This is a genomic window from Enterobacter sp. BNK-34 (assembly GCF_048684445.1).
In the GTDB taxonomy this organism is placed as follows: domain Bacteria; phylum Pseudomonadota; class Gammaproteobacteria; order Enterobacterales; family Enterobacteriaceae; genus Enterobacter; species Enterobacter pseudoroggenkampii.
The window spans coordinates 4,101,464-4,155,336 of the sequence record NZ_JBLQUA010000001.1; the positions used below are offsets into that span (position 1 = coordinate 4,101,464).

At 50.8% G+C, this 53,873-nt stretch carries 64 protein-coding genes, 3 pseudogenes and 1 riboswitch (2 of these 68 running past the window's edge); of the genes and pseudogenes, 18 read left to right on the top strand and 49 right to left on the bottom strand.

Annotation, left to right across the window (positions count from 1 at the left end; all coding sequences use genetic code 11):
• The 4 genes and pseudogenes from manY to mntP all read left to right on the top strand — a co-directional run.
• A protein-coding gene (manY, locus tag ACMGG5_RS20145) for a PTS mannose transporter subunit IIC (protein WP_024909729.1) crosses the window boundary here: on the top strand, positions 1 to 115 show its final stretch. Its footprint begins 686 nt before the window's first position; the window shows 115 of its 801 coding nt (coding positions 687–801); its start codon lies off the left edge, out of view; it ends in the stop codon at positions 113 to 115.
• A gap of 12 nt (positions 116 to 127) precedes the next feature.
• The gene (locus ACMGG5_RS20150) at positions 128 to 979 is read left to right on the top strand and encodes a PTS mannose transporter subunit IID (protein WP_006810994.1); all 852 of its coding nucleotides are present in this window, start codon (positions 128 to 130) and stop codon (positions 977 to 979) included.
• A 55-nt stretch (positions 980 to 1,034) separates the two neighbouring features.
• A complete protein-coding gene (locus tag ACMGG5_RS20155; protein ID WP_048992197.1) occupies positions 1,035 to 1,493 on the top strand; it encodes a DUF986 family protein in 459 nt (152 codons plus the stop codon).
• A gap of 198 nt (positions 1,494 to 1,691) precedes the next feature.
• Positions 1,692 to 1,880, top strand: a riboswitch (yybP-ykoY riboswitch).
• Positions 1,881 to 1,890: 10 nt separating this feature from the next.
• Positions 1,891 to 2,456 (top strand): annotated as a pseudogene (gene mntP, locus ACMGG5_RS20160) (manganese efflux pump MntP).
• Here mntP and rlmA read toward each other — a convergent pair.
• The 7 genes and pseudogenes from rlmA to mgrB all read right to left on the bottom strand — a co-directional run bounded on the left by rlmA (position 2,453) and on the right by mgrB (position 7,686).
• Positions 2,453 to 3,268 carry a 23S rRNA (guanine(745)-N(1))-methyltransferase gene (rlmA, locus tag ACMGG5_RS20165; RefSeq protein WP_420278415.1) on the bottom strand — a complete coding sequence of 272 codons (816 nt, stop codon included), beginning with the start codon at positions 3,266 to 3,268 and terminating at the stop codon, positions 2,453 to 2,455. The pseudogene mntP and the gene rlmA overlap by 4 nt on opposite strands.
• Before the next feature lie 65 nt (positions 3,269 to 3,333).
• Positions 3,334 to 5,034, bottom strand: coding sequence for a peptidoglycan glycosyltransferase FtsI (ftsI, locus tag ACMGG5_RS20170; protein WP_090419808.1), 1,701 nt, complete (start codon positions 5,032 to 5,034; stop codon positions 3,334 to 3,336).
• 237 nt (positions 5,035 to 5,271) lie between these two features.
• Positions 5,272 to 5,481 (bottom strand): transcription antiterminator/RNA stability regulator CspE, encoded by a 210-nt coding sequence (cspE, locus tag ACMGG5_RS20175; RefSeq protein ID WP_001062678.1) that lies wholly within the window; start codon positions 5,479 to 5,481, stop codon positions 5,272 to 5,274.
• A 13-nt stretch (positions 5,482 to 5,494) separates the two neighbouring features.
• Positions 5,495 to 5,639, bottom strand: a pseudogene (locus tag ACMGG5_RS20180) (DUF2627 domain-containing protein).
• Positions 5,640 to 6,164: 525 nt separating this feature from the next.
• Complete coding sequence (locus ACMGG5_RS20185) at positions 6,165 to 7,154, bottom strand: MBL fold metallo-hydrolase (protein WP_420278416.1); 990 nt, start codon at positions 7,152 to 7,154, stop codon at positions 6,165 to 6,167.
• Positions 7,155 to 7,177: 23 nt separating this feature from the next.
• Positions 7,178 to 7,468 (bottom strand): YebO family protein, encoded by a 291-nt coding sequence (locus ACMGG5_RS20190; RefSeq protein ID WP_024909723.1) that lies wholly within the window; start codon positions 7,466 to 7,468, stop codon positions 7,178 to 7,180.
• Between the two features lie 74 nt (positions 7,469 to 7,542).
• Positions 7,543 to 7,686 (bottom strand): PhoP/PhoQ regulator MgrB, encoded by a 144-nt coding sequence (gene mgrB, locus ACMGG5_RS20195; protein ID WP_006175995.1) that lies wholly within the window; start codon positions 7,684 to 7,686, stop codon positions 7,543 to 7,545.
• 160 nt (positions 7,687 to 7,846) lie between these two features.
• Between mgrB and ACMGG5_RS20200 the strand changes: the two genes are divergently transcribed.
• Positions 7,847 to 8,086, top strand: coding sequence for a YobH family protein (locus ACMGG5_RS20200; protein WP_090419798.1), 240 nt, complete (start codon positions 7,847 to 7,849; stop codon positions 8,084 to 8,086).
• Positions 8,087 to 8,152: 66 nt separating this feature from the next.
• Here the strand turns inward: ACMGG5_RS20200 and kdgR are convergent, their stop codons facing one another.
• Complete coding sequence (gene kdgR, locus ACMGG5_RS20205) at positions 8,153 to 8,944, bottom strand: DNA-binding transcriptional regulator KdgR (protein WP_023312208.1); 792 nt, start codon at positions 8,942 to 8,944, stop codon at positions 8,153 to 8,155.
• Between the two features lie 179 nt (positions 8,945 to 9,123).
• Between kdgR and ACMGG5_RS20210 the strand changes: the two genes are divergently transcribed.
• Entirely contained in the window at positions 9,124 to 10,497 is a 1,374-nt protein-coding gene (locus ACMGG5_RS20210; RefSeq protein ID WP_024909721.1) for an MFS transporter, read from the top strand.
• 50 nt (positions 10,498 to 10,547) lie between these two features.
• On the opposite strand, the gene htpX is transcribed toward ACMGG5_RS20210, so the two are convergent.
• The 4 genes from htpX to ACMGG5_RS20230 form a co-directional block, all read right to left on the bottom strand.
• Positions 10,548 to 11,429 (bottom strand): protease HtpX, encoded by an 882-nt coding sequence (htpX, locus tag ACMGG5_RS20215; RefSeq protein WP_014884290.1) that lies wholly within the window; start codon positions 11,427 to 11,429, stop codon positions 10,548 to 10,550.
• Positions 11,430 to 11,622: 193 nt separating this feature from the next.
• Complete coding sequence (prc, locus tag ACMGG5_RS20220; RefSeq protein ID WP_024909720.1) at positions 11,623 to 13,671, bottom strand: carboxy terminal-processing peptidase; 2,049 nt, start codon at positions 13,669 to 13,671, stop codon at positions 11,623 to 11,625.
• 19 nt (positions 13,672 to 13,690) lie between these two features.
• On the bottom strand, positions 13,691 to 14,377 hold the full coding sequence (gene proQ, locus ACMGG5_RS20225; protein WP_024909719.1) for an RNA chaperone ProQ: 687 nt from the start codon (positions 14,375 to 14,377) through the stop codon (positions 13,691 to 13,693).
• Between the two features lie 96 nt (positions 14,378 to 14,473).
• On the bottom strand, positions 14,474 to 14,971 hold the full coding sequence (locus ACMGG5_RS20230; RefSeq protein ID WP_032647756.1) for a GAF domain-containing protein: 498 nt from the start codon (positions 14,969 to 14,971) through the stop codon (positions 14,474 to 14,476).
• Between the two features lie 132 nt (positions 14,972 to 15,103).
• Here ACMGG5_RS20230 and yebS point away from each other — a divergent pair, with 132 nt between their 5' ends.
• The 4 genes from yebS (at position 15,104) to ACMGG5_RS20250 (ending at position 20,855) form a co-directional block, all read left to right on the top strand.
• The gene (gene yebS, locus ACMGG5_RS20235; protein WP_148770115.1) at positions 15,104 to 16,387 is read left to right on the top strand and encodes a membrane integrity lipid transport subunit YebS; all 1,284 of its coding nucleotides are present in this window, start codon (positions 15,104 to 15,106) and stop codon (positions 16,385 to 16,387) included.
• A complete protein-coding gene (locus ACMGG5_RS20240) occupies positions 16,356 to 18,989 on the top strand; it encodes a PqiB family protein (RefSeq protein ID WP_153257554.1) in 2,634 nt (877 codons plus the stop codon). Before yebS ends, ACMGG5_RS20240 begins: the two co-directional genes overlap by 32 nt.
• Before the next feature lie 77 nt (positions 18,990 to 19,066).
• Positions 19,067 to 20,509, top strand: a complete 1,443-nt coding sequence (gene rsmF, locus ACMGG5_RS20245; RefSeq protein ID WP_407820723.1) for a 16S rRNA (cytosine(1407)-C(5))-methyltransferase RsmF — start codon at positions 19,067 to 19,069, stop codon at positions 20,507 to 20,509.
• A 106-nt stretch (positions 20,510 to 20,615) separates the two neighbouring features.
• Positions 20,616 to 20,855 (top strand): YebV family protein, encoded by a 240-nt coding sequence (locus ACMGG5_RS20250; RefSeq protein WP_008500472.1) that lies wholly within the window; start codon positions 20,616 to 20,618, stop codon positions 20,853 to 20,855.
• Between the two features lie 34 nt (positions 20,856 to 20,889).
• Here the strand turns inward: ACMGG5_RS20250 and pphA are convergent, their stop codons facing one another.
• The gene (pphA, locus tag ACMGG5_RS20255) at positions 20,890 to 21,534 is read right to left on the bottom strand and encodes a protein-serine/threonine phosphatase (protein WP_420278417.1); all 645 of its coding nucleotides are present in this window, start codon (positions 21,532 to 21,534) and stop codon (positions 20,890 to 20,892) included.
• A 176-nt stretch (positions 21,535 to 21,710) separates the two neighbouring features.
• Between pphA and ACMGG5_RS20260 the strand changes: the two genes are divergently transcribed.
• Entirely contained in the window at positions 21,711 to 22,652 is a 942-nt protein-coding gene (locus tag ACMGG5_RS20260; RefSeq protein WP_061714879.1) for a VirK/YbjX family protein, read from the top strand.
• Between the two features lie 542 nt (positions 22,653 to 23,194).
• On the opposite strand, the gene ACMGG5_RS20265 is transcribed toward ACMGG5_RS20260, so the two are convergent.
• From ACMGG5_RS20265 to ACMGG5_RS20275, 3 genes are all read right to left on the bottom strand, one after another.
• Positions 23,195 to 23,506 carry a hypothetical protein gene (locus tag ACMGG5_RS20265; protein ID WP_090419783.1) on the bottom strand — a complete coding sequence of 104 codons (312 nt, stop codon included), beginning with the start codon at positions 23,504 to 23,506 and terminating at the stop codon, positions 23,195 to 23,197.
• Positions 23,507 to 23,944: 438 nt separating this feature from the next.
• On the bottom strand, positions 23,945 to 24,196 hold the full coding sequence (locus ACMGG5_RS20270) for a hypothetical protein (RefSeq protein ID WP_024909711.1): 252 nt from the start codon (positions 24,194 to 24,196) through the stop codon (positions 23,945 to 23,947).
• Positions 24,197 to 24,442: 246 nt separating this feature from the next.
• Positions 24,443 to 24,862 carry an Exc2 family lipoprotein gene (locus tag ACMGG5_RS20275; protein WP_048992217.1) on the bottom strand — a complete coding sequence of 140 codons (420 nt, stop codon included), beginning with the start codon at positions 24,860 to 24,862 and terminating at the stop codon, positions 24,443 to 24,445.
• Positions 24,863 to 25,049: 187 nt separating this feature from the next.
• Here ACMGG5_RS20275 and ACMGG5_RS20280 point away from each other — a divergent pair, with 187 nt between their 5' ends.
• Positions 25,050 to 26,162 (top strand): colicin-like pore-forming protein, encoded by a 1,113-nt coding sequence (locus ACMGG5_RS20280; RefSeq protein ID WP_208763018.1) that lies wholly within the window; start codon positions 25,050 to 25,052, stop codon positions 26,160 to 26,162.
• A 37-nt stretch (positions 26,163 to 26,199) separates the two neighbouring features.
• Here ACMGG5_RS20280 and cui read toward each other — a convergent pair whose 3' ends face one another.
• Complete coding sequence (cui, locus tag ACMGG5_RS20285) at positions 26,200 to 26,748, bottom strand: colicin immunity protein Cui (RefSeq protein WP_148770103.1); 549 nt, start codon at positions 26,746 to 26,748, stop codon at positions 26,200 to 26,202.
• 350 nt (positions 26,749 to 27,098) lie between these two features.
• Positions 27,099 to 27,224, bottom strand: coding sequence for a hypothetical protein (locus tag ACMGG5_RS20290; RefSeq protein ID WP_265589657.1), 126 nt, complete (start codon positions 27,222 to 27,224; stop codon positions 27,099 to 27,101).
• A 920-nt stretch (positions 27,225 to 28,144) separates the two neighbouring features.
• Between ACMGG5_RS20290 and ACMGG5_RS20295 the strand changes: the two genes are divergently transcribed.
• Positions 28,145 to 28,825: an SOS response-associated peptidase gene (locus tag ACMGG5_RS20295; protein WP_420278418.1), complete on the top strand. Its 681-nt coding sequence runs from the start codon at positions 28,145 to 28,147 to the stop codon at positions 28,823 to 28,825.
• On the opposite strand, the gene ACMGG5_RS20300 is transcribed toward ACMGG5_RS20295, so the two are convergent.
• The 4 genes from ACMGG5_RS20300 to ACMGG5_RS20315 form a co-directional block, all read right to left on the bottom strand.
• Positions 28,809 to 29,450: a hypothetical protein gene (locus ACMGG5_RS20300; RefSeq protein ID WP_325759643.1), complete on the bottom strand. Its 642-nt coding sequence runs from the start codon at positions 29,448 to 29,450 to the stop codon at positions 28,809 to 28,811. The genes ACMGG5_RS20295 and ACMGG5_RS20300 overlap by 17 nt on opposite strands.
• A 35-nt stretch (positions 29,451 to 29,485) precedes the next feature.
• On the bottom strand, positions 29,486 to 30,754 hold the full coding sequence (locus ACMGG5_RS20305; RefSeq protein WP_420278419.1) for a Y-family DNA polymerase: 1,269 nt from the start codon (positions 30,752 to 30,754) through the stop codon (positions 29,486 to 29,488).
• A 2-nt stretch (positions 30,755 to 30,756) separates the two neighbouring features.
• On the bottom strand, positions 30,757 to 31,176 hold the full coding sequence (locus ACMGG5_RS20310; RefSeq protein WP_111966514.1) for a translesion error-prone DNA polymerase V autoproteolytic subunit: 420 nt from the start codon (positions 31,174 to 31,176) through the stop codon (positions 30,757 to 30,759).
• Between the two features lie 179 nt (positions 31,177 to 31,355).
• On the bottom strand, positions 31,356 to 31,664 hold the full coding sequence (locus tag ACMGG5_RS20315; protein WP_420278420.1) for a hypothetical protein: 309 nt from the start codon (positions 31,662 to 31,664) through the stop codon (positions 31,356 to 31,358).
• Between the two features lie 112 nt (positions 31,665 to 31,776).
• On the opposite strand from ACMGG5_RS20315, the gene ACMGG5_RS20320 reads away from it, so the two are divergent.
• From ACMGG5_RS20320 to ACMGG5_RS20330, 3 genes are read left to right on the top strand one after another with little or no spacing between them, the layout of a single operon-like run.
• Positions 31,777 to 32,139 carry a GtrA family protein gene (locus ACMGG5_RS20320; RefSeq protein ID WP_219998994.1) on the top strand — a complete coding sequence of 121 codons (363 nt, stop codon included), beginning with the start codon at positions 31,777 to 31,779 and terminating at the stop codon, positions 32,137 to 32,139.
• Positions 32,136 to 33,065: a glycosyltransferase family 2 protein gene (locus ACMGG5_RS20325; RefSeq protein ID WP_219998993.1), complete on the top strand. Its 930-nt coding sequence runs from the start codon at positions 32,136 to 32,138 to the stop codon at positions 33,063 to 33,065. The genes ACMGG5_RS20320 and ACMGG5_RS20325 overlap by 4 nt, the downstream gene beginning before the upstream one ends.
• Positions 33,052 to 34,500, top strand: coding sequence for a glucosyltransferase domain-containing protein (locus tag ACMGG5_RS20330; RefSeq protein ID WP_420278421.1), 1,449 nt, complete (start codon positions 33,052 to 33,054; stop codon positions 34,498 to 34,500). Before ACMGG5_RS20325 ends, ACMGG5_RS20330 begins: the two co-directional genes overlap by 14 nt.
• A 26-nt stretch (positions 34,501 to 34,526) precedes the next feature.
• Here the strand turns inward: ACMGG5_RS20330 and ACMGG5_RS20335 are convergent, their stop codons facing one another.
• The 26 genes and pseudogenes from ACMGG5_RS20335 to ACMGG5_RS20460 all read right to left on the bottom strand — a co-directional run bounded on the left by ACMGG5_RS20335 (position 34,527) and on the right by ACMGG5_RS20460 (position 51,490).
• Positions 34,527 to 36,353, bottom strand: coding sequence for a glycosyl hydrolase family 28-related protein (locus ACMGG5_RS20335; protein WP_420278422.1), 1,827 nt, complete (start codon positions 36,351 to 36,353; stop codon positions 34,527 to 34,529).
• A gap of 64 nt (positions 36,354 to 36,417) precedes the next feature.
• Positions 36,418 to 36,759 (bottom strand): annotated as a pseudogene (locus ACMGG5_RS20340) (phage tail protein); the annotation flags it as partial.
• A 232-nt stretch (positions 36,760 to 36,991) separates the two neighbouring features.
• Positions 36,992 to 37,162: a hypothetical protein gene (locus ACMGG5_RS20345; RefSeq protein ID WP_420278423.1), complete on the bottom strand. Its 171-nt coding sequence runs from the start codon at positions 37,160 to 37,162 to the stop codon at positions 36,992 to 36,994.
• 164 nt (positions 37,163 to 37,326) lie between these two features.
• A complete protein-coding gene (locus ACMGG5_RS20350; protein ID WP_133982896.1) occupies positions 37,327 to 37,677 on the bottom strand; it encodes a hypothetical protein in 351 nt (116 codons plus the stop codon).
• Between the two features lie 330 nt (positions 37,678 to 38,007).
• Positions 38,008 to 38,379: a DUF7370 family protein gene (locus ACMGG5_RS20355; protein WP_420278424.1), complete on the bottom strand. Its 372-nt coding sequence runs from the start codon at positions 38,377 to 38,379 to the stop codon at positions 38,008 to 38,010.
• Between the two features lie 2 nt (positions 38,380 to 38,381).
• Positions 38,382 to 38,633: a hypothetical protein gene (locus tag ACMGG5_RS20360; protein WP_420278425.1), complete on the bottom strand. Its 252-nt coding sequence runs from the start codon at positions 38,631 to 38,633 to the stop codon at positions 38,382 to 38,384.
• A gap of 32 nt (positions 38,634 to 38,665) precedes the next feature.
• Positions 38,666 to 39,721 carry a major capsid protein gene (locus ACMGG5_RS20365; RefSeq protein WP_420278426.1) on the bottom strand — a complete coding sequence of 352 codons (1,056 nt, stop codon included), beginning with the start codon at positions 39,719 to 39,721 and terminating at the stop codon, positions 38,666 to 38,668.
• Positions 39,718 to 40,179, bottom strand: a complete 462-nt coding sequence (locus ACMGG5_RS20370) for a hypothetical protein (RefSeq protein ID WP_420278427.1) — start codon at positions 40,177 to 40,179, stop codon at positions 39,718 to 39,720. The genes ACMGG5_RS20365 and ACMGG5_RS20370 overlap by 4 nt, the downstream gene beginning before the upstream one ends.
• A complete protein-coding gene (locus ACMGG5_RS20375; protein WP_420278429.1) occupies positions 40,179 to 41,549 on the bottom strand; it encodes a DUF2213 domain-containing protein in 1,371 nt (456 codons plus the stop codon). The genes ACMGG5_RS20370 and ACMGG5_RS20375 overlap by 1 nt, the downstream gene beginning before the upstream one ends.
• Positions 41,550 to 41,725: 176 nt before the next feature.
• On the bottom strand, positions 41,726 to 41,986 hold the full coding sequence (locus ACMGG5_RS20380; protein ID WP_420278430.1) for a hypothetical protein: 261 nt from the start codon (positions 41,984 to 41,986) through the stop codon (positions 41,726 to 41,728).
• A 35-nt stretch (positions 41,987 to 42,021) separates the two neighbouring features.
• Positions 42,022 to 43,023 (bottom strand): phage minor head protein, encoded by a 1,002-nt coding sequence (locus ACMGG5_RS20385; RefSeq protein WP_420278431.1) that lies wholly within the window; start codon positions 43,021 to 43,023, stop codon positions 42,022 to 42,024.
• A complete protein-coding gene (locus ACMGG5_RS20390) occupies positions 42,950 to 44,419 on the bottom strand; it encodes a DUF1073 domain-containing protein (protein ID WP_420278432.1) in 1,470 nt (489 codons plus the stop codon). The genes ACMGG5_RS20385 and ACMGG5_RS20390 overlap by 74 nt, the downstream gene beginning before the upstream one ends.
• A gap of 12 nt (positions 44,420 to 44,431) precedes the next feature.
• Complete coding sequence (locus ACMGG5_RS20395) at positions 44,432 to 45,904, bottom strand: terminase (RefSeq protein ID WP_420278433.1); 1,473 nt, start codon at positions 45,902 to 45,904, stop codon at positions 44,432 to 44,434.
• Positions 45,904 to 46,506, bottom strand: coding sequence for a hypothetical protein (locus tag ACMGG5_RS20400; RefSeq protein WP_094948160.1), 603 nt, complete (start codon positions 46,504 to 46,506; stop codon positions 45,904 to 45,906). The genes ACMGG5_RS20395 and ACMGG5_RS20400 overlap by 1 nt, the downstream gene beginning before the upstream one ends.
• A 3-nt stretch (positions 46,507 to 46,509) precedes the next feature.
• A complete protein-coding gene (locus ACMGG5_RS20405; RefSeq protein WP_049047699.1) occupies positions 46,510 to 46,728 on the bottom strand; it encodes a hypothetical protein in 219 nt (72 codons plus the stop codon).
• A gap of 94 nt (positions 46,729 to 46,822) precedes the next feature.
• A complete protein-coding gene (locus tag ACMGG5_RS20410) occupies positions 46,823 to 47,338 on the bottom strand; it encodes a hypothetical protein (RefSeq protein WP_159125312.1) in 516 nt (171 codons plus the stop codon).
• A gap of 42 nt (positions 47,339 to 47,380) precedes the next feature.
• Entirely contained in the window at positions 47,381 to 47,563 is a 183-nt protein-coding gene (gene lysC, locus ACMGG5_RS20415) for an Rz1-like lysis system protein LysC (RefSeq protein ID WP_420278434.1), read from the bottom strand.
• Positions 47,544 to 47,921 (bottom strand): DUF2570 domain-containing protein, encoded by a 378-nt coding sequence (locus ACMGG5_RS20420; RefSeq protein WP_420278435.1) that lies wholly within the window; start codon positions 47,919 to 47,921, stop codon positions 47,544 to 47,546. Before ACMGG5_RS20420 ends, lysC begins: the two co-directional genes overlap by 20 nt.
• Positions 47,918 to 48,370, bottom strand: coding sequence for a lysozyme (locus ACMGG5_RS20425; RefSeq protein ID WP_420278631.1), 453 nt, complete (start codon positions 48,368 to 48,370; stop codon positions 47,918 to 47,920). The genes ACMGG5_RS20420 and ACMGG5_RS20425 overlap by 4 nt, the downstream gene beginning before the upstream one ends.
• Positions 48,371 to 48,425: 55 nt before the next feature.
• Complete coding sequence (locus ACMGG5_RS20430; protein WP_045418811.1) at positions 48,426 to 48,746, bottom strand: hypothetical protein; 321 nt, start codon at positions 48,744 to 48,746, stop codon at positions 48,426 to 48,428.
• A 342-nt stretch (positions 48,747 to 49,088) separates the two neighbouring features.
• A complete protein-coding gene (locus ACMGG5_RS20435) occupies positions 49,089 to 49,277 on the bottom strand; it encodes a hypothetical protein (RefSeq protein ID WP_420278436.1) in 189 nt (62 codons plus the stop codon).
• A 173-nt stretch (positions 49,278 to 49,450) separates the two neighbouring features.
• Positions 49,451 to 50,140, bottom strand: a complete 690-nt coding sequence (locus ACMGG5_RS20440) for a bacteriophage antitermination protein Q (protein WP_420278437.1) — start codon at positions 50,138 to 50,140, stop codon at positions 49,451 to 49,453.
• Positions 50,137 to 50,277 (bottom strand): YlcG family protein, encoded by a 141-nt coding sequence (locus tag ACMGG5_RS20445; protein WP_420278438.1) that lies wholly within the window; start codon positions 50,275 to 50,277, stop codon positions 50,137 to 50,139. The genes ACMGG5_RS20440 and ACMGG5_RS20445 overlap by 4 nt, the downstream gene beginning before the upstream one ends.
• Positions 50,274 to 50,885, bottom strand: a complete 612-nt coding sequence (locus ACMGG5_RS20450; protein ID WP_420278439.1) for a recombination protein NinG — start codon at positions 50,883 to 50,885, stop codon at positions 50,274 to 50,276. Before ACMGG5_RS20450 ends, ACMGG5_RS20445 begins: the two co-directional genes overlap by 4 nt.
• Positions 50,878 to 51,048 carry a NinE family protein gene (locus tag ACMGG5_RS20455; RefSeq protein WP_420278440.1) on the bottom strand — a complete coding sequence of 57 codons (171 nt, stop codon included), beginning with the start codon at positions 51,046 to 51,048 and terminating at the stop codon, positions 50,878 to 50,880. Before ACMGG5_RS20455 ends, ACMGG5_RS20450 begins: the two co-directional genes overlap by 8 nt.
• Positions 51,041 to 51,490 carry a recombination protein NinB gene (locus ACMGG5_RS20460; RefSeq protein ID WP_420278441.1) on the bottom strand — a complete coding sequence of 150 codons (450 nt, stop codon included), beginning with the start codon at positions 51,488 to 51,490 and terminating at the stop codon, positions 51,041 to 51,043. The genes ACMGG5_RS20455 and ACMGG5_RS20460 overlap by 8 nt, the downstream gene beginning before the upstream one ends.
• A 302-nt stretch (positions 51,491 to 51,792) precedes the next feature.
• Here ACMGG5_RS20460 and ACMGG5_RS20465 point away from each other — a divergent pair, with 302 nt between their 5' ends.
• Together ACMGG5_RS20465 and ACMGG5_RS20470 are read left to right on the top strand one after the other, a co-directional pair.
• Positions 51,793 to 52,692 carry a hypothetical protein gene (locus tag ACMGG5_RS20465; RefSeq protein ID WP_313846991.1) on the top strand — a complete coding sequence of 300 codons (900 nt, stop codon included), beginning with the start codon at positions 51,793 to 51,795 and terminating at the stop codon, positions 52,690 to 52,692.
• Position 52,693: 1 nt separating this feature from the next.
• A complete protein-coding gene (locus ACMGG5_RS20470; RefSeq protein WP_219998965.1) occupies positions 52,694 to 53,134 on the top strand; it encodes a hypothetical protein in 441 nt (146 codons plus the stop codon).
• Positions 53,135 to 53,245: 111 nt separating this feature from the next.
• On the opposite strand, the gene ACMGG5_RS20475 is transcribed toward ACMGG5_RS20470, so the two are convergent.
• Positions 53,246 to 53,873, bottom strand: partial view of a replication protein P gene (locus ACMGG5_RS20475; protein WP_420278442.1) — the 3' portion only. Its footprint extends 47 nt past the window's final position; 628 of the gene's 675 nt are visible here — the last part of the coding sequence; its start codon lies off the right edge, out of view; the stop codon is at positions 53,246 to 53,248.

Sequence of the window (53,873 nt, forward strand, 5' to 3'; positions counted from 1 at the left end):
GATTGGTGCGGTGATGGCGATTCTCTACATCCAGCTCAGCCCGAAATATAACCGCGTCGCGGGTGCCCCAGCGCAGGCTGCTGGTAACAACGATCTCGATAACGAACTGGACTAACAGGTGAGCGAAATGGTTGATATGACAAAAACTACCACCGAGAAAAAACTCACTCCGGGTGATATTCGTGGCGTGTTCATCCGTTCTAACCTGTTTCAGGGTTCATGGAACTTCGAACGTATGCAGGCGCTGGGCTTCTGCTTCTCCATGGTACCGGCGATCAAACGCCTGTACCCGGAAAACAACGAAGCGCGCCGTCAGGCCATCAAGCGTCACCTGGAATTCTTTAACACCCATCCTTACGTTGCGGCTCCCGTACTGGGCGTAACGCTGGCAATGGAAGAACAGCGTGCAAACGGCGCAGAGATTGACGATGGTGCTATCAACGGTATCAAAGTCGGTCTGATGGGTCCGCTGGCCGGTGTCGGTGACCCTATCTTCTGGGGTACCGTGCGTCCGGTCTTCGCGGCACTGGGTGCCGGTATCGCGATGAGCGGTAGCCTGCTTGGCCCGCTGCTGTTCTTCATCCTGTTCAACGCCGTGCGTCTGCTGACCCGTTACTACGGTGTGGCCTACGGCTACCGTAAAGGGGTGGACATCGTTAAGGACATGGGCGGCGGCTTCCTGCAGAAACTGACTGAGGGAGCGTCAATCCTTGGCCTGTTTGTCATGGGGGCGCTGGTTAACAAGTGGACGCACGTGAACATCCCGCTGGTGGTATCGACCATCACCGGACAGGATGGTCAGACCCGCGTCACCACCGTGCAGACGATTCTGGACCAGCTGATGCCGGGCCTGGTGCCGCTGCTGTTGACCTTCGCCTGCATGTGGCTGCTGCGTAAGAAAGTGAACCCGCTGTGGATTATCGTTGGCTTCTTCGTCATCGGTATCGCGGGCTACGCTGTCGGCCTGCTGGGTCTGTAAGTTTCAATGCTATAGGCCGGGGGCTTGCCCCCGGTTTTTTTTATCTGGAGGATGAATGACTGTCACGGACATCGTACTGGTTTTATTTGTTGTTGCCCTTCTGGCTTACGCGATCTATGACGAGTTCATCATGCCCCGCCGTCACGGCGAGACGCTGCTCTCCCTTCCCCTTCTGCGACGCGGGCGCGTGGATGCCTTTATCTTCGTGGGTCTCATCGCCATTCTTATTTACAATAACGTTACCAGCCATGGTGCATTATTAACCACATGGTTATTATGTGCGCTGGCATTAATGGCGATTTATCTGTTCTGGATCCGCACGCCGAAAATCCTTTTTAAATCCCACGGATTTTTCTTCGCCAATGTGTGGATAGAATATAACCGTATTAAAGAGATGAATTTATCCGAAGACGGCGTGCTGGTGATGCAATTAGAACAACGCCGCCTGCTTATTCGGGTGAAGAATATTGACGACCTGGAAAAGATATACAAGTTACTCGTTAAAACTCAATGAGTTAGATATATAGCAATGGCTATATATTGCGTTTATCTTGCGCAAGAAATATAGCCAAAGCTATATCTCCTTCGTTAATTTTATCTCTATTTGTTAACGATATTTTCACGCTTAAAGACAAATGAAAATCGTTATCAACAAGTGTTTTAAATAATGCCTCTTCATTGTTGTTTTATATTCTCAAAATATGTTAAGGTTGCGCCCGTCGTTGGGGAGTAGCCGATTTCCTGTTCGCAGGAAATGTACGTGTCAACATACTCGTTGAAAAACGTGGCACGTACGGATCGCTGACAGCACATCTATGTGCAGCGCGATCAGGCGAGACCATAGATACATCAACTGCTGTTTACTGGGGGCAGTGATGTGTCATATGGATATCCCCGGTCTGGACGCTGTTATGAATATCTCCGCTACGATCCTTCTCGCTTTTGGCATGTCCATGGACGCATTCGCTGCTTCCATCGGAAAAGGCGCCACGCTCCACAAACCTAAGTTCTCAGAAGCCCTGCGTACCGGTCTGATTTTTGGCGCTATCGAAACGCTGACGCCGCTTATCGGCTGGGGTCTTGGCATGCTCGCCAGCCAGTTCGTGCTGGAGTGGAACCACTGGATTGCGTTCGTCCTGCTGGTATTTCTCGGTGGCCGAATGGTGATTGAAGGTTTTCGCGGCAGCGATGAAGAAGACGAGGAGCCTCAGCACCGCCACGGGTTCTGGCTGCTGGTCACCACGGCCATTGCCACCAGCCTTGATGCGATGGCCGTCGGTGTCGGTCTGGCATTCCTGCAGGTCAATATCATCGCCACCGCGCTGGCCATCGGCTGCGCAACCCTGATTATGTCCACGCTGGGCATGATGGTCGGACGGTTTATCGGCCCGCTGCTGGGTAAACGCGCCGAGATCCTGGGGGGATTGTGTTGATTGGCATTGGTGCCCAAATCCTCTGGGCACACTTCGCCGGTTAATCTTCGCGCTGCCAGAGGTGGATACTGAAGTCCGTCTGGCAGCCAAATGTTGAGTGTGCCGCTAACGCTTCCCATACTTCCGGTTTTGCCCGCCACGCGAACGGCGTCATCTGCAGCAACGCGGTGGCCTCTTCCCCTTTCAGCGTCATTTCATACGCCACGGTCTGCTCCTGCTTCAGGCTAAAACCGGCCAGCTGTTCAGAATGAGGGGCATGCAGACGCACTTCGTCGTAGATCAGCCCTTTCAGCTCCATCAGATGACGCGGGCCTGGGGTCACGGTGACTACCCATCCGCCCGGTTTTACCACGCGAGCCAGCTCTTCCGCCTTGCAGGGCGCGTAAATGCGAATAACCGCGTCCATACTGGCATCGTCAAACGGCAGTCGGTGGCTGGATGCCACGCAGAACGTCACGTCCGCGTAACGCTTTGCCGCTGCGCGAATCGCCACTTTCGACACGTCCAGACCGAACGTCTGTGCGCCCTTCTCACGGGCGATCTCGGCAAACCGCGCGGTGTAGTACCCCTCCCCGCAGCCGATATCGAGCATGGCGGTGGCTGAATCCGGCAGAATGTCATTCAGCATCTGCGCGACGGCCTCCCGCAGCGGCAGATAGTGTCCGGCATCGAGAAACGCGCGGCGCGCCCGCATCATTTCAGCACTGTCGCCAGGATCGCGGGAACGCTTATGCTGTACCGGCAGAAGATTCACGTAGCCTTCTTTTGCCCGGTCAAACTGATGTCCCTGCGGGCAGGTATACCGTTTATCTGAGTGCGTCAGGGGGGCGTGGCAAAGGGGACAACTGAAGGACATGGCAACTCCGGAGCATAATCAAAGGGCGAAGTGTACCGCTATTCGCCCTGGTTATAAACGCCCGGTTAACGCATAACGATAAGGTGATCGGACCCTGCCGGTAACCCGTCAGGTTTCACATTTTCCAGACGCAGCACGTTACCCATAATCTCACTGAAGACAGGGGCGGAGACGGCCCCGCCGTAGTAGGCACCATTTTGCGGATCGTTAATCACCACCACCAGGGCAAAACGCGGATTGCTGGCAGGTGCAACCCCTGCGGTGTAGGCGACGTATTTATCGACATACTTCCCGCTATCGTCAATTTTCTTCGCCGTACCGGTTTTCACCGCCACCCGGTAATCACGAACGGCGGCCTTAACCCCTCCGCCGCCCGGCAGCGCAACGCTCTCCATCATGTGCTCCACCTCGTGCGCAATCTCTTCTGGCATGACGCGTTGCCCGATAACGGGGGGATCGATACGCGTAATCGAGAGAGGTCGCTCAAGCCCGAAGCCGCCAATCGTGGCGTAGACGTGCGCCAGCTGGAGCGGCGTCACCATCAGCCCGTAGCCGAAGGCAAATGTCGCGCGGTCGAGCTGGCTCCAGTATTTACGCTGGGGCAACAGCCCCGCGCTCTCACCCGTTAAGCCAAGCCCCGTATTCGTGCCGAATCCAAAATTTCGGTAGGTATCAATAAGATGCTGGACAGGCATTGCCAGGGACAGTCGGGACACGCCGGTGTCGCTCGATTTTTGCAGGATCCCGGTCATTGTCAGTTCAGGATAATAGCCCACATCGCGGATACGATGCCCGTCGAGGGTATACGGATGCGTGTCAATCACGCTGTCCGGCTGGACCAGCCCCTGCTGCAGGGCCGTCATCAGCACCAGCGGCTTGACCGTGGAACCCGGTTCGAACGTATCGCTGATCGCACGGTTGCGAAAATCGTTTATCGTTGCGCCTTCCCGGTTATTGGGGTTGAAATCCGGATAGCTCGCCATGGCGAGTATTTCCCCTGTGGGGATATTAATGAGCACCGAGGCCCCAGACTCGGCCTTGTTCCAGGCCACGGCATTATCGAGCGCATCCTCGGTGATGGTTTGCAGACGCTCGTCGATACTTAACTGGATGTTATGCGCCGGCGCGGGCGCAACTTCCGTCAGGTTTTCAACCACGCGTCCATAGCGATCTTCCCTTACCTGGCGCACACCCGCCTTGCCGGTCAGCTGCGCGTTGAAGCTTTTTTCCACGCCCTCAATGCCCTGCCCGTCAATATTGGTGAAGCCAATCAGGTTCGCTGCCACATGGCCGGCAGGATAAAAACGGCGGGATTCATCGCGTAAATTGATGCCGGGCAGATTGAGTTTATCTATCCACTTTGCCTGTGCCGGATCGACCTGACGGGCAAGATAAATAAAACGGCCCTGCGGGTTGGCGTTGATTCGCGCCGAGAGTGCGCCCAGGGAGAGATGTAGCGCGTTTGCCAACGCCTGCCAGCGTTCGTCGACGCCAACGCCTCCTTTTGCCAGCACCGTTTTAGGATCGGCCCAAACGGCCCGTACAGGCACGCTCACCGCCAGGGGACGACCTTCGCGATCCATTATCATGCCGCGCGGCGCATCAATCGCCAGCTGGCGGAGGGAACGCATATCTTCCTGCTTCACCAGATTGTCAGGCTTGATGATTTGCAGCCAGGCTACGCGGCCAAGTAAAAAGGCCAGACTACAGAAAATAGCTAAACAGAGCAGCGCAAAACGCGCTGGCGTGAAATTGCCAGCGGTCATTATCAATTTCTTCTTCACCTGAACCCCAGGACTGTTAAACAACGCCCTGATTTAACGGGAAAAGATGCGCTTAGGGAGGCGAAACAGTGCTACTAACCTCGCAGCTTTGCAACAAGTTACTAACAAGACCGTGAATGGTAATATTTTGAAAGATTAAGGACATAAAAAAGCCCCGCGTTATGCGAGGCTTTATGTCTGAGAGTGAAGTGCTAAGCGCTTCAGTCAGCAGCGGTTCGATCAGATAGCAGTTACGTTAACTGCAGCTGGGCCTTTCTGGCCGTCCTGAATTTCGAACTCAACGTTCTGGCCTTCAGCCAGAGTTTTGAAGCCGTTACCCTGGATTGCAGAGAAGTGTACGAACACGTCTTTGCTGCCGTCAGCAGGAGTAATGAAACCAAAACCTTTAGACTCGTTGAACCACTTAACTTGACCTTTAATCTTTGCCATTTTGCAAAATTCCTTAGAGTGTTTTCTTAGCCCGCAGGCATTAACTGAGATAAAACTGAGACATTACTGCATGAGGCACTAATATAAGGTTCGGCAGAGAAGCGGTATTCAACGACAACGTGTTTACTCAGGACTTCTTTACTGAAAATGCCACACATAAACAGAACTGTACCTCGTTTGACCCAAAACGTGTTATCACACACTATGTTTAATATGGCAAGCCATTTTTAAACATGTCTCGATCCGCCGCACAAATTCGAACAGTGCCTGTCAGGTTTTGCACAATTATGCGCATCACGTCCAGACAGCCCTGCTGCGTAACAAAGACCCAGCGTTGCTTTCACAACCGCTGTAATCTAAGACTTTTTTAACATAGCTCAATCATTACGAACCGTCCAGCAAACAGGAAAAGAAATCTTACGTCTTGATTGAGTTAGAACAATTTGTGAAAACTTATGCTTAAATCATTGTAACGCGACCAAATTGTTTCAGAGAAAAAACAGTGTTAATAACCCGCGCCCAGCTGTATTAAAATGCACCAGCGAATAAACAGCGTTATGCACCAAAATAATGAAATTTTTATGACTCTGCATCAAAAGAAGGCAAGCAAAACGTTTCGATAAAAATAAAACATTCCTGCGCGCCTTTACATCAACAATATATGCAACAATTTATCGCTTCGTTTATAAGGATAAATATTCACCAATCTTCAGTATCCTGAAAGAATGGTTAACTGGTGCTAAATTATCGAGTGCGTGAGTTAACTCCTTCACAGGTTCATCTAAGGATTCATCTGCCAGTTCAAACACGCCCCAGTGAATAGGGAACGCCAGAGGTGAGCCCAGCTGCTGCCACAATGCCACCGCAGATTGCGGATCCATATGATGGACAGCCATGAACCATTGTGGGGCATAGGCACCAATCGGTAACGCGGCGGCATCTATCTGGCCCAGGCGTTCAGGAATTAACAGCAGCTCAGGTGAATAACCGGTATCACCGCTAAACCAGAAACGGTGATGCCGTCCTTCCATCACCCAGCCGCACCATAAGGAACGATTGCGGTTCCATGGCGTGCGCATGCTCCAGTGCTGTGCCGGTACGGCGGTCAGCGTCATCCCCTGCGAGGTGAAACTCTGCCACCAGTCGAGTTCGACCACGCGTTTTGCTCCCCGGCGACGAAACCAGTCGGCGAGGCCCAACGGAACAAAAATACTGACGTCGGGAAAGCGTTTGAGGATTCGGCGAAGGGTTGCGTCATCAAGATGATCGTAATGATTATGGGAGATGACGACCGCATCAAGCTGATGAAGCTGGTCGACTGACAGCGCGGGAGGCGTTTTGCGCTGTGGTCCCAGGAAAGGGAGCGGAGAAGCACGTCGAGAAAACACCGGATCGGTAAGGATGATATTGCCGTCCAGCTGCAGCAACACGCTCGCGTGTCCGAGCCACCATACCCCATCTTCCTGAGGTTGCGTAAGCTCAACCGGTTGCCACCACTGGCGGATAAAGTCTTCATAACCCAGCGCGGGCGGCTTCGGTAATCCGGCCTCTTTACGCGCTTTACGCCAGCGGTCAAGGTCGCCGGGTTGATGTCCAACAGGATCGGTATTACGAAAACCGTTCGGGGTGTGATGTTTCAGGGAGGGGTCATACCAGGGGTTTTTCCAGACCACAGCCACCTCCCAGGACAAAAAAATTAACGCTCAGCCACCAGGCGGATAAAGTCGTCTTCGTCTTTGTTATCTTCAGCGACTGCGTCTTTCGGCGCGTCTTTCTCTTCCGGTTCGTTAGCCTCACACAGACGGCGTAGCAGCGCATTCTGACGTTTTTGCTGATCGAGCAGCGCTTCCAGCAGTTCAATCTGCTCGTTAGTACGGGAACTGGCGCGATTCACGAAAAACCAAATGACCAGCCCGACAAGCAGAACAACCAAAGAAATCATCAGGGATGCTATATTCAGCAGCCCTGAATTCAGTAACTCACCCATTTCACCACCTCAATAAAAACGTCTATTTTACCACTGGCGCGAAGGAAGGACATCACCTTGAGAAAAAATGCGTTTTACCACGGAATAAATTTATTGATTGCGCAAACGCCGCTAAAAAACTGTACATCCTGATCGCACATCACATTGATCGTCTGCGTCCATAACACCACGCACGCAATCAGCACGATAATCAGAATTACCCAGCGTATTTTTTTCACTCCACACTCCGTCTAATGACCTGATGTAACGAGGTTATCACGCTTATCTTAAACAAGGGCTAACTGTGCCGCCATCGCGCTTTTTTCAGAATCCTGCACTTGTTTCGTTTCGTAAACCGTTTACGCTAGCATTATGATAACAACGATAAAAGAGGTAATGATGCGCTTAATCATTCGAACAATTATTGCACTGGCCATTGTCTGGATTGGCCTTCTGCTAACGGGTTATGGCGTACTTGTGGGAAGCACCGAAAATGCTGCCGGGTTAGGCATTCAGTGTAAATACTTAACAGCACAAGGAATGAGCACTGCGCAATATCTGCATACTGACAGCGGGATTGTTGGCTTAACCCACTGTCCGGTCCTGCGTAAGACTTCCGTCGTGATTGATAATGGCTAGTCAGCCGGATAAATGACCGACAAAAAACGCCGCAACAGATGCGGCGTTTTTTTATGTGAACAGAGATTAGAACGGGTAGTCGTGATACCCCATCTGTTCAGAAATCTTACGTGCGGCAGTGTGGAGAATAGCCACATACTCATGCAGTCGCTCTTCGGAGAAACGTAAGGTTGGGAAAGAGATACTTAAGCCCGCGATCACCACGCCAAAACGGTCAAATACCGGAACGCCGATGCAGCGCAGTCCCTCTTCCTGCTCCTCGTTATCTTCGCCATACCCCTGTTCGCGTACGCGATCGAGCACCGTTAGCAGCGCGTCCGTGCTGGTAATGGTTCGTGAGGTACTTTGCTTGTATTCCACGCCTTCGAGGATCTGCTTCACTTCCTCACGATCGCGCCACGCCAGCAGAACTTTACCAATGGCGGTACTGTAGAGCGGGTTGCGACGACCAATGCGCGAATACATGCGCAGATTGTACATGGAGTCGATTTTATGGATGTAAACAATGCTGTCTTCATCCAGCGCGCCGAGATGGATGGTCTCTTTAGTGAGGCGAGAGATTTCACGCATCTGAATATCGGCGCTGCGGATCAGGTCAACATTTTGTAGCGCGCGGGCACCCAGCTCAAACAGCTTCAGCGTCAGGGAGTATTTTTCAGATTCGCCTTCCTGGGCAACGTAACCCAGCGATTTCATGGTCTGCAAAAAGCGATATACGGTGCTTTTTGACATCATCACGCGCTGTGACAACTCTGTAATACCTATTTCACGCTCCTCTCCCAGAGCCTGTAAGATGCCAAACACCTTCAGCACGGAAGAAACAGAATCTGGCTGTTTATCCAAATCCGCAATAGCCATTTACCACCTCATAGCGAGTGTTTTATAAAAATCAGAACCGGTTTTTATTATAAGTTCCCGTCATGTCACCTGCAATCAATCCCCGTTTACTTCGTTACAAATCTGCGACATATCACGGCTGTAACAATGCTAAAATAGTTACCCTGAGAATAATTTCACGCTGAGCTTTTTTAACCCTAATGGAAAAGACCCTTTCCGATGGCCTGCCTTTACCCCAGCGGTATGGCGCGATAGCGACCATCATTATCGGTATATCAATGGCGGTCCTTGACGGCGCAATCGCAAACGTTGCCCTGCCAACCATCGCCAGCGACCTGCACGCCTCTCCCGCCAGTTCGATATGGATTGTTAACGCCTATCAGATTGCGATCGTGGTTTCCCTGCTCTCGTTCTCTTTCCTGGGCGATATGTTCGGTTACCGTCGGGTGTATCAGTGCGGTCTGGTGGTTTTCACCTTTACGTCTTTGTTCTGTGCTCTTTCAGATTCACTGCATACCCTGACGCTTGCCCGCATTGCGCAGGGTTTTGGCGGCGCGGCGCTCATGAGCGTAAACACGGCGTTGATCCGCTTAATTTATCCGCAGCGTCATCTGGGCCGAGGCATGGGGATAAACTCGTTTATTGTCGCCGTCTCTTCTGCCGCCGGGCCAACCATTGCGGCGGCGATCCTTTCCGTTGCGTCATGGCAGTGGCTGTTCGCCATCAACGTGCCGCTGGGTATTGTCGCCATCTTCTTTGCCCTGCGCTTTCTCCCCGCTAACGGTCCCAAAAGCACCATGCCGCGCTTCGACGTGGCGAGTGCGGTGATGAATGCCCTGACCTTTGGCCTGTTGATTACGGCGCTGAGCGGCTTTGCGCAGGGACAGTCTCTGATGCTTACCGGCGCGGAGCTTATCGCCCTGCTGGCGATCGGCTTCTTCTTTGTTCGCCGCCAGCTCACTCTCCCTGTGCCTCTACTGCCTGTTGATCTGCTGCGTATTCCCCTCTTTTCCCTCTCCATTTGCACGTCTGTCTGCTCGTTCTGCGCCCAGATGCTGGCTCTGGTCTCCCTACCCTTCTTTCTGCAAAGCGTGGTTGGACGTTCAGAGGTGGAGACCGGTTTGCTGCTTACCCCCTGGCCGCTGGCGACCATGGTGATGGCACCGCTGGCAGGTTATTTAATTGAACGCGTCCATGCCGGTTTATTGGGTGCTTTGGGGCTGGCGGTGATGGCGACAGGCCTTTTCGCGCTGGCATTGCTACCGTCATCGCCAACCGATCTGGACATCATCTGGCGCATGATCCTGTGCGGCGCGGGGTTTGGTCTGTTCCAGTCCCCTAACAACCACACCATTATCACCTCCGCGCCGCGTCATCGCAGCGGAGGAGCCAGCGGTATGCTGGGGACCGCGCGCCTTCTGGGACAAAGCAGCGGTGCGGCACTGGTCGCCCTGATGTTTAACCTTGCCGGGCAAAACGGTAACCACATTGCGCTTCTCACCGCAGGAGCCCTTGCTTCCCTCGCGGCGGTCGTCAGCGGCCTGCGGGTGACACAGCCCAGGGTTCAGGCATAAAAAAAGCCGGGCAGAGTGTTCTCCTGCCCGGCTTAGTAGGGTTCCTGGCGTTACTTCAGGTATTCCCCACTGCGCAGCGCTTCAATACGTTTATCCAGCGGCGGGTGAGACATAAACAGCTCGCTCAGCGATTTGGATTTACCGTTAATGCAGAAGGCCATCATGCTGTTCGCTTCCTGCGGCTCGTAGCTGGTTTTCAGACGCTGCAGCGCGGCAATCATCTTCTCACGACCAACCAGCTTCGCAGAGCCGGCATCCGCGTGGAATTCACGGTGACGAGAGAACCACATGGTGATGATGCTGGCCAGAATACCGAATACCAGTTCCAGAACCATCGACACGGCGAAGTAGATCAGCGGGTTGCCGTTGCTCTCTTCACCTTCGTCGCGGTTGCCGCCCATAAAGCCAGCCGCAATCTGCGCCAGGATACGGGAGATGAAGATCACGAAGGTGTTCACCACACCCTGAATCAGGGTCATGGTCACCATGTCACCGTTTGCGATATGGCTGATTTCGTGGGCGATAACCGCTTCAGCTTCGTCACGGCTCATGTTCTGCAGCAGACCGGTGCTGACGGCAACCAGTGACGCATCGCGACGGGCGCCCGTGGCAAACGCGTTGATGTCCGGGGCATGGTAAATCGCCACCTGCGGCATGGCGATGCCGGCCTGACGGGATTGCTGAGCCACCGTATTCATCAGCCACTGTTCCATATCGTTACGCGGCTGTTCAATAACCTCACCACCCACCGATTTCAGTGCCATCCACTTCGACATCAGCAGGGAGATGAACGAGCCACCAAAACCAAACAGCAGCGCCATAATCAACAGACCCTGAACGCTGCTCGACTGAATTCCTGTCAGGCTTAGCACGAGCCCGAAAACCACCATGACCGCCAGGTTGGTGAGCAGGAAGAGCGCGATTCGCATCATAATTTTCTTTTTACCTCAGTTTAACAAAACGCACTATGCGATTACCCACATCGTATGGGTATTACGGTTATTTTCAAGCATCCGGCGGGCGTAAGTCACCAGAAAGACACAACTTTACACAATAGGAAATCTGGCTGACGGAAGGATGAAGAACAAAAAGAAACAGGCACAATTTCTTGTGCCTGTTGGGAGATTATTTTGCCGGAGCGGGCTGTACGGCAGGTTTCTCTTTTTCCTGATTCGCCAGGTCGAGAGCGATATGCACCGTCTCATCCAGATACGGATCCGGCTCCTGGTAATCTTTTGGCAGATCGTCCAGTTTTTTGAGCAGAGGCTTGCCTTCACGCTTGAAGCGATCGTTGATACGCGCCAGGCGGGTTGCATCGTCTTCGTTGTTCTCTTTCTCACGCTGTGCGTAGTTCAGAGAAACGATATTCCGCTTATCTTTCAGGGCATTGAAGCGTGCGATGTCCTTCATGATGTACTGGAATTCCGGATCTTTCGCGATGCGGTCGTTATGCGCTTTCAGCAGTTCAGGGCCAAATTGCGTCATATCACCCGCTTTCACGTAGGTCGCGGCATTGATGCTGTCCCACGGTAACGCGTTATCTTCAAACTTCTCGCCGGTTTCCGTCTCTTCCGTGCCTGTCGGCATCATAATGTCCGGCGTTACGCCCTTACGCTGCGTACTGCCGCCATTCACGCGGTAGAATTTCTGAATGGTGTACTGAACCGAGCCCAGTGCAGGCCATTCCGGACGCAGCATTTGATCGTAGATACGATTAAGAGAACGATACTGCTGAACGGTGCCTTTCCCGAAGGTTGGCTCACCGACGATCAGCGCACGGCCATAATCCTGCATGGCAGCGGCAAAGATCTCAGACGCGGAAGCACTGAAGCGGTCAACCAGGACCACCAGCGGGCCTTTGTAGTAGACCACACCGTCGTTGTCGGCATCTTCACGCACTTTACCGTTGTTATCGCGCACCTGCACCACGGGACCCGATGGAATGAACAGACCAGAGAGTGAAACCGCTTCCGTCAGCGCTCCGCCGCCGTTACTGCGCAGGTCGATGATAATGCTGCTGACGTTCTGCTTTTCAAGCTTCTGCAGCTGAACTTTCACATCGTCAGTCAGCCCTACGTAGAAGCCAGGAATATCCAGGACACCCACCTTCTCTTTACCCACGGTTTTCACCGACATTTTCACCGCGCGGTCTTCCAGACGGATACGCTCGCGGGTCAGGGTAACGATACGGGTTTTGGTGCCTTTTCCGGCTGGCAGGACTTCCAGACGAACCTTGCTGCCTTTCGGACCTTTGATCAGCGCAACCACGTCATCAAGACGCCAGCCGATCACGTCGACCATGTTCTGTCCGGTTTGTCCTACACCCACAATACGATCGCCTACGCTAATCGCTTTGCTTTTGGATGCCGGGCCACCCGCAACCATCGAATTGATCACCGTGTAATCATCGTCCATCTGCAGCACCGCGCCGATACCTTCAAGAGACAGGCTCATCTCGGTATTGAACTGTTCGGTGTTGCGTGGAGAGAGATAGTTGGTGTGCGGATCGATTTCGTGAGCAAAGGCCGTCATGGCCAGCGAGAAGACATCCTCACTGTTGGTCTGCGCCAGACGACGAATGGCGAATTTGTAACGACGCGTCAGCGTGTCACGGATCTCTTTTTCGTCTTTGCCGGTAAGCTTGAGGCTCAGTTCATCGTATTTAACTTTACCGTCCCACAGCGCATTCAACTCGGCTTCATCTTTCGGCCAGGGTGCTTTACTGCGATCCAGATTAAAGGTGTCGTTGCCGGTGAAGTCCATCGGACGTTCCAGCACTTTCAGCGCGTACTGATAGCGTTCGAAGCGGCGCTTTTGCGACAGGTTGTAGAGATCGTAGAACAGATCCAGCTTGCCTGAGCGCAACTCGTCACCCACCTCGGATTTGCGCTTAGCGAACTGCTCGACATCGCTGGCGAGCAAAACGTTATGGCTGTAATCCAGCAAGTTCAGATAGCGGTCAAAGATTTTGGCCGAAAAGGCCTGATCGAGATCGAACTGACGATAGTGCGAGCGGGTAAAACGTGAGGTCACGCGCTCGCTCACCGTCGCGTGCTGCGTCTCTTCCTTGAGAACCGGAATTTGATCAACACGCGTGATATCGTCCACTGCAAAAGCGTGACCTGTTATGGCAAACAGGCCCGCCAGCGCGGTGAGCTTAAAAAAAGTGTTCATGCCAGGCTTGGCCTCCGTTTCAGAACAACAAGTGTTCTGCGCGTACAATCATTGACATACCAGAAGTCAGCTGTACACGAACGCCATCTTTGGTGATTTCCAGTACGGTGGCGTCCATAGCATTGTTACCCGCTTTTACCTTCAGCGCCTGACCTACGCTCAGGGCGTTAATGTCAGAAACCGGCGTATGGCGCGGCTCTTCACGAGGGGCACGCGGGGCTTTTGCTGCTGGTTTGTCTGCACGCGGTTTGCGATCGTTATTATCGTGACGGCGCGGCGCAGGGCGTGGTTTACGCTCACGACGAGGCGCATCTTCCTGGCCGTTTGCCGCGGCGGCTTCGCGTTTTTTCGCCTGCTGTTCTGCACGTTGTGCCTGAACGCGTGCTTTGGCTTCTTCAAGCTGCTTGCGCGCGTGCTCAACGTGCTGCTCGTCCAGCTCACCACACGGGTTGCCGTCGAGATCCACACGGGTCGCGCCAGCTTTGATACCGTACAGGTAACGCCAGCTCGAAGTATAAAGACGTAAGGCGGAACGCAGCTGAGTTTTGCTGAGGTTCATTTCCCCTTCAACACGTGCCACCAGATCCTGAAAAATACCGACTTTCAGGGGACGCGCTTCACCTTCCGCGCTGAAGCACTGCGGGAAACGCTCGGCCAGAAATGCGATAACTTCTTTACTGCTATTCAACTTAGGTTGATTTTCCATGAAATTTCCTGATTACAACGGACGTTGCCAACAAGCGCAGGCATGAACAGGCGTCATTATAATGACGCTATCAGTAAATGCTACGTTATCCGTTGATTATCCTGCGACGCTCGCAAAGAATTTTTGATAATCGGTTGCCGCGAGTACGTTTTCCAGATTAGCCACCAGCTCGCGCAGCCCCTGTTCGTCCTCGGTTGTAAAGCGACTGAAGACCGTACTGTCGATATCCAGAACGCCAATAATCTGATTTTTGACCACCAGAGGCAGAACGATTTCAGAATTACTGGCGGCATCGCAGGCAATGTGCCCGTCAAATGCATGAACATCTTCCACACGCTGGACCTGATTCTCGGCCACCGCCGTGCCGCATACGCCGCGCCCTACCGGAATACGCACGCAGGCCAGTTTGCCCTGGAACGGACCGAGCACCAGCGTTTCACCTTCCAGAAGGTAAAAGCCGGCCCAGTTCACCTCAGAGAGACGTTCAAACAGCAATGCGCTAGTATTTGCCAGAGTGGCTAAGAAGCTGGTCTCACCCGCCATCAATGCCTTAAAATCGCGGTTCAGATCCGCGTAGAATTCTGTTTTGTTCATTATTCAATCACTTAGTTGTCTTACAAATTTACCGCATAGCCTATTAAAATAAGCATTAAATGCGCTCATGCTCAAGATGAATCCGTTCATGAGTTATTATAACTTTCAACAATACTTATTTGTGCGCAGCTGATGGCCTTAAAAACAACCAAAATTACGCCGACAAGAAAGATAACTGTCCATACGGTAAGCGAAGCTTTGCCACGTGCACATTATCAGCGTTGCCCCCAGTGCGATACGCTTTTTATGTTGCCGAAGATGAAATCGCACCAAAGTGCCTTCTGTCCCCGCTGCGACGCCAAAATTCGCGACGGCCGAGACTGGTCGTTAACCCGTCTCGCCGCCATGGCCGTCACCATGCTGCTGCTGATGCCCTTCGCCTGGAGCGAACCGCTGCTGAAACTCTACCTGCTTGGCGTGCGCATTGACGCCAACGTGCTGCAGGGTATCTGGCAGATGACCCGTCAGGGCGATCCCATCACCGCCGCCATGGTGCTGTTCTGCACCGTTGGCGCGCCGCTGGTGCTGGTTGCCGCCATTGCCTATCTTTGGTTTGGCAATATCCTCGGCATGAACCTTCGCCCGGTGCTGCTGATGCTGGATAAGCTCAAAGAGTGGGTGATGCTGGATATTTATCTGGTGGGCGTGGGCGTTGCGTCAATAAAGGTACAGGACTACGCCTTTTTGCAGCCCGGTATCGGGCTCTTTGCTTTCATCTGCCTGGTATTGCTAAGCATCCTGACGCTGATCCACCTGAACGTTGAGCAGCTCTGGGAACGGTTTTACCCTCAGCGCCCCGCTACACGCCCCGATGAAAATCTGCGCGTCTGTCTGGGATGCCACTATACCGGCTTACCCGACGCGCGTGGACGCTGCCCGCGGTGCCACATTCCGCTGAGACTGCGCCGCAACAATAGCCTGCAAAAATGCTGGGCCGCGCTGATCGCCTCCCTGGTGTTTCTGATCCCAGCCAATATGCTGCCGATTTCTATCATTTACGTGAATGGCGGGCGTCAGGAGGATACTATCCTCTCCGGGATTATCTCCCTTGCACACAGTAACGTCGGGGTGGCGGCGATCGTCTTTATTGCCAGTATCCTGGTTCCCTTTACCAAAGTGGTGGTGATGTTTACCCTGCTCATCAGCATTCACGTTAAATGTGAACAAGGCTTACGAACACGCATTCTGCTTCTGCGGTTCGTCACCTGGATTGGCCGCTGGTCAATGTTAGATCTGTTCGTGATTTCGCTGATGATGTCGCTCATCAATCGCGACCAGCTACTTGCTTTTACAATGGGACCCGCGGCTTTTTATTTCGGCTCTGCGGTGATATTGACTATTCTTGCTGTGGAATGGCTGGATAGCCGCTTACTTTGGGATGCACATGAGTCAGGAAACCCCCGCTTCGCCGACTGAAGCGAGAATTAAAACAAAACGCCGCATTTCGCCATTCTGGTTGCTGCCCGTCATCGCCCTGATGATTGCAGGCTGGCTTATCTGGACGAGCTATGAAGATCGCGGGAGTACGGTCACCATTGATTTCCAGACCGCGGACGGCATCGTCGCCGGGCGAACGCCCGTTCGCTTCCAGGGGGTTGAAGTAGGTACGGTTCAGGACATCTCCCTTGGAAAAGGGCTGAACAAGATTCAGGTGCGGGTCAGTATTAAATCTGATATGCAGGATGCCCTGCGCAGCGAAACGCAGTTCTGGCTGGTGACGCCTAAAGCCTCTCTGGCCGGCGTGTCCGGGCTGGATGCGCTCGTGGGCGGTAACTATATTGGCATGATGCCAGGTAAAGGCGAGCCGCAGGATCACTTTGTTGCTCTGGATACGCAGCCCAAGTACCGCCTCAATAACGGCGATTTAATGATCCATCTGCAGGCGCCGGATCTCGGTTCTCTGAACAGTGGCTCACTGGTCTATTTCCGCAAAATCCCGGTTGGCCGCGTGTACGACTACGCGATTAACCCGAATAAACAGGGCGTCACCATCGACGTGCTGATCGAGCGTCGCTTCACCAATCTGGTGAAAAAAGGCAGCCGCTTCTGGAACGTCTCCGGCGTGGATGCGGATCTCAGCCTGAGCGGTGCGAAAGTGAAGCTGGAGAGTCTGGCCGCGCTGGTGAATGGCGCTATTGCCTTTGACTCCCCGGAAAACTCAAGCCCTGCCACCGCTGATGACTCATTTGGATTGTATGCTGACCTGGCGCACAGCCAGCGCGGCGTGATCGTCAAACTCGCCCTGCCCGATGCTAAAGGGCTAAAAGCGGGCTCAACGCCGCTGATGTATCAGGGATTGCAGGTTGGTCAGCTCACCAAAATGACGCTCAACCCGGGCGGCTCAGTCACCGGCGAAATGACGGTCGACCCGAGCGTGGTCGATCTCCTGCGCGAGAAAACGCGCATCGAAATGCGCAGTCCAAAGCTCTCTCTGAACGATGCCAGCCTCAGCACGCTGTTGACCGGCAATACGTTTGAGCTCATCCCCGGTGAAGGTGAACCCAGCAATAGCTTCGTGATTGCCCCGGCGGATAAAGCCCTGCTGCAAAAACCGGGCGTGGTAACCGTCACGCTGAATGCGCCAGAAAGTTACGGTATCGAAGCCGGACAGCCGCTAATTTTACACGGCGTGCAGGTCGGTCAGGTGTTGGAGCGTAAGCTCTCCGCGGATGGCGTGACGTTCTCGGTCGCCATCGATCCGCAATACAGCGACCTGGTGCACGGTGACAGCAAATTCGTGGTGAACAGTCGCGTCGATGTGAAGGTGGGTCTGGACGGCGTGGAGTTCCTCGGCGCCAGCGCCAGCGAATGGGTGAACGGCGGCATCCGTATTTTGCCTGGCGATAAAGGCCCCGTGCGCGACAGCTATCCGCTGTATGCCAACCTGGAGAAAGCGATTGAAAACAGCCTGAGCGATCTTCCGACCACCACGCTGACGCTAAGCGCCGAAACGCTGCCGGACGTACAGGCGGGATCCGTGGTGCTGTATCGCAAGTTTGAAGTCGGGGAAGTGATCACCGTTCGCCCGCGTGCGGACGCCTTTGATATCGAACTGCACATCAAGCCGGAGTACCGCAAGCTGCTGACGCCAAACAGCGTCTTCTGGGCCGAAGGCGGCGCGAAAGTTCAGCTTAACGGTAACGGGCTGACCGTGCAGGCCTCCCCACTCTCACGCGCGCTACGCGGGGCGATTAGCTTCGATAATCTCAGCGGCGCGGGTGCGAATTTGCGCAAAGGTGATAAGCGTATTCTCTTCCCGTCCGAAACCGCCGCACGTGCAGTAGGCGGGCAGATTACCCTGCACGCGTTTGATGCCGGTAAGCTGGCGGAAGGCATGCCAATTCGCTATCTGGGTATTGATATCGGGCAGATCCAGAAGCTGACGCTGATTACCTCACGTAACGAGGTGCAGGCCACCGCCGTGCTTTACCCGGAATATGTGCAGACCTTCGCCCGCACGGGCTCGCGCTTCTCGGTGGTCACGCCGCAGATCTCGGCCGCGGGCGTGGAGCATCTCGACACCATTTTGCAGCCGTACATCAACGTTGAGCCCGGCCAGGGCAATGCCCGTCGCGATTTCGAGCTGCAGGAAGCCACGATCACCGACTCGCGCTACCTTGGCGGCCTGAGCATCGTGGTGGAAGTGCCGGAAGCAGGCTCGCTGAACATCGGCACACCGGTACTGTTCCGCGGCATTGAGGTGGGTACGGTCACGGGCCTGACGCTCGGTACCCTCTCCGATCGCGTGATGGTGGCGTTACGCATCAGCGAACGCTACCAGCACCTGGTTCGAAATAACTCGGTATTCTGGCTGGCATCAGGCTACTCGCTGGACTTCGGCCTGACGGGTGGCGTGGTGAAAACCGGCACCTTCAACCAGTTCATTCGCGGCGGTATCGCGTTTGCCACGCCGCCGGGAACGCCGCTGGCGCCAAAAGCGCAGCCGGGTAAACACTTCCTGCTGCTCGAAAGCGAACCGAAAGAGTGGCGCGAATGGGGAACCGCCCTGCCACGTTAAACAGCAATGCTCCGGTGTCAACGCACCGGAGCCTTTATGTTACACTGCGCACCTGAACTTTTCCCTGTGGTGTGCCCGTGGCTCAAAACTCCGTATTTCTTCCTGAACAATTCCTGGCGCAGATGCGCGAGGCGCTTCCTTCTCACCTGTCGTTAGACGATTTTATCGCCGCCTGCCAGCGTCCGTTACGCCGAAGTATTCGCGTCAACACGTTGAAAATCAGCGTCGATGATTTTCTGGCACTGGTCTCGCCGTACGGCTGGCAGCTTACGCCGGTACCGTGGTGTGCTGAGGGGTTCTGGATCGAGCGCGATGACGACGCCTCACTCCCGCTGGGCAGCACCGCTGAACATCTGAGCGGCCTGTTCTATATTCAGGAAGCCAGCTCGATGCTGCCGGTTGCCGCCCTGTTCGCCGATGGCAACGCGCCCGCTCGCGTGATGGATGTAGCCGCGGCGCCTGGCTCAAAAACCACGCAAATTGCCGCCCGGATGGGTAACCGGGGGGCGATCCTTGCTAACGAGTTTTCCGCCAGCCGCGTGAAGGTGCTGCATGCCAACATCAGCCGCTGCGGTATTCATAATGTTGCACTGACGCACTTCGACGGACGCGTGTTTGGCGCCGCCCTACCGGAAACCTTCGATGCCATTCTGCTTGACGCCCCCTGCTCCGGCGAAGGGGTGGTGCGTAAAGATCCCGATGCGTTAAAGAACTGGTCCGTGGAAAGCAACCTGGAGATCTCCGCCACGCAGCGAGAGCTGATCGAGAGCGCATTTCACGCTTTGCGCCCTGGCGGCACGCTGGTCTATTCAACGTGCACCCTAAACCGCGATGAAAACGAAGACGTCTGTCTGTGGTTGAAAGCGAACTATCCGGATGCAGTCGAGTTTCTGCCGCTTAACGATCTGTTTGCCTCGGCACAAGAGGCGGTCACCCCCGAGGGTTTCCTTCACGTGTTCCCGCAGATTTACGACTGCGAAGGGTTCTTTGTGGCGCGTCTGCGTAAAACGCAGGCGGTTGCTCCCCTGCCCGCACCAAAATTCAAGGTCGGCAACTTCCCGTTTGCCCCCCTTAAAGGTCGCGATGCAGCACAGCTTGAAGCCGCCGCCAAAAAGGTTGGGCTGGTCTGGGATGAGAGCCTGCATCTCTGGATGCGTGATAAAGAGATATGGCTGTTCCCGGCTGAGATCGAGCCGCTCATCGGAAAGGTCCGTTTTTCGCGAATCGGGATCCGCCTGGCGGAAGTGCATAACAAAGGGTATCGCTGGCAGCATGAGGCCGTTATCGCGCTTGCCGGACGCGAGAATACCTTTGCCCTGACGCATCAGGAAGCCGAAGAGTGGTACCGCGGTCGCGATGTCTATCCGGACAGCGCGCCATCAGGCGATGAAGTGATAGTGACGTATCAGGGATACCCGCTGGGGCTGGCAAAAAAGGTCGGCTCAAGGCTGAAAAACAGCTATCCGCGCGAGTTGGTTCGGGATGGTCGGCTGTTTACCGGTAACGATCGCACGGGCTGAAAAAAAGCGCATTTTTTTACTGGCGATTTTGCTCTCCTTGTCTACGATCAAAAATGGGTGACTGCACTGGTCATACCAGATTTTGACAACCGAACCGGAGAGCACTATGACGAAAACCAGCGTGCGTATTGGCGCTTTTGAGATCGACGACGCAGAGCTGCGCGGCGAAGCACAAGGCGATCGAACGTTAAGTATTCCCTGCAAATCCGACCCGGATTTGTGCATGCAGCTCGATGCATGGGATGCAGATACCAGCGTCCCGGCAATACTTGATGGCGAACACTCTGTCCTTTACCGTGAGCATTACGATAGTAAAACCGATGCCTGGGTCATGCGTCTTGCCTGACCTAAAGAGAACCCGCCCGAAGGCGGGTTATTTATTACTGCAGCTGCGCCAGCGTAAAGTAACCGTCAAATACGGCGCCCGTATCAATGTAGTGGAGATTATTAAAATCATACCTTCTGTCGAGGGGCGTATGTCCGAACCAGAAATGATCCGCGCCGCTGATGCCCTGCCCTTTGCCCACCATAAATCCCATCAACCTGTCGCGGTTCCATAAGACGCGCTGAGCGCTGACCGGTTTTTGCCATTGGTATTCCGCAGCCGGATAATCCGCATGGGCTATCACATTCAGACCATTCGCACAGGTTATCTCGATGATATGCGGTAAATCGCGACAGGCCTCAAGCAACGACAGCGCAAGCTGTTGCTGGTCGTGTTCAAGATGCGCAAACCACATTCCGCCATTCATCGTCCAGAGCGAAAAATCGTTATTATCCAGACTGTCGAGCGCCATTTGCTCGTGGTTGCCCCGCACGGCACGAAACCATTTTTCATGTATTAACTGCAGGCATTTCACGCTATCAGGGCCACGATCGATGATATCCCCGACAGAAATAAGCAAATCCTCATACGGGTTAAAATGACGGCGTTTAAGCTCATCCATAAGCCACTGATAACAGCCGTGTATATCGCTGACAACCCAGACGTGACGCCACATCCCACCTTCAATTCGCTGATACATAAGCCCTCCCATAGGAAGTATAGTTACAGTTGACTTATGTGTAGGGACGCTGCATAGGAGCGCTTTTCATGAAGCTAAACAAACAGTAAACTAAGGATAAATAAATGTTTCACCAGTATTAATACTCTTTTGCATGCCCCCTAAAATATGCATTGCATAAACTTTGAGGTTTTCCCGTGTCAAATACGCGCCTGCAAAACGATGCGCCACAATCGCATCGTACCCATATCATTTCCGAACTGGTGAAAGGCAAACTCGTTCCAGGCCCTATCTGGCAAAAACGCGAGTACCGTCTTAAATTTCTGTTACGTTCATTGCTGTTCTGGTCTTCTACGCATCGCATGCTCGATGCACTGGCTCGCCGCGACGATTTTGATCAGTTACTGGCTTCGCAGATCACCCTGCCGAGCAAAACACATCGCCAGTATCTGATGCGTGGCATGAACGCCAATGCGCGTGCTGATGCCATCGTCAGCCATTATCAGTGGATTGACTCTCTGAAAGACGTCGGCCTGGTCAAGGCCTTAACCGGACCACAAGAGCAATCCATTGTTGAGTTTCATGCCAAAGATGGCGTGAGCTATAACGTCAACGCCATGAATGCCAGTAAAGCAGAGCGTGAGGGCGAATGTACGCTGTGGCTGCGTGATAACGAAAATACCCTGCTTGCCAGTGTGACATTTTGCGTTGCTCGCGAAAACGGAGAATATGTTCTGGTGATTGGCGGTCTTCAGGGCCCGCGACGCAGCGTATCCCGTGATGTGATCAAACAGGCAACCCGAGCCTGCCATGGTCTCTTCCCGAAACGCGTGTTGATGGAAGTGCTTTTCCAATTGGCCACACTTTCCGGCATCAAAGCCATTTATGCGGTCAGCGATGAAGGTCATATCTTCCGTGCACTGCGTTATCGTCTGAGTAAAGGTCGCCATTTCCACGCCAGCTACGATGAGTTTTGGGCCTCTATCGACGGTCAAAAACGTTCAACCTTCAGTTGGCAGTTGCCATTGCAGATGGAGCGCAAATCCCTTGAGGAGATCGCCAGTAAAAAGCGTGCCGAATACCGCCGTCGCTTTGAACTGCTTGATGAAATTGAGGCATCCGTTAAATCCCGCTTTTAAACACGGTTCTGGCTTTTACTGATTGCATACGAAAATTTAACAAAACAGGCAAAAAGGGCTGGACTTCCGCATGCTGTGTTGCGTTATGTTTTAAGCAGTCGAACAGGACGAGCGCGCTGTATGAGAAAGAACTATTGGGATTACTCGTTTACTTTCATACAGATAAAAAGAGACCGAATGCGATTCCTGTTTATACCTGCAATTTATATTTCTGCGGTATATCAAACACATACGCATCAACCAGATTAAAAAGCATACATCTGGTGATGCGTTTTCAGGCACTAAAAATCATATAGTTACTTATAATTCCGGACAAATTCGGACGTATTTCGAATCGATTCATATCAAATTTACCAGCCGCCCCCGTTCCTGCATACTACGGGTTGCGGCTTCCTGATTGTAAATTTTCAACCGTATGATTTAACTCGTTGATTGCCTGAAGGCATAGTGAGATAACACCTGGATATTTCATAGCGTAGCTGCGTTTACTGTCATCTCGTTTTCTTGTTAGCGGTATTACAATAAAAACCGCCCGTAGGGGGCTATACTAATGAAACGGGTAATTTATCCTCTGATACGCCCTTGTCTCGTAGTGACTGTCGATACATTGCGATTCTCTCCAGCTCAACTTGAGATGGATAACTATCAGAGAGATATATTGCGAACTCGTATACAGGCGGCGGGTTGAAAGTTATCACTGAATACCCAGCATCTTCCAGCAACTCAACAACAATCCCATATGATGGCCTGATACCCGTAAACCAGTAACAGCCATGTCTCTCCATACCCTGAACCGCCTTCGCTGCATGCTCTCTAAAAATAGCCAAATAAACAGATTCAGTAAATGCTTCCATTACACAGACTCCAGTCATCACTTTACTCTAAAAGAACTACAACAAATGTGTATGTAGGAATGCTAATCTCATAGATCTATTTTATGCTGTTCCTGAAGAAGTCTTATAGATTAAAGACTATGAGTTTAGAGAAACTGCTTCCAGACCAGCTTATTGAAAAGCGCTTTTACACCTTCCATTATCAAAGCTACAAAAATCATATAGCCACCTAATACGGTCAGTATGTTGGACTATGCACCACTGAACACCACCCCAATGTCACCTATCAACAGAAGCCCAATGCCGACCCAAAAAATATGAAAGCTATGAACAGTAATTGAATAAACCAAATCAGTTAACCCAATCTTCAATTGCAACTTTTCCATTCTTCTGCCTCAGCCAATGTAAGTGGATTGCTTATTATACGCAAAAATCAACTTACCCTTCACACCATTAATTTTAATGATCTGAATCACCCGCTATAGCCTCGCCATCCTGAGTTATTAATGCCTTCCTCTGAACTTTTGCGAAGTCCAGCCTACCGCAGAGCGCAATCAGGATGGTGTCACCTATTTCCGGATTTCTGGCAATATTAATTATCACGTACTCAGCTGATGTTTCGATAGTTCGGCAGTTGTCCTCATGACCGCAAAGGTTGGTAATAGTGAGTATCTCCTCAGCGAGGTCTAATGCAGGTGATTGAAAACCCATGATAGCCCCCTAACACCTAACTGTATGTTTATAGAGCTCAACTAAAAACTGAGGGTCAAGAATTTGGGTCAAAAAACCGCACAAGCGGGTAAGCGATTAATAAAAAAGCACTAAACACCATTCTCTGACTCAAGAGAAACCATACAGAATCATCTCTAACTAAAACTTTGATGTTAATGAACCACAACCAGGTGTTTTCGTGAATGTAATGCAGAAACGGGTACCGAAATCTACTGTTATTACCACTCACATCCTTCCTTTATAACCATCAATGTAAGCTTCAGAGATAGCGTCGCTCATGGCTTTACGCTGTTTAGCAGACCATGATTTATTGTCGACGTAACGAGTGCCCGCAAAAATAGTTTCACTCTGGATGGAGTTCAGAAATGCCTCGCTACGAAACTTATCTGCACGCTTGTTCGCGTCCTCTAAAGACATGCCTGATAAGCGGTCTTTTGCTCCCAGATCATGAAAAGTTTTAAAGAATGGCACCGCCATCTTAATACTGTCGGCTTTTATAACGCGTACATTCGGGTCAAAGCCGTCATCTGCAGCATATACATACTGGCGTGCATGGCGTTCTGCACTTGTTTGAGGGGTGCATGCGCTGCTCATCAAAGATGATGTTAACAACGCACACACGAATAATCCGTTAGATTTATTCATGAAGATCTCCTTTCCAGTAAACAATATTCCCATCAGTAGCTTATCAGGATTTTCCGCTCTCAGTCATACCCCAAAATCTGTCATTGACACGTTAGAAACAGCGGCGTAGGATTCGAACCACTGTATATATAACAATGTGTTTATATACAGCATTATCTAACTTTTAACCGTCAAAGAGGAATTAACTATGAGTGGTAATGGTGGCGACAACGCACACAACAATGCGTTCAGTGGTGGCAAAAATCCTGGCATCGGTAACTCTGGTTCTGGCAGCCATTCCGGTACATCAGGAAATGGAGGGAATGGTGGCCGTACACAGAATATTAATGGATTTTCTGTGGATCCAAACAACAGTGCACAGGTGAATGCTGCTAACAGAGGTGATGCGGCTGGAGTATTTTCTGCCGGTGGTGCAATTGCTATCAGTTCCGGAGTAGACAGTCATTCAGGTAAAGGCTCCGGTGGTAATGGTGTTAACTCAGGTTCACAGTCTGGTAGTAATAACTCCCAGAATCAAAATGGAAATAGCACTACGAGTGCTCCATCTACCTGGGATAGGACGGCAAAGTACTATGGCTCCAGTGATAAAGTTTCCCGAAAAGCGCTTAAGAACTTATATGAACAAGCAGTGCGGGATGGAAGTATACCAAAAGCAGCCCGGGGTAATTTGCGCGAAAATGTCCAGAAGATGCTCGATGAAGATAAACAAATTGAAGCATTACAAAAAGCCAGCGAAATTATTGCTGACATGGGGGAAAAAGTTGGTAGTCACCTGGGGCAAAAATATAAAGATGTGTCAAGGGACATCGCAAGTAACGTTAAAAACTTCCAAGGTAAAACAATTCGCAACTACAATGATGCAATGACCTCTCTGAATAAGATTATTGCCAATCCGGGGATGAAAATTAATCAAGGTGATAAAACTGCGATCGTTAACGCATGGAAAAGTCTGAATGCAAGTGACATGGCAAACAAACTCGGCAATCTAAGCAAAGCATTTAAGACTGCAGATCTGGTAATCAAAGTCGAAAAAATCCGAGAGAAAAGTATTGAAGGGTATGAAACAGGAAACTGGGGTCCATTGATGCTAGAGGTAGAGTCCTGGGTTATTAGTGGCATTGCTGTCGGTGTGGCTATGGGAATCTTTGGCGCCCTGGCATCTTTTGTTGCGACAACCGTCGGGCTTCCTATTACTGCATTAACAATTGCAGGAATTATCGGTATCAGTTATCTGGCTTCATTCATTGACGATAAAATCGTTGATAAAATCAACAATGAAATAATCAGACCAGCTCATTAATCTAAAAGGGGCAGAGATGTTATCTGCCCCTTAGCTTTCAACGGTGCTTTATTTTTAACTTTAAAATCAAGAAAACTGCATAAGCATAGCTGATGTAATAGCAGGTGAGTATATAACACACATAAAATACGCTTACAAAAAAAACGGTAAGAAGATAATCGTTCCCTGATAAAAGCCTCATAAATCGTCCTGATTCAGTTAACTCCACGTTACACACCAACAAATAATAAACAATTGCAATATAAAACACGGTGAATAGCATAAAAGCCAAAATACCTTTCGTGAAAGAAAAAGTGGTTTTTAAATTTAACTCTCTCCGCGCAATCAAAAAAAACAAAACACCTAACAAAGGAGCGATTTTAACATAAAAACTCATAACACCACTTAATAATGGGTTACTGGCTGAAATCAGCTCAGGAACTTTACCAGATAAAGTATACAAATAATTTAGAAAATCGCTCCCTTGGTTGTTAGCATATAATAAAAAAATCAGAAGCAAAGGTATAACCCCGACAAGAAAAATATAATACATCCTTTTTGCCGCAATGTTTGTCATATCCCTTGATTTAATTTGCTTCATAGACATATCACCTACCCTGTGTTTGGAACTTGTCCCTCTGAGTTTAGTCAGTGGATTGAATAATAGAATAATTATATTGCAGATCTGCTAGCCGATCCATTTTGTCGGTGTTGTTGAATTTTTTTCATACATAAAAGCAAATAATACAATTAGTGGGTTAACTTTTCTCCACAACCTTATGCCAGTTATCTGCAAGCTCTCTTCGAGCCCCCCTCTCCCCTCCTGGCGGAAAAGAGAATCCAACTCGCCATTTTGAACAACCGTTAGAGCACCTAATTTCTGCGCCCCCCCAGTTCAACCCACGACTTCGGACCTTCAGTGAAGAGGACATGCCACAATTGGGGCATTTCGGTAGATCAGTCATTCCCCAGCCCCTGCAGACGCTGAAAATTAGCCAGCTTCGCTTTCGTGCGGCCGATTTCGGTCGAGATATGGCGCGATGAGGGAATAATCAGATCATCTGGGCGGCTGGCGAAATGCATTTTCTCTCATTTACGGTCTTAAATTACCATCCTGAGATTTACGCCTCTTATGCATTTGCTAACAAACTCAACAGTGTAAGCAGGGTCCTTCCTCGAGTTCATATGATTGCAAAAAACAGACTCACGCATACATGGGGACAGCATCTGCGTATGCCTCGGTACTTAACTCTATAGATAATGATGTTCTTCAATTACTTGCCACAAACCCTGAAATTTTTGATTTCGAAACAATTGATGATGGAGTAGTTAACATTAACGACTTTCAGACCATGGGGGTTGTAGCATTTGCGAAAGGACGTCTGTTCTCAATTCTCCCAACTGGAAGTGTGAGGATCATGAATCGCCGAGTTAAGGTAAACGCACCTTATAAGCAGTCTTGCCTTGAAACGAGAGATCGCATGGTTGCAAAACTCTGAGATCGTCTGTGCAGAGCATTCCCAGCATTGCATGAGTTTGGTTGTTAATTTAAAAAACGGTGTGGTATAACGGGAATTGCCGGATATTGAAGTTCGGACAATTTTGGGACATTTTCGGACAGAGCGCCGTAAGTGACTGAAATATAAGACAGATAAAAAGAGACCGAATACGATTCCTGTTTCCGCTACAATCTGCCTTTCTTGATACCATTCAAGAACTTACACATCAGAAACCCGTTAAATACGGGTTTCAATGCTTACCAATACATCCATTCAAGATCAAACCGTTGCCACGTTTTTCGAGTGGGCGACGAGTGTACTTCGGGATCGGTTCGATCCACAACCTCCCCAGCTTTGCGTAGCTCCTTCCAGTTTCGCAACGCCCCGCTTTACCGCCTCGATGACTTCCATCATCATGCTCCTGTTTCAAAATCATAACGTTTCGGTGCGCACCTGTTTTTTCTCCCTGCCCTATACTTTCAGTCTGACTGACTGGAGGTTTCTATGTGTGGACGTTTTGCACAAGCACAAACCCGTGAAGAATATCTGGCTTACCTGGCCGATGAAGGCGATCGCGACATCGCATACGACCCTGAGCCTATTGGCAGGTACAACGTGGCGCCAGGAACCAAAGTTTTGCTCTTAAGCGAACGCGATGAGCAGCTGCATCTCGATCCTGTTTTCTGGGGTTACGCTCCCGGGTGGTGGGATAAACCGCCTCTTATTAACGCGCGCGTCGAGACGGCGGCCACAAGTCGCATGTTCAAACCTCTCTGGCAGCATGGCCGGGCGATCTGTTTTGCGGATGGATGGTTCGAGTGGAAGAAGGACGGCGACAAGAAACAGCCCTACTTCATTCACCGGGCTGACGGCCAGCCCATTTTCATGGCGGCGATCGGCAGCACTCCTTTCGAACGCGGCGATGAAGCGGAAGGATTTCTGATAGTGACGTCTGCAGCTGACAAAGGCCTGGTCGATATTCACGACCGCCGACCGTTGGTTCTGTCACCTGAAGCAGCACGCGAGTGGATGCGTCAGGATGTAGGAGGGAAAGAAGCTGAGGAGATAGCGGCCGACGGTGCCGTGCCGGCCGACAAGTTTATCTGGCACGCTGTGTCGCGTGCCGTAGGCAATGTAAAGAATCAAGGGCCAGAATTGCTTACTTCAGCTAACGTAGATTTATAAAAGAAGTAATAACTATCAAGAATGCAATATAGGATAAAGCTTGCACAAAAAGAGCAATCCCTTGGAAAACTACGCCATGTACTGCAGCTCTATTGCCAGATCTATTTTCTGAGTAGAAGTTCATTCCTTTTTTTACCTTATTCCTAAGCCCTTGAAATGGAAAAAGGCTAACATATTGTTCTGTAAAAGAATCAATGCTTAATTCTATATCACTAACATATCCAACATCTCGCCCGATCTCGTCTCTGATCTTACAATTTTCTTCGTATTCTTTTATTTTACTCTGTATCAACTCTGTCATTCTTACAGTTACAGTTGCAGATGAACAAACTACTAAAGCAAAATACTTAGATGCAAATCCAGCAATTGAGGAAATAGCCAATAAAAAAACGGAAATTTTAAATCCTAGAGGTGTAATAAAAGGCAATACCTTATCGATATTAGCTATCATTAATGTTGCTGTCGCACCCACGCCAACTAATAACCACATGCTAAACTTATCCAAAATTGATGTAGTCTCAATAGTTGCTAGGCTTGCACTATCTATCAAAGAATTTCGTAAATTCTGATGTATGATTTCATCATATTTTTTAACGGCTTCATATGCGTCTTTTTCTTCGTTCATAAAATTTCCATATTAACCTTAACCAGTCAAACCAGTTATCGAACAATAACTAAGTCAGAATAGCGCGTAGTGTATCTCGGCGAAAGCATTTCACGCTTCATCTGCCACTGCTGCTGTATACCCTGCCCTGCAAAGTAGAGCGTGCCTTTCCCGTCTTTAGCGTTCAGGTGGTCGAGCACCTCCATCAGCCTGTCACTTCCTGCGCGCGGCGCGTTCTCATCGAAAAGGTTCAGCTGCGCCACCCCTTGGCTGAAAAAATCCCCAAGCATGATTCCTGCTTTTTGGTATCGGTGGCCATCCTTCCAGATTTTGTCCAAGCACTTTACCGCGGCGTTAATGATGTCGCGGGAATCTTGAGTTGGGGTTAGAAGCTTTATTGAAGCGCTGTTACCGTAATACGGCTCATTAAGCGCGAATGGTGAGGTTTTCACGAACGCAGAGATAAAGCGGCAGTACTGATGTTCGCCGCGAAGCTTTTCGGCGCCGCGGGCGGCATAGCTGCAGATGGCCTGGCGCATCTGTTCGTACTCTGTCACGCGTTCGCCGAAGGACCGGCTGCAGACAATTTCCTGTTTTGCCGGCGCAAACTCCTCCAGATCGAGGCATGGCTCGCCACGCAGCTCCCTGACCGTTCGCTCAAGTACCACGTTAAAGTGTTTCCGGATAATCCAGGTGCTTTGTTCTGAGAGGTCCAGAGCCGTTTTGATGCCCATGGCATTCAGCTTCTTACTGATGCGCCTGCCGACGCCCCAGACATCCTCCACAGGCACAATAGCCAACAACCGACGCTGGCGATCGATATTGGACAAATCGACCACCCCCCCGGTCTGGCGCTGCCATTTCTTGGCTGCGTGATTGGCTAGCTTCGCCAGTGTCTTTGTCTGGGCAATACCAACCCCGACTGTCAGGTGCGTACGCTTCAGAACCGTAGCGCGAATCTCTTTGCCAAAGTCAGTCAGGTCCCGGCAGTTCCTAACACCCGTCAGGTCACAAAAAGCTTCATCGATACTGTAAATTTCGACGCGGGGGCTCATTTCCTCTAGCGTCGTCATTACCCGGTTCGACATATCAGCATACAGCTCATAGTTGCTGCTGAAGCAGACAACGCCAGCGCGCCGGAAAAGCTCCTTTTGCTTGAAGAACGGCTCTCCCATAGTAATTCCAGCAGCTTTAGCCTTGGCGCTGCGTGCGATTACACAGCCATCGTTATTCGACAGAACGACCACCGGCCGCCCCCTCAAATCGGGACGAAACACCGTCTCGCATGATGCGTAGAACGAATTCACATCACAGAGCGCAAACATATTCAGCTCGCCGATTTAACGATAAACGTCACAACACCGAAAACGTCCAGCGTATCTTCGCTGCCGACGATGATCGGTGAGTAAGCGCTGTTCATCGGAATGAGCTGGACGGTCGGGCGCAGCTGCAGGCGTTTAACCGTGAACTCTCCTTCCACCGCAGCGATTACGATATCTCCATGCTCAGCGGTACGCGAGCTGTCGACTACCAGCAGATCGCCGTCGCTGATCCCGGCTTCGATCATAGAATCACCCGCAGCTTTGACGAAATATGTGGAGCTCGGGTGAGCGACAAGTAACTCATTGAGATCGATACGCTGTTCAACGTAATCAGCAGCCGGGCTGGGGAACCCGCATTGCACCAAATCGCTGAAGAGCGGGATAGCAATAATTTCGCGTAACTCTGCCGGTCTGAAGAACTCCATGATGCATACCTCGAATACTGTTTTTATATACAGTAGTTTTAACTGAGGCACTGATCAAGATGGCCGCTTGTTTATGTTTGGCTACTTCCTGGCCGCTTCGTTTCTAAACCTGTAACGCTATTAGTTTTTTGGTATTTGTAAATTTCAGAAGGAAAATTGCTGATTGCTCACTTTGAATACTACATGAAGGGATTTTCGTCTGAAACAACTGGGCGAATGGTATGCGTAACTACACCAACCAGGCGAACATCATCAAGTGCCTCACCTTCGATTGCCTCACCATCATCAGTAATGAGCGCCTCACCGGCCCAGAACGCATGTTGCTGGCGTCCGCAAAACCAGATTAGCAATGTGTCACCGCGCTCACACCGCGTTGCGATCTCTACTACATCATAGCCTTCCTGCGTTTCAACAATGCTCGCTGATGGGGGTAAAAAAGACTCTGTGACCGCAAACAAGGCGGTATTTATGTTCGCTGTACGTGACATATTCACCTCACAGGGATACTGTACATAAACACAGTATTATTTAATTGCGGTGTCGATCAATAGCGTTTGTGGTGCTACACTTCAGACCTTTCCGAATTCACTGATTTCTATAATGTTAAAGTTATTCGCCAGGTACACATCGATAGGTCTCATCAACACGCTCATTCATTGGGTTGTGTTTGCCACATGCATCTATGCATTTCACACAGGTCAGGCGCTTGGCAACTTTGCCGGGTTTGTTGTCGCTGTGTCATTCAGCTTCTTCGCAAATGCCAGATTCACGTTTAAGTCATCAACCACGACCCTGCGCTACATGCTGTATGTCGGCTTTATGGGCACGCTGAGCGCTGCGGTGGGCTGGGCTGCTGATAAATCGGGCATGGCACCTGTAGTCACGTTAATCGTGTTTTCCGCAATCAGTCTGGTTTGCGGTTTCGTTTATTCAAAATTCATTGTCTTTAGGGATGCGAAATGAAAATTTCTCTGGTCGTTCCTGTCTTCAACGAAGAAGACGCGATACCTATTTTTTATAAAACTGTTCGGGAATTTGAAGGACTTCAGCAACATGAAGTTGAGATAGTCTTCATAAATGACGGAAGCAAAGACGCAACAGAATCTATAATTAATGCGCTTGCTGTTGCAGACCCGCTTGTTATTCCTCTGTCATTCACTCGCAACTTTGGGAAAGAGCCTGCGCTATTCGCTGGTCTTGATCATGCAACAGGCGAAGCAATTATCCCGATTGATGTAGACCTGCAGGATCCCATTGAAGTCATTCCTCACATGATAGACAAGTGGAAGGTTGGCGCAGATATGGTACTAGCAAAGCGTTCTGATCGATCTACTGATGGCCGCCTGAAGCGCAAAACTGCTGAGTGGTTCTATAAGCTGCACAATAAAATCAGCAATCCACAAATTGAAGAGAATGTCGGAGATTTCCGTCTGATGTCCCGTGAGATGGTGGATAACATTAAGCTTCTTCCAGAGCGTAATCTCTTCATGAAGGGAGTTCTGAGTTGGGTAGGTGGTAGAACCGATGTGGTTGAATATGCCAGAGCAGAACGCGTGGCCGGCAGCACAAAATTCAACGGCTGGAAGTTGTGGAATCTTGCACTTGAAGGCATAACAAGTTTTTCTACATTCCCTCTGAGAATGTGGACATATATCGGATTGTTCGTAGCTGGCCTGGCATTTCTTTACGGGGCGTGGATGATTATTGATACCCTTGCGTTCGGTAATCCGGTTCGCGGCTACCCTTCGCTACTGGTGTCAATTTTGTTCCTAGGTGGTGTGCAACTGATCGGAATAGGCGTGCTAGGTGAGTACATAGGAAGAATCTACATTGAAACAAAAAATAGACCTCGCTACGTAATTAAGGGCAACAAAAATGCATCTCAATAAATGCTATGTTTACTTCTTCGCCGGTGTAAGCTTTCTTTATGCATTGCCTTTTATGCTACACAGCAACCTATATCTTGATGATGTATATAGGAGTGTTTACGGTGACGGGTCGTGGAGCCTTCTAGGCCGCCCACTGGCAGACATGATAACGTTCGCCTTGTCATTAAATAAATCTTATTTAAGTGATTTCTACCCACTAGGCATTATATTGGCATTAATGCTATTCACATATTTTATTTATTTTATTATTAAAAATAATTTATCCGTTATGCGAGGGTATGCGCTCATCCCTCTGCCGATGCTATTCGCATCACCAATTTTTTTGCAGAATATGTCCTATCATTATGATAGCACCGCCATGACCATTTCTTTATCATTGGGTGTTCTGGCTTTTTACTTGTCATTCTCAAGGGGCTGGTTATACAACATACTCTCTATAGCGTCATTGATTGCATCTCTTTCATTATATCAACCATGTGCAAATATTTTCCTTGGCCTTATGGCTGCAAATGTTGTTGTTAAAATTAAGAGTTCAAGCAAATCAAAATTAACGCAATTGATTTATGATGGTACATTATTCTGCAGTGCATTCTTAATTTATTATTTTTTTGTGGTTAAATTGTTCTCCCTTGGTGGTCAAAGAGCAACATTCATTGAACCATCAAATATATTTAGCTCATTAAGGATAGCTTTTTACGGCGTTTGCAACATAAGCTCGCTGATTCTCACGGGATTTATTAAGGTTGCATTTTATATTTTAGCTGCAAGTGCAGTTATATCGACAATCACAAAGATTAAAAAGAGCAGGATTGGGTTTTCAGACCTGCCATCCGCATTGTTACGCTTTTCACTAAGTATCATTTTGCTGTTCTTCTCGGCAATAGGTACATCATTCCTTGTGGTTGAAGGCATAACAGACATTAGAGTAATGATTGGATTATCTTCTGTTGTTTTCTTTCTGCTTGTTATTGCTTTGCGAGAATTAAACCAAAAGGCGTCATTCGCGTTTGTGTCATTTATTTCATTGTCTGTCCTCTCTCTTTCTTTTCAATACGTTAACGCATCTTCAAATCAAAGAGATTTTGAGTTATCAATCCTGAATAATATTGCCAGAGATATTAACTATGGTGCTAATGGATCAATTTATATATCAGGTACGATGCCTTTATCTCCTCAAGCTAAAGTAGCAATAAATGCAGTTCCGTTTATTGGAAGAATTATGCCTCCATCCCCACCTTGGGTGTCAAGGAGGCTTGCCGCATCGGTAGGTATCAATAGCGTAGAAAATTCTTGGGGTGGTGATAATCTGGATTTGATGCATAAGGCATGCGCAGAAAATCTAAGGCCATCAGTTAGCAACAACCTATATTCTATATATAATATAGGCAATCAAAGCTTGATATATTTTAAAGGCGCATCCAAGATATGCATTTAAAAAAAAGGCCCCGAACGGGGCTTTTTTTAAAGTGATTTGAAAACAGCACCACCAGAAACAGTCGGGGTATCAATTACGCTTCCTATATTGTTTAGGTATGTATTTGCCCCACCAACAAACCCTACCGTTTGATTTGTTAGGGTTCCATCTTTTTTGATGTTACATGCATTGAATATGGCAGATAAGTTCTTAGTAGTATGACTGCTTTGTATTCTATAAATTGGAGTTGAAACAGATGGATTTCTCTGTTCTATCATCCCTTGATATGTATTTATTACGATAGTGCTATCATAAATGGCATCGGCTGTCATTGCTACTGATAGCCTTGATCCAGCCACTCCCTCTGATCCACATGAGTTCATCGTAATTCCTACTGGATTAATAAATTGATATGCTATTGCACTAGTTTCACCCAAATCCGTCATGGGTTCGCAGTTATCGCATGTACAGCTTGTCATGGTTGTGTATTGCTGCCCGGCGTAGAAATGACCTATTTGATAATTGGTAACACCAATCATTAAGTCATTACTTGTTCCAGATAGTAGGTATGACCCACTTCTAAGCTTCGCAATAAATACACCATAGAATTGTTTCACACCAAGACCTAATATTTGGGCGTGTATTTTGTTAAACCATACATCCTCTCCCCAGATACCAATATATGGGCATTCAAGTCTTACATTATCAATGATTGAAACATTTAACTTTGGCATCCAAAGGCCATACTGGGTGTTGTTGGCCCTTCCGGTCAAACCATCTCTGATAAATGTTATCCCGCTTAAATATGCATTTTCGCAGTCTGCAGTGTAGTCGTCTACATCCATGTTATCACCTAGAAATAAAACATACGCATCGATGTCTTTCCCGGTTGTAACATGATAGGTATCATTTGTAGTTCTTGCTATGGTGGTAACGCCAATCCCACCTCCCTTAAGACCACTTTTTTTCCAGATAGGTATTCCGGTATGAGTCAGATACTTCCCTGGTGATGCGTTCATGACAACTTTGTTAAGCCTTGCGTATGTCATGGCCTTAATAAATGCATCACCTGAGTCAGTCACACTATCGGGCTTTGCCCCAAACATGTCGACGGAAAAGATGCCATCATTAACAATTCTTTTCCAGGCGAAAGTCCCAGATGTTGGAACTATTACTACCCCTCCATCATCAACAAGCGATCCTTTCGCAACAGCCTGGAAATAACCACCGCCGTAATGGATTTCTGAGGCGCTTGTGCTTGCTGCCGACGCAACAAAGACTACATCACCTAAGGCTTTAGCAGGGAATGCTCGCAACTCCGCAAGATTAAGGAATCGGCCAATAGCGTTAAATCCGTCTTTACTCTGAGTTTTCTCCAATTCGGTTAAAGCATCATCAACAGTTTTATCCCCATGCCCAACCATACCAGAACCATCAGGTTCAGCCAGCTCACCTCTTAAGGTAGAATCACCGACACCCAACCACTTTCCAGCGCCGATCCCGCCCGTAGATTCTGGCGTTGAATTAGCGGGCACAACTTTAGGTCCACCGGAAAATGAACCTGTCCACTTGTAATATTCATTATTTGATTCGTTAAAAAGCACTTCATTGGGGTTTGAAACTGTTGCGCCAGTTGTAAAAGATACGCCTGTCAGCGTTACGTAGCCGAAGGCATTCATCACCTGCTGAGCGAGATAGTTGATTCCTTCAATGGTGTAATGCTTATTACCAAAGCGATCCGTATAGGTCCACTCCATCGATGTCACGAACTCGTCAATTTTCGCGCCACCGAATACGTGATCGCGAATATCAGAGCTTGGTACAGGGTTTTGCGTCGGCGTTGGAACCGGGATGTTTGCGTATGAATCGGCCATTTTTATCTCTTATAGACGTGAAGACGCCTCAGGATATACCCGAAGCCGGTTGTTAATATGCTGGTTAATCGTTCAGGTAGATGTTGTCGGTGTATTCAACGAGAGAAAGCGTCTGGGTGTCATCCCCATTTGGTTTAGATGACTCCACGCGCCAGAGTGTGGAATTGAGTTCTTCACTGCTGGACATGAAATACCGCGATGGTGTTTGTACAGTCCTGCCATCGTAAATATTCAGGTCGAATGCTTCAGCTGCAGCTGTGAATGCTTTTTGATTGCCATTGACTGCATAAGCCCGGTAGCGCCCATGGAAGTTGCCGAGGCTGTCAGTCATAACGACCCACATATCACCGGAAAACTCCAGCCTCTCAGAGGTAGAGAAGACATTACCAGCGCGCCCGGTCAGATACTGGCTATTCAACAGCGTAGAGGTGTCGATCGGCGTATAAAGCGCGGCCTGTGAGCTGCCGATTATCATCGCTGACTGCAGCGCCCGGACAACCTTGCGCCCTTTCACGTCGTTGATGATGCGGTTGAGCCCGGCTTTCGACTGCTTAACGCCGCGTACTTTAATGCCCATGGTTTTCTCCAGGCAATAAAAAACCCCGCCTGAGCGAGGTTTGGTGTCATTTAACGGTGAGTCAAAAAGGGAGCATTGCGCGGATTTCAGTGTACCAACTATGAAAGGCAGGTAGGTCATCTAAAAACCAGAAGCCTAAACCAAGCACTGCAGCACTCATCATCATTTGAGCAATAACGCTGAACCAAAATTCAATAGGTTTAGTGTCTTTGTGGATATATTCCTTTCGCATCGTCCCCTTAAAGGTTTTGGTGTAGACACCTCGTCGCAAAAAGATTATCGACTGAACAAACATAATGGGGCATGTCAGAAAAATTGCGCACACCGTGAACCAAAATTGAAAGCCCATCACCTGTCATTCCATTTAATGTTTTGGGCCATTATTGCACAGGTTTATCAGACTCCTGTAAGGATGGCGTAATCATCCACCAGGCGCTCAAACGTGTCGGCGTAACGAATAACCTGCCGCACCTCGTCGGCACCGGCGACAACCGGGTCCGCTTCGGTCGATACGCCAATCAGCAAGTAATCACCCGCAGCCGCCAGCGCGAACTCCGTCCAGACGGTATTCTTCACTACGATTTCGGCGCCCAGGCTTGCTAACTTCTTACTGAGCCCACCCTCGTAATCGCAGAGGATTTGCTCAGGCTCGGCATATCCCAGCGGGTCGCCGTATTCGTCATTGCCTTCAAGCTTGCGCCAGATGGTCGCCGTTGCTGTGTATGACCAGTTCGCTACCGATGACATCAGCCCTCCTTACAACTCAGGACAACCGTCACGTTTCCACACTGGCCTTTCAGTTGTTCACTTCGCTTTAGGGCATTTGGTGGGATGATCGAGCCCATGACTACCTCGCCAACACGGTAAAGCCTGCTGTTTTGCAGTAATCCACCTCGTTTCATTCTTTCCACCTCAGCACCTTCGCGCCAGTCGCCCGGATGCGCGGGCAGTTGATGAACCACTCGCCATCCGATTTCACGTAGCCGGTAGTCTCCCGCCCGGTGTCGGTCATCACCCAGACTCGGACGAATGAACGCGGCAGGCCGTGCTTAACTGATTTGTACGTCATCAGCAGCCTCAGACCACCATGAACAAGCCCACGCTGTTACCAGCGCTGATCGGCAGCTCACCGGTGCATCCGCTGGTATCGAGCTTCGCCAGCGAGTCGCGCAGCCAGGTAATGCTGTCGTCGTTGTAATCGAATGAACGGGACGCGCCAGACGGCGCACCCTGCGATTTGATGCGGCGCGCGCCGGACGACGTAGCCATCAACGCCGCCGCATACATCAGGATCAGCTTCGCGGTGCACTCGTTATACCCCGCGCCATCAAGGCACGGGATAATCTTGTTCACCACACAGAGGATTGGCTCCAGCAGCGCGCCCGGGATGGAGTAACCCAATTCACCGAGGAACGCCTGCACGTCTGCCGCTGTGATTGGATCAGCCATGGTTATTTCACCTTTTTCGATTTGGCGGATGTGTCTGCCTGCTCTGCCTGCTCTGCCTGCTCTGCAAGTTTATCGTCGGCACCTGGCGTGGAAACTTCGAGCTCCTGCTCGTCAACTTCGCCAACCACTGAAACGCGTCCGGCGAAAGCAGGTGGTACAGCAACCGCAACGAACTCATGGCCCACCGGCAGTTGCTGGAATACGCCGTTAATCGTTCCCCAGCAGCCAGTCTTCTCGACTTTTAACTTTTTCATGCTCTCTCCTGAAGAAAAGGGGCCGAAGCCCCTTAACCCTGCGCGTTGAACACTTTAGAACGACCGTTGAAATCGCGCTTAATCTGCAGACCGACAGCACTCCAGACCAGAGTGTTGTAGTTATCGAACGGATTCTGGCGCGGGATCATGAAGGTACCCACCGGCGCGGCGATGCGCGTCTTGATGTACTGCGAATTGCGTACGTACGCGACGAAGTGGTTACCGGTCAGCTTGAAGGTCTGATTAATAGACTCAATGCGACCATAGCGCAGGATGTATTCCAGCACCGTGCCTTCCTTGAAGCCAGTGGCATTAGAATACGGTCGGTTCAGGTTGCGCATGATGTCTGGAGACACCCATACCTTCACCTTCTCCTGCACGTAGTTATCGTCCAGCAGTTTCGCGAACGGACCAGTGAAGAATGCCACCGATTCGTCAGGAGTAGAGGTAGTCAGGTCGATGTTCAGACCGGATGCGCTCAGATCCACCTGGTTGGTATTGGCGTGGTTAGTGATACCTGCACCGACGTAGCCTTTCACCTTAACCTTTGCGTCACCAGACAGCATGTAGTCAGCCATGTCAGCGCGAATTGCGGCAACGTGAGCTTCCTGGTCATCAGCCATAGCGTCGAGGTTTTCCGACTGCATACCGTTCCACTCTCGCCATTCACGGCTGTAGCCGGTATTGAAGATCGGGATTGGGTCACCAGCTTCGTCGTAAATGACTTTATCCAGCTCTTCCGGTACATGGCCGGTCAGCGTGCGATGAACCTTGCCAGCATCGCTGGACACACGATACAGAGCCGCTGTCTTGCCGATGGAGATCGGCGTACCGAGTGCCAGCAGATCATCCAGCAGTCCATTGCCTTCGTCATTACGGAAGACTCGGGTGGTGATGTTGTCCACTTCACGCCAGTAGTCTTTGGAGATCAGCGCGGCCTGGTTAACTTCCAGCGCGCCGCCGTACTGGGCAGCAATAGTTCCCTGGTTGATATTGAAGGATTCACGCTGCATCAGCAGCTGATTCCATGCCTGCTTCACCTGGTTGTGCTCGGTGATCAGCTTTTTGTTGAATACGATCATGCTCATGCGGTTGCTTTCCCTGATTTGCGAACTTTCACGAGCTGAGCTTCAGCGCCAACGGTGATTTTTTCGCGTGAATAAAAGAGGACCTGGTCGGTGGCTGGCGTGGTTGCCTTGGCAAGCGTGCCGTCACCGGCAGAAACCAGGCCTTCGTTTTCCAGCAACACTTCGCCTGCTTTGACCAGCATGTGGTAATCCACATCGTCTTCGCACATGATGGCCGCGCCGGTATCACCGGCAGGAACCGCGTCGCGAATGTCACCACCGCCGATATAGTTGTGCTGAAGAGCCAGAGCCACGCCTGCGCCACCAGCGACATTGTGAACAGCCAGTTTCCCGGCGCTGTCGAGCATCACCAGTGATCCGGGTTTCACGGCCGCCGCCATGATTGCTTCAATGACCTGCGGGTCATTCTTACGGGCCGGGCCCGCGATTATGGTATGGAAACGAGGTGCGAGAGCCATTATTCAGGTGCCTCCATGTTAAGGATTTCACTCTGAGCGCCATTCCCCTGGAATGCAGGGTTCAGACCGGTGCTGGTCTGGCACTGTGAGTACAAGTCGTTCAGCGCGTCGCCAGCCAGCGAGTTGATCGCAGCTTCGGTCATGAACGAGAATTTCGCTTTAACCGCATCGCGCTTGGTTTTCAGGTCGCTTTCTGCGTTCGCCTGCAGCTGAGATTTCAGCGTACTGATTTCATCGGTAAGCGGCTTCAGTGCCAGATTTACTGCGGCAGTAATAGCGTCGGAGTTAATCTGAGCCTGGCCCGGGTCGCCGCCGCCATCTTTCTTCTGCATCTGCTGGTTGTAGGCATCCCAGACCTGATCGTCGGTCAGCCCCTCGGTTTTAACGCCTGCGGCATTGAGCGCGGCGATCATCTTCTCTTTCATCGGGTTTGTTTCTCCGTTGGTTTTGACTTCGTACTCAGTTGGTTTGCGCACGACTTCTACTGGATCGCCGACAAGCGTTACGACCTTGTCAGAGATGAGGTACTTCTGGTCGAAGAGCTTCGGCTTGGCGTTTTCACCATCCTCTTCGTAAACAAAATGGTCAGGCCAGACACTGACGACGTAGCGCCACTTTTTGTCGTCCTGCTTGATGGACATGCGCAGCGCCTGGTAGATGTCGTCGAAGGACATCTCTGAAGCGTTGCTGATGAAGAATTTCACCTTGTTCCACCAGCCGTCTTTCATGCTGTTAGCGGCATCGATGAGGCTCGTCGATTCAACATCGGCCTCCTGCCCGTCAGCGTTGACGAACATGCCGACGCCTTCATCCGGAGTACCGGCGCCAGGCTCGTCGAGCAGGATCGCGATGTGGTCGAACTGCATGTTGTGAGCGACCCAGGAGTATTTCTTCTGCTTCGACTCACCTGCCTTTTGCTCTTTGTTCAGCAGCAGACCGGTAGAAACATGAATCGGGTCGGCGTTGTTGCCGGAAATCATGTCGTCCAGGCGCTGAATAAGGCGCTTACCGTCAGGCTTGGTGTCTGCCACTGCCTTATTGACGTAAACGTCCATCACGACCTTGTCATTGGCCTTGCTGACGTTCTGAGCCCATGCCCCGGCGTAGTAATCGTTGACCGCCTGCGGGTCGTTGGCGCTGACGTATTTGCCGTTCACCATCGGGTGGCCGATCGGCATTAACTTGCGCTCCATCGTCTGGTAGCTGTTGTTAATCTCCTCCGCCGGGTACAGGCCGCCATTCATCACGATGTCATCGACGATCGGGACCGCACCACGAATAACGTAGTGTTCCTGGCCGTTGATGGTGGTCGTTGATATGTTGGAGGCGTTGATGGCGAGGGATTTAACGTGGATGCTGGATAGCTTCACGTTGCGTCCTCTTAGCGTTGTTTTGGTGGTGGCAGTACCTTACCGGATGATTTCGACGCGCACGGTTGATACCCCGGCCAGCCATTACGCTTGCGCTCACAGCCAGGGCATTTGCAATTTTGTTTCTTCATTGGTGGATTTCAGGCAATAAAAAAGGCCGCCGGAGCGACCTTGGGCTAGTTTCTGGGATGAATACTTATTGACATTAAATATGCTGCTCTTCCGGCAGCGTTATCAAACGCGCTCTGCTCTGCTTCCAATGGCACACTAAAGCTATTCATCGCAACTTTATTGATGTAGGTAAAGGCGGTACCCTCAACTTCCATCCCAGTTCCATCTAGCGTTAGCTTACAAGTAATGCGAAATAGTGAAGCAGAATCATTTTTCGATATTTCTTTCCAGTCAAAACTGACTTTCTTAATTTTTGCTTGGCTCATAGCCCCTCCTTTGCAACTATGATAACGGCAAATAATTAAGAAACATTAAGCCAATTTTTTCTTTCTACTCTCAATTTTTCGACCAGCCCTTGATTAAATATGCTGCCGTCATCGTTGAGTAGCACCGGAATCTGGCTGCAGTAGCAGTTGTACCGATTACCGTTCTCGGCGTAGAAGTCACGCACCTCTTCCGTGGTGTAGACCTTGCCGTGACGACTGGCGTGCCAGGTGCGCGTCGTTGGTTTGAGCGCTGACAGCCACAGCAGGCCGGTATTCATCCCAAGCCGGTCAGCAGCCCAGTCCGTTTCGTTCCATTGTGCCTGCCGCAGCGCACCGACCTGCTCAGTCTGAGCGATGGTCTTTGCCTTCGACATCGACACATCGAGACGCTTGCTGATGACGCTGGCCGTCTCGCGGGGATTAACACCGCGCGCTACCGCATCGGTGATGATGTTGGTCAGGTCGCCGCGGGCGGTGTCGCTGATGACCTTCCAGTCGCTGAACGTTGTCAGCCTGGCCGCCGCTATCTGGTTAAGATAACCGGGACTGTTTAAAAGCTGCTGTAGCGTAGTCTGGCTGGCGTACACCTGCGACTGCTGCGAGAGGTTGTTGAAGGCCTCAAGCGTGCCGCGCTGCGCCTCAGCGACGACGTAGTCCATCGCCCAAAGGTTTTGCTCGCCACCCTCCAGCAGATGGTCATCGAGAATAGCCTGCACCGCCTCCAGCACGTCAGCCAGTTCCTGCGCCGACATGTCGTAGATGAACTTGCCGGCGTTGACCTGATAGAGCCGCATATCCGCGCCGTTGTCGTGGCACAGGAAATGCCAGTTATGGCTGTTTACCTCACGCTCTCGCCCGGTCAGGCGCTGGTCGAACAGAGCTTTCAGCGCGCGCTTGATGCCGAGATACCGATCCTCGATATCCCGGTACATCGCGGTTACCTGCTTTGCCGATCGGGTCGGGTCAACCTTGCTGCGCGGAACTATCGGCAGCCCCACCTTTGCCGTCTGTTCTGGTGTCATCGGCCAGTGGATCATCGGTAGTCACCTTCTCGTCCGGTTTCGGTGGTTCTTTTGGCTCCGGTAGCGGGTCAAGACCAACAACTTCGCGCAGCTCATTGGCTGCAATAGGCGGCTCACCGCCATAGAAGCCAGTGGTTTTCTGCACGATGTCAGCCAGTTTTGAAGCGTTCTCGATCTTCTCTTTCTCGCCTGGCGCCAGCAGATCGCTCCACGAAATGGTGACCTCGCCTTTGGTCGGCGGGTCGATAATCCCAAGCGTCCAGAAACGCTCCAGCAACGCGGTGATCCGGTCTGTCAGGAAGCCATTACGCCGCGTGTTTCTACGGATAGCCCAGTCAGTTTTATCCTCGTCGCTCGCCAGTCGTCCGGTCTGCTGACCGAACAGGATGGTGAACGGGATCTGCACGGAGGCGGCCAGTTCGTTCGCGGTGACTTCCCAGGTCGGCCCAGGGTCGCCTGGTGCAACGCTCAGAACGTGCATCTGACCTGCCTGCATTACGGCTGCCGCATCGGTACCACGGTTAAGCTTGTTGACCTTATCGCCCATTGCTTCACCGAGATCGGCATAGCCGGCCTTCTTAGCCTGTTCTGCCAGCGTGGCCATGTCGGTTTCTTTGCTGAATTCGACGGCAATCTGACGGCTGGCGTTCTTCAGAAAGCCCTCAGCGCCACCGCCGGAAATCTTCTCGATATCGAGGCCTTTGTTGAAACCAGCCTCCAGCAGCGGGATGCCGGACAGGACATTGTCGTCTTCAGATCCTTCGCAGAACAGGATGACGCGGCTAGGATGTACCGGTTCTCCGCGCAGCGGTCCGACGAATGACTCGTCTCCAACAGGCTGCTCGTTGAAGTTGAACATCTTCGGCTGACCGAACGTTTCAGACTGACGGTTGTTATCCCATTCGGCGACAGTTAACTGCGGCTCCCACACAGGGATAAGCTTTACCAAAGCAGACTCGCCCAGCGACTTCACAAGGTTGATATCGACTGGATCACTCCATGGCTTATTGTCTTTCACCTGCAGCAGCAGCGCGGAGTAGCGTCCAACCATATTGCGGCGGTCGGCATCCTTCACCTTCGGCCACAACTTCTTCATGAACTTGGTGACTTTCTTTTCCCAGGCGTTTGTATTCTTCGCCTCCTGAGCTTCATCACCGTCAACAATGACCGGATAGTCTTGCCAGCAACCATCCAGCAGCCGATGCACCACAGCGAAGCCAGCGGCGTTGCGGCGGTACATGTTGTAGAAGTCGTTGAAGGTGATCGTGCGCGGGTAGCCAAATTCCTGGTAAAGCGTCGGGCGCTTCGTGTTCCCGCCACCGATGCCGATGGCATTCAGGTAATTCGCTCGCCTCATTTCAGTGGCGAGGTTGTTCACAGCCATCTGAAGGCCGTTATCTTGTTCGCTCACTGGCGATGCTCCTTAGAAGAATACTGTGCCAACCTGCTTGCGGTTGTTCTTCGTCACTGCGAAGTAACGGAAGCTATCGGCACCGTGCGAAGTGGCGTCATGGAGAGGTTTGTCTTTCCAGCAGCCGCGCTTGTCGTCCCACTCCTTCCGGTATCCCTCAAGGTGAGAGATACCTTCCGAGCATTTCTCCTCATCGAATACGCATTTCGGGAGGATTTCACGTGCCGACTCAATGCCGGTATCAATGCCGGCTTTCGGCACAACGCGGAAGTTTATCGAATACATCTGGCCGTCAATCTCGTAACCCTCGCGCGCCAGCTCTTTGCGTGACTTCGCATCAGCAGCAAACTCGCGGTTTTCGATGTCGTGCGGCCCCCAATGTTCGCCGTACTCATAGCCGCGGTCTTTCAGCACCTTCATATAGTGCCTCAGCCCCTCGCCGGAGTTTTCGTAGTAGTCGATGATGTGGAACTCTTCACCGACCTCACGAACGAACCAAATCGCCGTGGAGTCACCCACACCGATATCCCAGAACGTGTGCACCGGGAGGTGCGAGTTATCCGGTAATTGGCCGATCCGCTTGTTGGTGTAGAGCCAGCGGAACTGCTTCGCGTAGTACGCGCCCTCGACAGACTGCTGGAACGCCTCGGCCGGAATGGTCGGGTATTCGCGCTTCATGTCGTCGCCGAGCGTTTTCTCTTTAGCGTAGTACCAGGCTTTCTGGCGCTCGTTGACGACCACGCCGTGCTTCGCCTCCATTTCAGCGAAATACTCAAGCAGGCGCACCGGCAGCGATTCAACCGGGTCGATTGCGTACTGTGGATTCTTCCACCAGGAGAAGAAGAAAAACTTCCAGTCCAGCGCGGATAGCGCTTTACCCTGCAGCAGCGCTTTCTCTGCTGTCTGGCAGTAATCGAAAAAGTAACCCGCCCGGCCCTCTGCTGTGCTCTCGATAGTAGCGAAGCATCCAGTCGATACCGCCTCAAACGCACCAGTGACGATCTCACGGGCCTTGTCAGGATACTTGGCGCATATCTTCCCGAACTCGGAAACGTGCAGGTAACGCAGCGTACCGCCACGAAATGACGTGCTGACGTATAATGAGCCGCCCTTCTTGAAGACGAGCTCGCCGGAAGAGTCGTTACTGGCCGGGTTGGCAGCCTTTATCTCTGCCGGCAACTTGTCGTATGCGTACTTCACTTTTTCGCGGAACAGGCGCTTTGCGTCATTCAGCGTGTGGGCAATCAGCGCGCACTTCGCCGACTCAAACAGGGCCGCGTCGAGCTGGATGATGCACACCTCTGTGGTGAAACCGAGCTGACGTGCTTTCAGGATGATGTTGCGGGTGTGGATCCCCTCGAAGTATTCCCGCTGTTCAGGCGTCATCCTGAACCGAGTCGGCTTACCCTCTTTGTCAGTGATCCAGTAGAGATTGTTCAGCCGCCAGTCTTTGTCGGCCAGCAGCTTGATGTGCTCAGGTTTCATTACGCCCCCTGAGACAGAGAATCCATCAGGTCAGACAGTTGCTTAACAGAGTTGTCGCCTTCCGGCCCGTCGATATCGTAGGCCTGGCGCTCAAGCCCGATCAGATTCTTCAGCGCGTCGCTCAGTGCCTTAACCGACTTAACGCGCTCCGGCATGCTGATGACCTTGTGGTAAATCTCATTTAGCTTGTCCTGACCTTTGTCGTCGGGGTCGAACATCAACTCTCCGAGCTTCTCCAGCGCGGCCACGTCTGCGCACTCCGCGCCCAACTCATCAAACAGGGCGTTGGTTATCTGCCTGGCGCGCTTAATGTCGCCGCGATGCTCCATGCGGACATTGGCGATTACCTCAGCCGTCGCTTCTATGAGTACGCGTTCGTTAAAAGTGACTTCACTGCGTACCTGTTTGCGTACCTCAGCTTTGCGTACCAGATCGTCGGCTCGTTCTTTCACCTTCGCATTGAGGTCACGCGACCAGTCGTCACGCTTGGCACGCTTACGGATAGCGCCTTCGCTAATGCCGTGCTGCGATGCAATCTCTCGGAGGGACATCACTCCGGCCCGGTACGCCGTCTCGATGGCCTCCCAGTCCGGTTTGCTCATTCGTTACTCCGTTGTTTGTTCTGCTGGCTGTTCGGTCTGCTCTGCCGGTACTGGCGTAAACTTCACGCGCTTAACGTCGGCAGGAGCGAAGTACAGCCACTGGCCCGTTTCTGTCGCCAGCGGCACAAAGCCGTTAACCAGCTCAGGCTGACGTCGTGACATCTTGCCCGTGAAGGTTTCGCCTGTTTGGGTGGTTAGCGTGATTTGGTAGATGTCGGACATTGAGAGCCTCTTTATCCGCTTATGGGGGTATTGCCATTACGATGGGATTACCCATGGTGATGGCAACAAAAAACCGCCCGGAGGCGGCAATGATTCACAATGTTTGTTTTAGCCTATCTCTGATGGCAGCATTTGTACTCTGAAAGGTTTCCTGCACTTTCATTGCACATGCGTCAATTTCTTTATATGCATGCTCAGGCTTCAGATTCCCTTTCATTGTTTTTAGGTAAGTAGTATTCCCACTTTCCAGAAATTCTTTGATTTTTGATAGATTTTTTTCTAATTCTGGAAAGTAAATAAAAAGTATAGTCTCTAACCTATCATGCAATCCGGACTCAAGCGGCTCCTTTGCCTGTAAATCTTGACGCTGAGCCTCAGTTATTTTCCCCCTGAGAACAAACAACTGATTTAGTTGATAAATCCCTATGTATTTTTGCCACCTTGAAATCAGAGAATGGAGCTCCTCCCCCTTTTCCCTCATTACCTTGTTTTTTTCCTTTTCCTTCTCATAGGAGATTTGTTTTTCCCAGCGCTGATCAGCAAATTTGTTAGCTAAAAAAGCACCGCATAATGCACTTAACGCACCAATCACAGCAGGCCAGAGGCTCATGCACAGCTCCATTGATAATTTGATGACGTGGAGCATGATACATTATTTTGTATTCAGCTCGCTTCTCGACACCTCAAATTTCCTTATCGCCGCCTTATCCAGATTGCACTGCCCCAGCGCCGTATAGAGCTGAGCGTTTAACTCCAGACTTGCCTGCCACGTGAACGGAACCACCATTCCGGGGATCGGCGTGTCTGCTGTCAGGTCAGGGCTTATCGGCACCACCGGAGCTGGGACGTAAACTGTCTGCGTATTCCCGCAGGCTGTCAGCAGCGGAAGAAGGAACAAGCTGGTTAGCGCACGGATCGCCTTCAAGCGCCTGCCTGATGTAGACAATGCGCGTCTCGCCTTTTTTGGCCAGTTCGTTCTTTGCATTCTGGGTAGCCTGTGAGATGTCACGGATGAGGTTCATCGTGGTGATCACGTTGTTGGTGATCGCTTCCGATGTGTCGGCCCGAACCGTCGCTTTATCGCGCTGGTCTTTGTAGGTGATGGAGTTGTAGCGGTAGTGGTTAATCGCCCAGGCCATGGAAACGAGCAGGCAGATAACGACGGCACAGATGATTGCGGTTAATCGTCTCATTTTAGACCGTCCAGGCAGAGCGCCTTTTCTTTCCCAGCGCGAGTAACCAGGCCAGGAAGAATCTTGCCGCCTCCCCATACCCATCGAGGGAACTGGTGGCATGCCGCCGTGATGTTCCCGCCTCTGAGAAGAGAGAACATCGTGGAGGTGCGCATGTTTCCGCAGCCAGCACGAAACGTTACCGATACAGCTGCAGAGAAAGTGTCGTCAGATAACTTTCTGCCATTCCCGTAGCGGTTAACGCAGGATTCAGCATCAAGGATGTTGCGCTCCCACTCGACTGCGATCTGCTGGTCAGACTTAACGGTGCCGGGCTTCACGCCATGCGTATTACCCATACCGTCAGTCAGCACACCTGCCGGGCACACATACGGATCACGTCTGCAAGATTCAGCGTTGCCGATTAACTCCAGGCCGCGCTCGTTAGTCCTTACATGGCCAGCGTTCATTACAATGGCGATGATCGTTCCGACGGAGCATACAATGCCCGCGGCGCCGCTTTTCTTACTCAGTTTCAACTGGGCCACCGGAAATTCTCCGCATTGCCTCCGTAACCACCTCGGCAGCAGCCGGACGATCGGAGTGAGGTTTTTTACCTACATCAGATAAGTAGTTTTCCAGCAGCTGGGTTCGCTTCCTTTCCTCAGCCATACGCTCACGCTCTTCTTTCCGTTTTGCGTAATAGGTTTTTATCGTGAAGAACGCCGATACCAGCGCGCCGATAATAAACACGTAATCCTGCAGGCTAAGCAAAGAGAACAGGCCCAAGGCCGCCGACCACCAGTACGGCAGATCGTGTCCATTTGTTGGGTTCATACGTTGCATTCCACACCTCCGGGTCCGGGGTGCTGTGTGGTAGTTGGGAAAGGCCGTCAGACACGATAGCTACGTGGCATCTGGAATTGATTGTCTGCGGCCTGAATAAAAAACCTGGCGACAAGCCAGGAAGATGAGGGTAAGGCAATGTCGACTCTCTGGCCGAAGGGTCCCAGGTTGTGGGTTCTGTGTGCGGCGTACCGCAAATAAGAAAGCCCCGGCTAGATGCCGAGGCTTCATTGTTTTGGACTGACCCCGCGGATAATTCCAACTTACCGCCGTCCATTGGCGACGGGGCCAGTGGCGCGGGATGTTATAGATATCAGTCAATGGCTTATTAGCTATCAGTGCTCACCGGGGTGGTGTTAACGGCCCACTTATGAGTTCTGCTTCTCCATTGTTGCAGATGTCATCACCCCTGGTTAGATGCCAGACCCCAGTAATGGACTTGCCCGTTTCCAGGTCATCAACAACATCATTGGTGTAGTAGGCAACCTGTACCGTGCCGCAGTGCTGAATCCAGTAGTAACCTTCTTGCATACTCATCTCCTCAAGCTAACGATATGAGTATAAAGCTGCCGTGAACTGAGTGGCGTTAGAAATACTACATGGTGCATTAAGTAAAAAGCCCCGCACGATGGCGAGGCTCTTAATTCTTTGTCGATAATCGAAGCTATGGCGACGATATCAGATTTACATGAAATATATGCGTTTCAGTTCGTTTTTGCAAGACTTACATCTAAATTTGTCGCCTTTTGTTGTGAACGTGATCGCGTTACGGATATAAGCGCACCGCTATCGAGCCGCTTAAAGCTGTTACGCATCGCCAGCCAGTGAGGCAGATACGTTTCCGTCCAGGTCGATTTCGCTACGCCTGCCATCTCCGCCAGCGCCTGATATTCGTATGTCTCACGGCCCGCCAGCTCCGCTTTGACGTCCTGTGCCGCAAGCCATATCAGTTTCTTCAGGCGCTCCATCGTCTTGCCGGCCACCTTCTTCGGGCCGAGTTGATCCATGAACTCCGCCCACGCCCACTGAGTGAACGTCACCTGGTATTCAAAGTGGATATTCTCGCTGTAATTCCAGAGCAGCCATGCTTTCTGGTGCTCTTCCAGCGACAACACAGCGCGGCGCCATGACGCAGTACCGAACTCTACCGGGCTAACCAGAGCGATTGACGATCCCTTCGCGCGCGACTGGCTTACGCTCATCGCCGGGCCGTCAGGGTTAACTTTCCGGCCGCTGACCGGGTCAGTAATTTTCTTACGCCCCCGGCTGCGCGCCGTCGCTGTGAATTGCGCGTTCTCGGCGAAAGCTACCAGTTGCCCTTTCGTCGCCCCACTCAGATCTGCGGTCGCCACAATGAGCTGCTGACGTACGTACTCGAGGTGCTGATTGTTCATTGTGCGGCTCCTGCAGGGTGATAGATACGAACGTAATTACGGAGAATGCGGTAATCGACCAGCACGGAACCCGAGCGTCGGTAAATCCGGAGGCGCTGCCAGCGCGCTCGGAGTATCTCGATCGTTTCTGACTTCATGCGGCCTCCTGCTGTTTGAGTGCGCGAAGGTCTTCTCTGGCCTTGGCGCGGATGCCGTCCAGTTCTTCACGGGTGTATCGGTAGGTTTCGTTGTTGGATTCCAGCGCCAGCACGCGCTCTTCGCCGATCAGTTCGACCAGGGCGGCGCGGTATGCCTCAATGTTCCCGGATTTGTGAACGTTGCAGGCGGAGCACTGGAGCCAGATATTGTCCGGGTTAAAGCGAAGTTGTGGCGCGGCGGCCGTGGTGCGGTAATGCCCGGCATGCCAGGCAAAAGCGGTCTTTGTTCCGCAGGAGATGCAGCCATGCCCGGCGGCCAGCAGCATTTCGCGCCGCCAGTCGTTGAAAGCGCGCTGAGTCATCTGCACCCAGTGACGGATCGGCTTCAGCTCATTACGGCGTGCAGCGCGCCTTTGGCGACCTGCTTTCTCTTCGGTGCGCTGAAGCTGCGCCTCCTTCTGCTTGGCGGCTTCACGAGCTTTTGCGGTCTGTTCTTTGCCGATCGCGCTGGCGCACTCGAATGAGCAGACCACCTGCCCGTCGCGGACCGGGTGGAACCACTGGCGACAAGCTTTATGGACACACTTGCGGCGCGGTAACTTAGCCATGCGCCCTCCTCGCCGCGAGACGCAGCCATTTCTGATCCACCAGGCGGGCGGTGTAGTCCTTGAAAGTCGGAATGTCGGACGGCTTAACCGCGGGCTTGCGCTGTCGGCGCACCGGAACGCGGAAGATTTCGTTAGTGATGACGCGGGAAAGTGGGCTATTCATTGCGCTCACCCCAGCGTTTTGCCCATTCAATTTCGAGGCGAGATTTTTCGCTGAATTTGACGTTCTGCTGAGTGCCAAACCAGTAGATAGCCTCAATCACCTCGACCATCTGGCGGACAGTCATCTTACTGGTGCGCTGACCGAACATCACAACGCCACCATCAAGGCCGGGGGCCATGCGCTGCTCTTGCTTTTTGGACTTGGAAACCATTGCGGTGATCAGGTCTTTCCAGTCGTCAGAATCGTACTTATTGCCAAACCACGTAACCTGGTCGGAGAGGTCTTTAAGAAGCGGCCACATTTTTTTGTTCTGATCGAGGGTACGGGTCATCTCCTTGATATCGAGAACTAGCGGGCGCTTGGCGTCCACCGGTAGCTCCCGGATGAAGTTGATAGCGTTTTGCTTGATGGCGTCGTTGACAAGGTGGAATTGCTGCTTCATACGCCACCTCCGATAGGTAACGCAGAATGTATAAAATCGCAGGTGCATTTCTGCATCTGTGACAAGGTGAGGAGTTCAGATTGTGGTCGCATTTAAGTCCCCTTAAATGCGCAGAAGTCACCGGAGTTGTTCAGGCTCCGATGACATGATTATGGCGGGTTGAATTAAGAAGGTCAAATGACTAATATACATGATACAACCTTTTTAGTATAATCATTGAAAATGACACTAAATTGTTGAAACAATATAATAAGTAAGAAATTTCAACATGGTAGCTTTTTAAGTTAATTTGGGCTTTTTAAATGATAATATCTTTTTGGAATACTGGGATTATTCATAGCAACGACAGAACAAGTCAAGAATTACAAGTCTTGCAAGTTATATATAGTATTTTTACTGATGAAAACACAGACATTTTATTTCTCTGTGAAATTGATGACGACTTCATAACTCAAATATCACAATCCCATGAGATTTTCGACAGTGTGAATTTAATCCCAGCAACAGAAAAATTCTCACGAAATCTTTGTTTTGGCATATGTGCTCTGTATAAAAAACATATTTCCTTAGATCTAATTAAATATAATATATTTAATGACTTAGATGATGGACGCCAAAATACAGGCACCAACATTAAAGTTGGGGTGGAGTTTAGCGTCTCCTCAAGTGAGAATAATCCAGATCTTTCAATAATAGTTTCCCATTGGTCCTCCAAAAAAACACCAGGGTATGAATTTAAACACAAAGACGCAGCAGAAGAACTCAGAAGAGAATGCACTCAATTATTAGAATATGGAAAGCAAGTTATTTTAATTGGGGATTACAACAAAACCCCAGAGGAAATTATAAGAGATACAAATTTAAAATCATATAATAACAAATTTTATGTTTTGAGAGATAGTAAACGATTATATAACCTTTCATTCAGCTTTAACGGGCAACATTCTTTACTTAACAACAATATGTCTGGGATTGTTAATCAAAATGGTTTCGGTACATTTGTTTCTAGATCAAGTAGAGCAAGCGAAAACGGCTGTGCTGTTCTTGATCATGCACACGTATCATCGGCATTTTTGAATGAAGGACCATGGCTACTGAAGGAAGGTAGTACTAAAATCATTTATAATGATTTGCTAAAACAATTTATTTATGGCAAAGATACATTAATTGACCATTTACCTATCAGCTTAGAGGTGTACTAAAATGTCTGATAATCCATTTACAAAAATTGTAAACGACACACTAATGACCACTAGCAAAATTGATAAAGCGATTGCCGACCTCGAAATATATCTTGAGCAAGCAAGTGAGGCTTTGAATACATCTATCATAGGCCCTAATCATATAAAACTAACAACAAACGTGCCTGACAACACTCTCCCTGCTATTTCTTCATTAATGATTAGTTTTATGTCAACCAATCAAAAAGGTAAAAAATACATTTACCTAACAAATGACATAAAATCAGAAATGATAGCTGGATGGGCAGTAAGTGAAGACGGTGATTCTATGTCTTTAATTATTAACAAACTTAAATCCAGCTACCCTGTATCTGAGGAAGGCTATATAAAATCCATCGGCGAACTATTAACCACGACATCTATTATGGATAAAGCAATTGAGCTGCGCAAAGAAGTAATTTAAACTTTCCGACGGAGTGAATAAGGTTCACTCCACTTTAAATTATAAAAACCACATGTAACACCCCAATTTTTTAATATTACTATCAATATTCCCCTAATGTATTTTTTAATTCTATTTTTTGCGGTTGTACTTCGCCAGAAGCAACTGGATCGGTGTCGGGCCGTGATCGGCAGTCGGTGCTGCAAGCGCCCGGCGCACTGGCGGCACTGGCTTACCCTCGATGACGCGCTTCTCCCACATATCCAGCAGGTCACCAGCTTCACGCGCCAGCTCACCATGCGTTAACTGGCGTTCAGTGCTGCGGTGGCGCAGTTCAACGCAGATGTGGTACATGACCGGCTGAGACCAGGGGAATTGCTCGCTTGATGTGAACTCGAACGAACGGTTTCGCCAGTCCCAGTATTCGGCGATCACCTGGTCAACGGTAATGCCCAGCGCCCCGCCGCTCTGTTTGCACCAGGCGACGAACTGGCCAGGCGACGGCAGGAATGGGCGCTCCTGGCGGCGGGCAATGCGCATACCAGCATCGACCTGAGCCATTGAGTGGATCCCGTTCTCCTGAAACGCCAGCAGCCACTGACAGCGAAATTCGTTCAGGTCGTCCTGACTGCGGAAGTTTGCCATGCTGGCCGGGAACGCGGCGCGCAGCTCGTTGAACAGCTTGTTGAATACCTGAGCCACCTGCTCTACCGGCGCGCGCTCCTGGTACTGCTCTGGCAGGTTATGGGCCATGCGGCTC

What these genes read in the sequence shown, in the direction of transcription:
- ACMGG5_RS20150 (WP_006810994.1), top strand. Translation starts at nt 128, where the DNA reads ATGGTTGATATGACAAAAACTACCACCGAGAAAAAACTCACTCCGGGT.
- ACMGG5_RS20155 (WP_048992197.1), top strand. Translation starts at nt 1,035, where the DNA reads ATGACTGTCACGGACATCGTACTGGTTTTATTTGTTGTTGCCCTTCTG.
- rlmA (WP_420278415.1), bottom strand. Translation starts at nt 3,268, where the DNA reads ATGTCCTTCAGTTGTCCCCTTTGCCACGCCCCCCTGACGCACTCAGAT.
- ftsI (WP_090419808.1), bottom strand. Translation starts at nt 5,034, where the DNA reads ATGACCGCTGGCAATTTCACGCCAGCGCGTTTTGCGCTGCTCTGTTTA.
- cspE (WP_001062678.1), bottom strand. Translation starts at nt 5,481, where the DNA reads ATGGCAAAGATTAAAGGTCAAGTTAAGTGGTTCAACGAGTCTAAAGGT.
- ACMGG5_RS20190 (WP_024909723.1), bottom strand. Translation starts at nt 7,468, where the DNA reads ATGGGTGAGTTACTGAATTCAGGGCTGCTGAATATAGCATCCCTGATG.
- ACMGG5_RS20200 (WP_090419798.1), top strand. Translation starts at nt 7,847, where the DNA reads ATGCGCTTAATCATTCGAACAATTATTGCACTGGCCATTGTCTGGATT.
- kdgR (WP_023312208.1), bottom strand. Translation starts at nt 8,944, where the DNA reads ATGGCTATTGCGGATTTGGATAAACAGCCAGATTCTGTTTCTTCCGTG.
- ACMGG5_RS20210 (WP_024909721.1), top strand. Translation starts at nt 9,124, where the DNA reads ATGGAAAAGACCCTTTCCGATGGCCTGCCTTTACCCCAGCGGTATGGC.
- htpX (WP_014884290.1), bottom strand. Translation starts at nt 11,429, where the DNA reads ATGATGCGAATCGCGCTCTTCCTGCTCACCAACCTGGCGGTCATGGTG.
- prc (WP_024909720.1), bottom strand. Translation starts at nt 13,671, where the DNA reads ATGAACACTTTTTTTAAGCTCACCGCGCTGGCGGGCCTGTTTGCCATA.
- proQ (WP_024909719.1), bottom strand. Translation starts at nt 14,377, where the DNA reads ATGGAAAATCAACCTAAGTTGAATAGCAGTAAAGAAGTTATCGCATTT.
- ACMGG5_RS20230 (WP_032647756.1), bottom strand. Translation starts at nt 14,971, where the DNA reads ATGAACAAAACAGAATTCTACGCGGATCTGAACCGCGATTTTAAGGCA.
- yebS (WP_148770115.1), top strand. Translation starts at nt 15,104, where the DNA reads ATGGCCTTAAAAACAACCAAAATTACGCCGACAAGAAAGATAACTGTC.
- ACMGG5_RS20240 (WP_153257554.1), top strand. Translation starts at nt 16,356, where the DNA reads ATGAGTCAGGAAACCCCCGCTTCGCCGACTGAAGCGAGAATTAAAACA.
- ACMGG5_RS20250 (WP_008500472.1), top strand. Translation starts at nt 20,616, where the DNA reads ATGACGAAAACCAGCGTGCGTATTGGCGCTTTTGAGATCGACGACGCA.
- pphA (WP_420278417.1), bottom strand. Translation starts at nt 21,534, where the DNA reads ATGTATCAGCGAATTGAAGGTGGGATGTGGCGTCACGTCTGGGTTGTC.
- ACMGG5_RS20265 (WP_090419783.1), bottom strand. Translation starts at nt 23,506, where the DNA reads ATGGAAGCATTTACTGAATCTGTTTATTTGGCTATTTTTAGAGAGCAT.
- ACMGG5_RS20270 (WP_024909711.1), bottom strand. Translation starts at nt 24,196, where the DNA reads ATGGGTTTTCAATCACCTGCATTAGACCTCGCTGAGGAGATACTCACT.
- ACMGG5_RS20275 (WP_048992217.1), bottom strand. Translation starts at nt 24,862, where the DNA reads ATGAATAAATCTAACGGATTATTCGTGTGTGCGTTGTTAACATCATCT.
- ACMGG5_RS20280 (WP_208763018.1), top strand. Translation starts at nt 25,050, where the DNA reads ATGAGTGGTAATGGTGGCGACAACGCACACAACAATGCGTTCAGTGGT.
- cui (WP_148770103.1), bottom strand. Translation starts at nt 26,748, where the DNA reads ATGTCTATGAAGCAAATTAAATCAAGGGATATGACAAACATTGCGGCA.
- ACMGG5_RS20290 (WP_265589657.1), bottom strand. Translation starts at nt 27,224, where the DNA reads ATGCATTTCGCCAGCCGCCCAGATGATCTGATTATTCCCTCATCGCGC.
- ACMGG5_RS20295 (WP_420278418.1), top strand. Translation starts at nt 28,145, where the DNA reads ATGTGTGGACGTTTTGCACAAGCACAAACCCGTGAAGAATATCTGGCT.
- ACMGG5_RS20300 (WP_325759643.1), bottom strand. Translation starts at nt 29,450, where the DNA reads ATGAACGAAGAAAAAGACGCATATGAAGCCGTTAAAAAATATGATGAA.
- ACMGG5_RS20305 (WP_420278419.1), bottom strand. Translation starts at nt 30,754, where the DNA reads ATGTTTGCGCTCTGTGATGTGAATTCGTTCTACGCATCATGCGAGACG.
- ACMGG5_RS20310 (WP_111966514.1), bottom strand. Translation starts at nt 31,176, where the DNA reads ATGGAGTTCTTCAGACCGGCAGAGTTACGCGAAATTATTGCTATCCCG.
- ACMGG5_RS20315 (WP_420278420.1), bottom strand. Translation starts at nt 31,664, where the DNA reads ATGTCACGTACAGCGAACATAAATACCGCCTTGTTTGCGGTCACAGAG.
- ACMGG5_RS20320 (WP_219998994.1), top strand. Translation starts at nt 31,777, where the DNA reads ATGTTAAAGTTATTCGCCAGGTACACATCGATAGGTCTCATCAACACG.
- ACMGG5_RS20325 (WP_219998993.1), top strand. Translation starts at nt 32,136, where the DNA reads ATGAAAATTTCTCTGGTCGTTCCTGTCTTCAACGAAGAAGACGCGATA.
- ACMGG5_RS20330 (WP_420278421.1), top strand. Translation starts at nt 33,052, where the DNA reads ATGCATCTCAATAAATGCTATGTTTACTTCTTCGCCGGTGTAAGCTTT.
- ACMGG5_RS20335 (WP_420278422.1), bottom strand. Translation starts at nt 36,353, where the DNA reads ATGGCCGATTCATACGCAAACATCCCGGTTCCAACGCCGACGCAAAAC.
- ACMGG5_RS20345 (WP_420278423.1), bottom strand. Translation starts at nt 37,162, where the DNA reads ATGCGAAAGGAATATATCCACAAAGACACTAAACCTATTGAATTTTGG.
- ACMGG5_RS20350 (WP_133982896.1), bottom strand. Translation starts at nt 37,677, where the DNA reads ATGTCATCGGTAGCGAACTGGTCATACACAGCAACGGCGACCATCTGG.
- ACMGG5_RS20355 (WP_420278424.1), bottom strand. Translation starts at nt 38,379, where the DNA reads ATGGCTGATCCAATCACAGCGGCAGACGTGCAGGCGTTCCTCGGTGAA.
- ACMGG5_RS20360 (WP_420278425.1), bottom strand. Translation starts at nt 38,633, where the DNA reads ATGAAAAAGTTAAAAGTCGAGAAGACTGGCTGCTGGGGAACGATTAAC.
- ACMGG5_RS20365 (WP_420278426.1), bottom strand. Translation starts at nt 39,721, where the DNA reads ATGAGCATGATCGTATTCAACAAAAAGCTGATCACCGAGCACAACCAG.
- ACMGG5_RS20370 (WP_420278427.1), bottom strand. Translation starts at nt 40,179, where the DNA reads ATGGCTCTCGCACCTCGTTTCCATACCATAATCGCGGGCCCGGCCCGT.
- ACMGG5_RS20380 (WP_420278430.1), bottom strand. Translation starts at nt 41,986, where the DNA reads ATGAGCCAAGCAAAAATTAAGAAAGTCAGTTTTGACTGGAAAGAAATA.
- ACMGG5_RS20385 (WP_420278431.1), bottom strand. Translation starts at nt 43,023, where the DNA reads ATGATCCACTGGCCGATGACACCAGAACAGACGGCAAAGGTGGGGCTG.
- ACMGG5_RS20395 (WP_420278433.1), bottom strand. Translation starts at nt 45,904, where the DNA reads ATGAAACCTGAGCACATCAAGCTGCTGGCCGACAAAGACTGGCGGCTG.
- ACMGG5_RS20400 (WP_094948160.1), bottom strand. Translation starts at nt 46,506, where the DNA reads ATGAGCAAACCGGACTGGGAGGCCATCGAGACGGCGTACCGGGCCGGA.
- ACMGG5_RS20405 (WP_049047699.1), bottom strand. Translation starts at nt 46,728, where the DNA reads ATGTCCGACATCTACCAAATCACGCTAACCACCCAAACAGGCGAAACC.
- ACMGG5_RS20410 (WP_159125312.1), bottom strand. Translation starts at nt 47,338, where the DNA reads ATGAGCCTCTGGCCTGCTGTGATTGGTGCGTTAAGTGCATTATGCGGT.
- ACMGG5_RS20420 (WP_420278435.1), bottom strand. Translation starts at nt 47,921, where the DNA reads ATGAGACGATTAACCGCAATCATCTGTGCCGTCGTTATCTGCCTGCTC.
- ACMGG5_RS20425 (WP_420278631.1), bottom strand. Translation starts at nt 48,370, where the DNA reads ATGAACGCTGGCCATGTAAGGACTAACGAGCGCGGCCTGGAGTTAATC.
- ACMGG5_RS20430 (WP_045418811.1), bottom strand. Translation starts at nt 48,746, where the DNA reads ATGCAACGTATGAACCCAACAAATGGACACGATCTGCCGTACTGGTGG.
- ACMGG5_RS20435 (WP_420278436.1), bottom strand. Translation starts at nt 49,277, where the DNA reads ATGCAAGAAGGTTACTACTGGATTCAGCACTGCGGCACGGTACAGGTT.
- ACMGG5_RS20440 (WP_420278437.1), bottom strand. Translation starts at nt 50,140, where the DNA reads ATGAACAATCAGCACCTCGAGTACGTACGTCAGCAGCTCATTGTGGCG.
- ACMGG5_RS20445 (WP_420278438.1), bottom strand. Translation starts at nt 50,277, where the DNA reads ATGAAGTCAGAAACGATCGAGATACTCCGAGCGCGCTGGCAGCGCCTC.
- ACMGG5_RS20450 (WP_420278439.1), bottom strand. Translation starts at nt 50,885, where the DNA reads ATGGCTAAGTTACCGCGCCGCAAGTGTGTCCATAAAGCTTGTCGCCAG.
- ACMGG5_RS20455 (WP_420278440.1), bottom strand. Translation starts at nt 51,048, where the DNA reads ATGAATAGCCCACTTTCCCGCGTCATCACTAACGAAATCTTCCGCGTT.
- ACMGG5_RS20460 (WP_420278441.1), bottom strand. Translation starts at nt 51,490, where the DNA reads ATGAAGCAGCAATTCCACCTTGTCAACGACGCCATCAAGCAAAACGCT.
- ACMGG5_RS20465 (WP_313846991.1), top strand. Translation starts at nt 51,793, where the DNA reads ATGATAATATCTTTTTGGAATACTGGGATTATTCATAGCAACGACAGA.
- ACMGG5_RS20470 (WP_219998965.1), top strand. Translation starts at nt 52,694, where the DNA reads ATGTCTGATAATCCATTTACAAAAATTGTAAACGACACACTAATGACC.